The organism is Parasaccharibacter sp. TMW 2.1888 (assembly GCF_023167265.1).
Classification (GTDB): domain Bacteria; phylum Pseudomonadota; class Alphaproteobacteria; order Acetobacterales; family Acetobacteraceae; genus Bombella; species Bombella apis.
The window spans coordinates 1,365,397-1,423,067 of record NZ_CP030979.1 but is presented as its reverse complement, the minus strand read 5'-3'; the positions used below and the strand labels follow the sequence as shown (position 1 = coordinate 1,423,067).

Genomic DNA, 57,671 nt, shown 5'->3' with positions numbered 1-57,671 from the left:
TTTGATACATGCTTTCTTTCTGGAACCATGATTGAAACCCTCTCAGGGCCGAAAAAGATAGAAAATTTGACCAGAAATGACGTTGTAATTACTTTCAATCCTGAATCGGGACGAAATGAGCCTCTTCCCCAGCATGTTGTCTTCTGCCAACAGAGCAGGGTCCGTATAGACTCATCTCTCCCCTTGGACATGGCCGGCTATCCGGTCCGTATCAAAAAAAATGCACTGGCAGACAATGTACCTTCCGAGGATCTTCTGGTTACAGCGGAGCACTGCCTGCTTCTGGAGAAACATTTTATTCCAGTCCGTATCATGGTGAACGGACGATCAATATATTATGATACGAGCATGCACGATACATCCAAAAAGAGCGGACCATTCTTTTATTATGACATATTTCATATAGAAACATCAACACACAGCATCATTTCTGCAAATAATGTTCTTACGGAAAGTTATCTCAATACAGGAAACCGTTTCCAGTTTCAGCGAGATAATGGAGACACAAACGTCATAGAATATGATTTTACTTCAAAAAATCTATCATGGGAGAAAGATGCTGCAGCGCCATTATGCACAGCAGAAAATTTTGTAGCTCCTATCCATCAAAAGCTGCTTGAACGTGCAAAACAGCTTCTGTTTCCAGTTCAGCACGCCTACAAAACTGAAACCGTGTCCCACAATCCTGCCTTGCAACTACTCACGGAGCAGGGGCATGTTCTTCAGGAAAAACGGTCCTCAAACAACTACAAAGTATTTCACATACCTGCCGGGGTAAAAAGAGTAACCATCCTCTCAAAAACAGGAAGACCTTATGACGTCCATGGTCCTGTCGTGGATGACAGGCGCGAGCTTGGCGTTTTGGTAGGAGAAATACTTTATTTCCATGGAATAGATTGCATAAATATCGATAGACACCTAACATATGAAGATATGGAAGGCTGGTTCGATTTGGAAAATTCTAAAATGAGGTGGACTAAAGGAGCGGCTACCCTTGATCTACCCCATACCAGTCAACACTCTGTAACGGAAGCTGGACTGCTGGCCATCGAAATCATTTCCGCTGGGCCTTATCCGGCTGATGCAGAACATCCGCTGACGACCTATCAAAACGAACTGAAATACAAACCCGTCAAAAAAGCGGGATAAATCAATGGATAACGGAGAGCTTGTTCCAACACCGCATTGGATCAATGCTCTCCGTTTCCTGCCATATATGCCAACCTTTACTGGCCGGATGGAGCAACGGCAGTTGGTGTCAGGGTCATGCCCGGAATACCAAGGGCCTGTTTCTCTGCCGGGGTCATGATCCAGCTGTCCTGCTGTGTATCCGGGGAGCCTTCACCATGGAACTCCCGGATCCTCTTCTTTGATTTCTTGTGCGTGTGCTTACGCACATACTGATGCTTCTTGCGGACAATCCGGCTCAGGTCTTTTTCAACATGCACGGCCGTCACGTCATTATCCGCATCAACCGTAATCCTGTTCCACATGAACATGGCTGGTGCCACATCATGCTGTGAGGGCTTCCCCTGCTGGGCAGCTGCCTCGTCATTGACATAAAAATGAGGCCGTGTGGCGAGAAGCCAGCTGCCAGCCGGAAGGTTGGCAAACACCAGCTGACAGGCATCATTGCGGGCAGCATGCCGTACCAGGGCAAGGGCCTTACTATTGCCAATTTTCTCCCTGAACCCCGCCTGTGCCATGTCGATGCGGAGATAATCACGGAAATACGGGGCGTCCGGCATCAGCATGACATCCACATCAGCAACCCTGCAGGAAAACTGTGGATGGAGGTTATCGTGGCCAGAAAGCAGTACGGCCAAAGTCCTGTTACCTGGCTGTCCAGCCCAGGCCAGCTGCTTGACCTTGAAATTTCCGTCATAGCCGGAGCATCCGCTCAACAGTCCCATGATCCCGGCAAGTCCTGCCAGAGTATACAGTCTCATTTTTCCAAAAACCATTATCCGGAATGATCCTTCTTCCAGTGACGTCAAATCTCTATGGCGCAGCCATACCGTCTGCATGATAGGCGGCAAAAGATACGGAATGCCATCATTTTGCCTCGACCACCTGTCGCATCTCCTGGTCGGAGAGTCCCAGCCCCTTCATTTCTTCCTCTGTCGGATGCCACGTACTGACATCCGCAGCCGCTCCAAAATGTCGGGCCTTGAACAGGCCGATATCATTTCGCCTGTTGCCATCCTGAACAACCTGTCGTGCAATGACCCCCATGTCATCCTGCACGACAATACCTCCCCACAACAGGTTGAAGCCGGAAATATTGCTGCGCAGCTCCATCCCACTCACCCAGTACGTCTGCGGTTGCGCCAGATAATGCTGGATGTTGCCAAAAAACACCCATTTTCCAGCAGGAACATTCCTGAACACAAATGTACACATGGCCTGCCGGGGAGCCTTGCGCAACAGGGCCTTCGCCTTCCGGGTAATGTCACCCTTAAAATGATAGGGGGACTGCAGTACCCGTATCCAGTCCCGATAGTACGGTGTATCCGGGAAGAGGAACGAGTTTTCCACCAGATTGGCACAATAATACTGCTTTTGCCCAAAAATGGCGGACGCCCGTACGATCACGGTTGCATGTCCAGTCCGGGCCGCCCAAGCATGATCCTCATCCTTATACGGTATCTTGACCGTATCACAGCCACCAAGCACCATCAGGGACACGCAACACATGAATGTACCTGGAATGGAGTATCGTCTCATACCCTGCAGCCCCCAGTCTTATTCTGAACGAATACGACCAGTTACTCAAAATGCATTACAAATGCCATAGTTGTGACATAAAATAACGCCCTGCCCCTGAAACCATATTACCCCGTCCCGGTAAGTCGACAGACCACCATCCTTTCTCCTGCCGCTTTAGCAAAATACGTTCCCAATCCCATGAAAACATTCTAATCTGGGCCTCTTCCGGGCATGAAAAATGCTCACAGACGCAGCAGGCAAGCGTAAGGTCATCATGAAGGCAGTTCGTCACTCTGAAAGCAATCAGGCGGCCCATTGGGATGTCGCCCGCAGGGCCCTGGCTGGCTGGGGGGCGCTCTGCGGTCTGGCCCTGCTTGCCGCATGTAGCAGCAGCCAGCATTCTCCTGCTCTCACCCCCATGACGCAATATGCCAATGGGCAGACTGGCCCGCTGGGATACGACACACATGTCCCGGCTTTTGCCAGCGAAAATTTTGCCCCCTTCAACCGTCAGGATGTCGCCGCCATCGCCCTGCGGGAATGGCGGATGTTCGGAAGTCCGGTTGCCGATGCGGACCCGCATGACAGGCCAGAGCCCACAAGCCCCGCCCTCAAGCCGGAGCGTCTGCCCGGCCTGTGGCAGCGCATTGGTGAATATTGGTGGATCGGCCAGGCCCCGGAAGAAAATGAGGCCCGCTGGACAGGCCGTACCGATGGCAATGGCACCCTGTTCTCCTTCCAGCGGGACGGCAACTACGCTTGGTCCGCCGCCTTCATCTCCTACGTCATGCGCATTGGCGGCGCCAATATCCGCTTCCCCTACTCCCCGAACCACGCCACCTACATCAATGCCGCAGCCTCCGGCAATAATCCGGGTATTTCAGCACAGAATCCCGCCAATTATGCCCCACGGTTGGGGGACATACTCTGCGTGGGCCGTGGACGGAGCCGCAGCATCACATATGCCATGCTGCCGACCTCCTACGGCTTCCCGGCCCATTGCGGCATCGTAGTGGCCACGGGCCAGAATGCCCCGCCTTTCGGCAAGGAAATCAGCATCGTGGGAGGCAATGTGGATGATGCCGTCTCGCTGACCCACGTTCCAACGGACAGCACCGGCCATGTCAGCACACCAGACGGGCGAAGCTACGACAGCCGTTACCCGTGGTGTGCCATCCTGACCCCCCGCTACGATGCCGACATGGACCCGAACAGCGGGCAGTAAAACGATCCTACTTCACAGGCAGGCCGCTGGCCTTCCACCCCGTGCCGGGGCCATGCCTGTCTTCGAAGCCATCAGCAACGTTCGTCAGCGTCCTGTACCCGGCCTGGGCAGCCAGTGCGGCAGCCTTCTGCGACCGCATGCCTGAACGGCAGATGAAAAAGATCGGCGTGGCCTTGTCCGGCACGGCCTCTTCCAGTCCGTGGAGGAACTCGGCCTCACTGCCTGCCCCCCATGTCAACGCCACAACCTTCCGGCCCAGAGCTCCCAGCTCTGGCAGGCCCACCTGCGCCCATTCCTCCGGTGTACGGACATCCACCAGCACGGCCCGTGCATCAGCCTGAAGACGGTCCCAGCTTTCCTTCGCAGTACAATGTTCCATGTCAGCCTCCTTTTACGCAGGCGCCCCGTCCCGGCCATGTTTCGCTCCCCCAACAGACGGGCGAACATTCACGACCCGGAACCGTACAGCCAGACCTGCACTCATCATACAACCTGATGTTGTTCCGCTCTCCCCAGAGTTCAATGGCGAGGAGAGTATTATAACCATCTTAAATAGTTATAATGATTCTTCCACACCATTTTACGTAGAACATAATGATGATACCTTCTCTGCCATCATGACCTCGCCCCACACCATCCACCGGAACAAAGCACATATGTCACATCTGTCATCCCATCCTCACGCCTTGCCCTGCCCCTCTCTGGTGGAAGCCATTGGCAATACCCCGCTCATCCGCCTGCATCATGCTTCCGAGATCACGGGCTGCACCATCTATGGCAAGGCGGAATTCATGAATCCCGGTGGGTCCGTCAAGGACAGGGCAGCCCTTTCCATCATTCAGGACGGTTTTGCCCGTGGTGCCCTCAGCAAGGGCGGCACGATCGTGGAAGGCACAGCGGGCAACACGGGCATCGGCATCACGCTCGTGGCCCATGCACTGGGCTGCAAGGCCGTCATCGTCGTGCCGGAAACCCAGAGCCGGGAAAAGCTGGACTTCCTCCGCATGATCGGAGCGGACCTGCGCCTCGTGCCCGCCAGACCGTACCGGGACCCCGGCAATTACGTGCATGTCTCCCGCCGTCTGGCCGAAGAAACCGGGGCCTTCTGGGCCAACCAGTTCGACAACACGGCCAACCGGGACGCCCACCGCACGACCACGGCCCCAGAAATCTGGTCCCAGCTGGACGGAAAGGTCGACGCCTTCACCTGCTCCTGCGGGTCCGGCGGTACACTGGCAGGAATCGCCTTCGGCCTGCGGGAGCTGGCCCAGCGGGATGGCCGGAAATCTCCCGAGATCGTCCTGGCCGACCCGGAGGGCTCCGGCCTGTATGGCTGGGTGACCGCCAATGACCTCAGCATCACCGGCAGTTCCATCACCGAAGGGATCGGCCAGTCCCGTGTGACGGCCAATCTGGAAGGCTGTGCGCCCGATCACGCCGAACGCATCCCCGATGCCGAAGCTCTGGAACAGATCTACCAGCTCACCATGAAAGAAGGTCTCTCCGTGGGTGGGTCATCAGGCATCAACATTGCTGCGGCCATCCGCACGGCCCGCCGTCTCGGGCCGGGGCATACCATCGTCACCATCCTCAGCGATGGCGGGGCACGATACCAGTCCAAGCTCTTCAACCCGGACTTCCTCCGCAGCAAAAACCTGCCCACCCCGCCCTGGATGTGACATCCCGGGCTGGTCCGCTCCTAACGGCGGATCAGCCGGGCGGCAAAGAAGCCATCCATGCCCCCCTGTGCCACGTTCATGCCCGGATGGGTACGGAAGTACCCTTCCTCCGTGCGGGCACGGGGAAGAGCCGCCAGCTCATCCTCCGTAAAAGGAGACAGCTTCCACCGGCCATCTTCCAGAGCGTGAGCGATACGCTGCGGACCTTCCTCATCCTGAAGGGAACAGACGGCATAGAGCAGCATCCCGCCCGGCTTCAGCATGTCATAGGCGGCATCAATGAAACGGTCCTGCCCCGCTGCCAGCGTGGTGATGTCCCGGGGGCGTTTGATCCACAAGACATCCGGGTGACGCCGCAGCGTCCCCGTGGCCGAGCAGGGCGCATCCAGCAGCACGGCATCCAGCGGCCCGGAAGGACGCCAGCGAAGGGCATCCCCCACAATGACCTCGGCCTTCAGCTGGAGGCGGGCCAGATTCTCCTTCAGCCTCTGGGCACGGGGCTTCTCACGCTCCACGGCCATCACCTCGGCACCCGCACAGAGCAGCTGGGCCGTCTTGCCCCCCGGTGCGGCGCACAGGTCGGCCACCCGCTTCCCCCGCATGTCGCCCATCAGCCGGACCGGCATGGCCGCCGCCGTGTCCTGCGCCCAGAACTGCCCTTCCGCAAAGCCCGGCAGGTCTGCCATTTTCGTACCCGCCGGGTAGCGGACCGTCCCCGTCGGCAGGGGCTCGCCCCCTTCCGGGGCCTCATAACCAGGCTTCACGGTGAGGTCCAGCGGCGCTTCCTGATAGAAACCCTGCGTGATGGACCGTGCCCGCCGCCCCCAGGAACTCCAGAGCCAGTGCGGCACATCCAGCCGGGCATCATCCAGCCCCTCCTTCAGCGTTTCAGCCTCCCGCACCACACGGCGCAGGACGGCATTGGCCAGACCGGCAAAAGGCGACAGGCCACGCCGGTGCAGGAGGTCCACGATCGTGCCCACGGCCGCATGAGGGGGTGTCTGAAGATGGATGATCTGCGCCACACCCAGCAGCAGGGCACAGCGGACCGGCTCCGGCGGCTGGCGGCGGAGGAGCGGCTGGAGCAGCTCCGTCATGCTGCCCAGATGGCGGAGCGTGGCCGCCGCCAGACGGTGGGCCGCCGCACGGTCCCGCCCCTCGCAGCTGCTGCGCTCCAGCGTGGTTTCCAGCATCCGGCGGTGTTCCACCACACCGCAGATGATGTCGAAGGCCAGATCCCTCACCGGGTCTTCATGGCGGGAAATGGAGGCAGGGCGGGCAGCAGGCCGCCGCCCCCGGCCACCCTTGGGGTGTGAACGGGCTGGACGGGGAGAAGAAGCATTTGTCATGCGCCCGTTTTCAGGAGTCAGCGGCAGGAAAGTCAAGATGGTTTTTACACGCCCCCTTGACCCTCCCCGCCAAAGGGGCTGCAATCCATCAATCATGACAGACCATACCATCGCCCATGCCTTGGAAGGCATCCAGACCCGCATCAGCGCCGCCTGCCAGAGGGCTGCCCGCCCGGCGGAGGCGGTCAGCCTCGTGGCCGTCAGCAAGTTCCATCCGCAAAGTGCGGTACAGCAGGCCCTTGAAGCTGGGCAGCGCATTTTCGGGGAGAACCGCGTGCAGGAGGCCGCCGCCAAATTTCCTGCCCTGCGGGAAAAATGGCCGGACCTCCGCCTGCATCTCATAGGCACGCTCCAGAGCAACAAGGCAACCGAGGCCTGCGCCCTTGCCGACGTGATCGAAAGTCTGGACCGCCCCTCCCTCAGCACGGCGCTGGAAAAGGCGTCCCAGAAAACGGGCCGCCTGCCTGAGCTGTTCGTGCAGGTGAACATTGGTGATGAACCGCAGAAATCCGGCATCGCCACCTCGGAGGCGGACCGGTTCATCGAGGATGCCCTGCGCCGTTTTGGCCAGCATGTGAAAGGTCTCATGGCCATCCCGCCCGCCGACGAAGACCCGCGCCCCTTCTTCCACAGGCTGGCGGAGATGAACCGCCGCCATGGCCTTCCCGCTCTCTCCATGGGCATGTCGGCCGACTTTGAGACCGCCATCGCCGAGGGGGCAACACTTGTCCGTGTCGGCACGGCCATCTTTGGAGACCGCCCCGCCCCGTAATATCGGCATGACAGGGATGACAGTTTTTTCGGGCTGTCTCTTGCATTCCCCATAAAAAAACTGTCATGAAGCCAGAATCATTACAGCCTGTGCTTCCTTCCGTGGGGGCACTTCTGCCTGTCTTCCTGCGGGGGATGGGTGTCTATCAGTCATACAGGATGGTTTCACCATGTCTGAACAGGATAGCGTGTCCCTCAAGGAATCTTCTTCTGACGCCCGGTATCCCAGCTCTGTTGGTACGCCAACGGCAGCACCACCGCCGCCGGAGCCCGGCGGGCACAGCCACCCCAAGGGCATTGGCGCCATGCTGGCCGCTCTGGGTGTCGTATATGGCGACATCGGGACCAGCCCGCTCTACGCCCTGCAATCCTCCATCCGCAATGTCGGGTCGGAAACCCACCCCGCCCATGCGTGGGAAGTCATCGGGCTGACCAGCCTCACCTTCTGGGCCCTGATGCTGGTTGTGACCATCAAATATGTCATTCTCATCATGCGGGCCGACCATAACAAGGAGGGGGGCATCATCGCCCTCATGGCTCTGGCGCAGCGTGTCTGCAAATCCAACTATTTCCGCTGGGTCTTCGGGCTGATCGGCATTGCCGGGGCCTGTCTGTTCTTCGGGGATGGCATCATCACACCAGCCATCTCCGTCCTCTCCGCCGTGGAAGGGGTGGAGGTCTCGGTACCCGAGGCTTCAGCCTTCATCATCCCGGCGGCCATCATCATCCTGCTGGGGCTGTTTGCCGCCCAGGCTCTGGGCACTGGCAAGATAGGCCGGGCTTTCGGGCCCATCATGCTGGTATGGTTCTTCACCATCGCCATACTGGGGGCAAGAGGGATCATGCTGCATCCGGGTGTGCTGCTGGCCCTGTCCCCGCTGGAGGCCATCCGCTTCATCGTCACGCATGGCAAGCTGTCCTTCATTGCGCTGGGATCGGTCGTGCTGTCCGTCACCGGGGCGGAGGCCCTCTATGCCGACATGGGCCATTTCGGGCGCACACCCATCCGCTTTGCATGGCTTTTCCTTGTGCTGCCTGCCCTGACGCTGAACTATTTCGGGCAGGCTGCCTCCATCATCCACAACCCGACCACGTTGGCCAATCCTTTCTACTATCTGGCCCCGCACTGGATGCAGATACCCATGCTGCTGCTGGCGACCATGGCCACCATCATTGCCAGCCAGGCGGGCATCTCTGGCAGTTTCTCCCTCTGCCGCCAGCTCATCCAGCTTGGTTACCTGCCCCGCACACGCATCATCCACACCAACCCGCATGAGGAAGCGCAGATCTACCTGCCGTCCCTCAACTGGCTGCTGGCCTTCGGGTCCGTCGTGCTGGTCATCGCCTTCCGCTCCTCTGCGGCCCTGGCTTCTGCCTACGGCATCGCCGTGACAGGGACCTTCCTCTGCACCTGTGTGCTGGCCATGGTGGTCTTCCGCCGTGTCTTCCAGTGGAAGAGCTATGCCGTGGGGACCGTGTTCGGCTTCTTCTTCATCATGGATGCCGTCTTCTTCTCCTCCAACGTGATGAAGATTCCGGATGGAGGGTGGGTCCCGCTCAGCATCGCCGTTGGCAGCACACTCATCATGACCACATGGCAACGTGGCCGCCAGCTCATCCGCAACACGAAAAAACGTGATGCCGTGCCGATGGGCTCCTTCATCACCCGGCTGACCCAGTCCCGCACCATCCGTGTGCCCGGTCTGGCCGTCTTCCTGACCTCGGACCCGGAAATGGTGCCGGATGCCCTGCTCTACAACCTGCGGCACAACAAGGTCCTGCACCAGACGGTCCTCTTCGTCACCGTGCAGACGCTCGACCAGCCGGAAGCGGACCCCGACCAGCGCATGACTGTCAAGGAACTGGCACCAGGCATCCGCCGGGTCATCATCCGTTACGGCTTCATGGAGATGCCCAACCTGCCCCTGACACTGGCTGGCATGACAGAAATGGATTTCGACCCCATTCAGGCGTCCTATTTCACCTCGCATGACCTCGTCTTCCGCTCCAAGGTGCCGAAGATGTCACTCTGGCGGATGTGGGTGTTCCTCTATCTCCTCAACAATGCCACGTCGATTTCCGAGTTCTTCCGGATTCCGCCGGAGCGTGTCATGGAGTTCGGGGTACGGGTTGCGATCTGATCGTGGCCCACCAGCCCCTTCCGCTTTCGCTCTACATCCACTGGCCTTTCTGCCTTGCCAAATGCCCGTACTGTGATTTCAACTCCCATGTGCGGGAAACCATCCCTCAGGAGCGTTTCGCCAACGCCCTGAGGGCCGAGCTGGAGCATGAAACCACACGGCTGATTCAGGACGCCCCCCGGCAGCTTGTCTCGATCTTTTTCGGAGGGGGAACGCCCTCCCTCATGCAGCCGGAGACGGTCCATCATCTGATCGAGGATGCCCGCCGCCTCTTCCCCAGCGTGAATGACCTCGAGATCACTCTGGAGGCCAACCCCACCAGTGTGGAGGCCGATAGGTTCCGTGCCTTTGCAGAGGCAGGTGTCAACCGTCTTTCCCTCGGCGTGCAGAGCCTTGATGAGACCGACCTGGCCGCTCTGGGGCGGCAACATTCGGCACGACAGGCCATTGCGGCCCTGGAGCTGGGACGCAGCATTTTCCCCCGCCTCTCCTTTGACCTGATCTATGCCCGCCCCGGCCAGACGGAAGAAAAATGGCGTGCGGAACTTCGGCAGGCCCTGGCTCTGGCCGCAGACCACCTTTCACTCTACCAGCTGACGATCGAACCCGGCACGAAATTCGAGGCCCAGCACAGGCGGGGCAACCTTGTCCTGCCTGAGGATGATCTGGCGGCGTCCCTCTACATGATGACCCGTGACGAAGCCGCCCGTTTCGGCCTGCGTGACTATGAAATCTCCAACTATGCCATCCCCGGTGCCGAAAGCCGCCACAACCTCACCTACTGGCATTATGACGACTATCTGGGCATTGGCCCCGGTGCCCACAGCCGCCTGACCTTCAGGGACCAGCTCCACGCCACACGCCGCCATCGTGCCCCGGAACCCTGGGCAGAGCGTGTGGAAACACATGGGCATGGCACAAAGGACGATGAAACACTCTCACCGGACATGAAGGCTCATGAAGCCCTGCTCATGGGGCTGCGCCTGCGGGAAGGCATCAATGCGGCCCATTTCAGCAGACGGACCGGCCTGCTGCTGCGAGACTGCCTCGACCCCGTCATGCTGGAGGCCTGTCTTGAGGAAGGCTATCTGGAACAGGATGCCCAGACCCTCCGGGCCACGGATGAAGGCCGTCTCCGGCTGGAAGCCCTGCTTGGCCAGCTTGTTCTCTGAACGCCACCTTTGAAAAGAACAGACTGCACCCCATCTACAGGGGCAGCCTTCCATCATCCACAGCGTGATGCCCGCCATGTCTGCACAGAAAGCCCCCACCCTCCACATGATAAAGCTGATCGTAGGCTGCACCTCCCCCGAGATGCTGCGGGACTGGGTGGCGGTGGAACGCCACAAGGGGACAGCCTACGTGCGCACCCGCACCATGCCCAAACGGGCTGAGGAAATCGTGCAGGGTGGCGGGTCCATCTACCGGGTCATCAACGGTCTCATCATGTGTCGGCAGCCCATCATCGGGTTTGACAGCTACACCCGGGATGACGGCCATCCCGGCACGCTGATCCTCGTCTCGGACGAGGTCATCCCGACCCAGCCACGGCCCATGCGGCCTTTTCAGGGCTGGCGGTACTTCAAACCGGAAGATGCTCCACCCGATCTTGGTCAGGAGGCCGCTGATCTCCCCGATGACGGGATCAGTTCCCTGCCGGCCTCCCTCCGCAACCAGCTGTCCGAGCTGGGCCTTCTGTAACGGTCAGGAACAGCAGGCCATCACGGCCCGGAGCTGATCTTCCAGACCACTGCTTTCGGCGGGAAATGTCCCTTCCAGAGCCGATGTCCCCACGGTGAACCCCGCCGCCCCGGCCTGCCGGACCGTCCTGATCTGTTCCGGTGTGCTGATGGACCCTGCCACAATCACGGGTTTCTTTACAGCTGCACAGCTGGCCCGGATGACCTCCGGGACATTCCCGTCATTCCGGTACGCCAGCAGGTCCAGCCCCGTCACGGCGGGATGGGCGGCCCATTCCACCGCATTGCGGGCTATTTCCTCCGGTGAGCCTTTCAGCACGCTTGGATGCCCCACAACATGCCCTGCAAACGGGTAGTAGGCTACGTCATGCCCTGCCAGAAGAGGCAACACATCCGGCACATGCGTGCCTCCCATCAGGCAGTCCACCCCCAGGGACAGCCCGGCCTTGACGGAATCCAGCTCCCGCTCCCGGTCCGGTGACACGATTTCCAGGTATGAAGTCGCTCCAGCAGAACGGATCCTGTCCGCCAGTATCCGCAACTGCTCCACGGGCAGACCAATATCCTTGAAGCCAACATGCCGGATGCCCAGCCGCAGGGCGATATCCACAGCCTCCAGAGCATTGTCCACCGTGCGGTCATCACGGGTCAGCATAAAAATGAACCGGAGCGCTTCCATCATCCCTCGTCCCTGACTGTCCTGATCCTCTCTCCCTCATATGGGATGCACACCATACCCAGCCAAGCCCCTATGGACATTCCCCCCCAGCCCCTCCCATGATGGCGGGCCAACATGGCTACAGTGACAGGACACGCCACCATGAACGATACGCCCCACAAGACCCCCGATGACTCCATTGAGGCAGCCTTTCAGGATGATGAGCAGACCATCACCGGAGAAGACCCTTTCCTGCTTTTTCATGAATGGCTGACGCTGGCCGGCACGAAGGAACCCAATGACCCCAATGCAATGGCTCTGGCGACGGTTGATGAACATGGCCTGCCCGATGCACGCATGGTGCTGCTGAAAGGCGTTGATGAGACAGGTTTCATCTTCTACACGAACAGCGAATCTGCCAAAGGACGGGAACTGGAAGGCAACATGCAGGCGGCCCTGCTCTTCCACTGGAAGAGCCTGCGCCGACAGATCCGCATCCGGGGCCGGGTCTCACGTCTTCCTGCCGTAGATGCGGACGCCTATTTCGACTCCCGCCCCCGGGCGAGCCGCATCGGCGCCTGGGTCAGCCAGCAGTCCCGCCCCATCGCCAGCCGCAAAGCCCTCTGGAAGGCCGTGACAAAAGAAACGGCCCGTTTCGCCATCGGGCCCATCCCCCGGCCACCATACTGGAATGGCTATCACGTCACCCCGGCCTCCATGGAGTTCTGGATGGACAAACCATTCCGCCTCCATGACCGGGTACTCTTCACCCGTACACAGGATGGCCAGCACTGGACAACACAGCGTCTTTTTCCGTGAGAGCAGGCACAAAAAAAGGTGCGGGCCCAAAAACCCGCACCTTCCCATGGTCCATGACTGGCAGAGGCTGTTCTACCGCCCTGTCATGATGCGATCGACCAGCTCCTTGACGGTCGGAATATGCCCATTGGCGTAGAACGGGTCTGTGGCAAAGCGCCACGCATTCGTTCCACCGAAGACCAGATTGTGATCCACGATCTTTTTCTGCTCCTCTGGCGAGACATCCTGCAAATGGGAGATCGTCTGAAGGGTCTTCTGAATACAGAAAGAACGGGGATCCGCCCGCTGGCCTGTGCTGAAGGTCGGGCCCTTCTGGCTCCAGTTGGAGAAACGGCACTGGGAAAGGCACCCCATGCAGGCCGCCTGATCAGCCAGAACCTGCCGGGCCGTCTCCAGCGTCTCGAATACCACAGTATCATCCGGCGTCCGCATGGGCTGGATATACCCGGCGGCCTTCCAGCGATTCACCTTCTCGGCATCATCAGCCCGGACAAAAACCTCCCGTCCTCGCCCGCCCAGACAGATGGGCGTATCAAATTCGGCTTCTGCTGCCGCACGGAAAGCAATCTGTCGCTCGGACCGCTCATACAGCTCCCGCAGGAAACCATTTTTCACGGCCGATGAATAAAAACCTGTCGGAGAGAAACGGTTCAGATAGACATCACCCTCCTTCAGCGTCAGCAGCAGCTGCTTCCACGCATCCGGGACAGGGCTTTCCTGCGTCAACAAGGGGCGGGTACCGAACTGGAAAGCAATCAGCCCGATCTCGGGGTTGTCCAGCCAGTCACTCCACTCTTCCAGATGCCAGACACCACCAGCCATGATGATGGGCACATGCTGAAGGCCAAAACCATTCATGACCTTCCGCAGGGCTGCCACACGGTGGTAGGGCTCCTCCGGTTTCAGAGGGTTTTCCGTATTCGAGAGGCCATTATGTCCGCCGGCCCGCCAGGGGTCCTCATAGACAACACCGCCCAGCAGCTCGGAAAAACGCACATAGGAGCGCTTCCAGAGCGCACTGAACGCACGGCCAGATGAGACGATCGGGTAGTAATGTATCCCGAACTGCGCCGCAATTTCAGCCAGCCGGTAGGGCATCCCTGCGCCACAGGTCAGCCCCTGGATCAACCCGGGAGCACCTTCCAGTATCCCGGTGATGACTTCCTCGGCGGCGCCCATTTCCCACATGAAATTGGCATGAACACGGCCACGGCCACCGGAAATGTCCCGGGCTATCCGTGCCTGTGCGATACCCCCTTCTATGGCATAGCGCACCAGCTCGGCCTGCCGCTCCCGGCGTGTCCGGCCATGATAGACCTGCGGAACAGGATTGCCCTGCTCGTCATAACTGTCCGCATTGACAGCAGAGAGCGTTCCGACCCCACCTGCCGCAGCCCAATGACCCGCAGACACACCATTGGAGACAGAAACACCTTTGCCCCCTTCGACCAGGGGCAGAACCTCCTGACCACCAAAACGGACGGCATTGATCGACTTCATAGAGGCCAGATGTCCCCACTACTCAATCACAAAACTCACTCATGCAAAGGGAGCCTGGGCTCCCCTCACACATCCTTACTCCGCATCACGACGAGGGCGACCCGGCTTTGCGCCAACGCTCTCCGTAATGTCCGCACCAGTCTCCTGGTCCACGACACGCATGGAAAGCTTCACCTTGCCACGATCATCAAAACCAATGACCTTGACCTTGACGGCATCACCCTGCTTGACAACATCCGTTGTCTTGGCGACCCGACCATCCGTCAGTTCGGAAATATGAACCAGACCATCCTTGGGGCCAAGGAAGTTCACGAACGCACCGAAGTCGGCCGTCTTGACAACCTTCCCATCGTAGATGCGTCCCATCTCCGGTTCCGCCACGATGCCCTCAATGCGGCTGATGGCCTTCTGGGCCTGCTCATCACTGGCGGCAGCAATCTTGATGACGCCGTCATCCCCGATATCAACCTTGGCACCAGAATATTCACAAATCTCACGAATGACCTTGCCGCCCGATCCGATCACATCACGGATCTTCGCAACAGGAACGGTCATGGTCGTGATCTTCGGTGCATTGCCAGCCACGTCGGAGCGTCCCTCGGAGAGGGCTTTGCTCATTTCACCAAGAATGTGCAGACGGCCTTCACGGGCCTGCTCCAGCGCCACCTTCATGATTTCCGGCGTGATGGAAGTGATCTTGATGTCCATCTGGAGAGCGGTCACACCCTCGGACGTACCAGCAACCTTGAAGTCCATATCCCCAAGGTGATCCTCATCCCCAAGAATATCTGTCAGGACAGCATGGCCACGCTCTTCCTTGATAAGGCCCATGGCAATGCCCGCCACCGGGCGCGGCATGGGTACGCCGGCATCCATCAGGGACAGGGACGTTCCACAAACCGTAGCCATGGAGGAAGAGCCGTTGCTTTCCGTAATTTCGGAAACGACACGCAGCGTATACGGAAAATCTTCCTTGGACGGCAGGAGCGGATTGATGGCACGCCATGCCAGCTTGCCATGTCCGATCTCACGACGGCCCGGAGACCCCATGCGGCCACACTCACCAACGGAGAACGGCGGGAAGTTGTAATGCAGCATGAAGCGGGACCGGTATTCCCCCTCCAGCGCATCAATCACCTGCTCATCCTGACCTGTCCCCAAGGTGGCGACAACCAGCGCCTGCGTCTCGCCACGGGTGAAAAGGGCAGACCCATGAGAGCGGGGCAGCACACCAACCTCAGCCATGATGGGACGCACCGTCTTCGTGTCACGGCCATCGATGCGGATGCCCGTTTTCAGGATGGTGCCACGGACAACCTGTGCCTCCAGATCCTTGATCATCGGCTTGGCCAGCTCGGCATCAAAGCCTTCCTCCTCAAGGGTGGCCACGATCTTCTCGCGAGCTGCGGCGACCTTCTCCACACGGGCCTGCTTGTGGCGTTCCTTGTAGGCCTCGGCAATCAGCTTGTTGCCCACCTTGTCCACACGCTTGCGCAGGGCGACCTCTTCCTTGGAGACCTCCGGCAGGTCCCACGGGGCACGGGCAGCCGATTCTGCGAGGTCGATGATCGCATCAATCACCGGCTGGAAAGCCGTATGACCCAGCATGACAGCCTCGAGCATCTCATCCTCGGAGAGCTCCTGCGCCTCGGACTCAACCATCAGCACACCCTCGGACGTACCGGCCACCACGAGGTCCAGCGCACTGTCCTTCACCTGGCTGAGGGTCGGGTTGACAACAAACTTGCCATCAATGTGACCGATACGGGCAGCCCCAACCGGACCGAAGAAGGGAATACCGGACAGTGTCAGCGCTGCGGAACAGCCAATCAGAGCCACCAGGGCCGGATCATTTTCCATGTCATGGCTGAGGACCGTGGCAACGACCTGAACCTCATTCCGGAAATTGTCCGGGAAAAGCGGACGGATCGGCCGGTCGATCAGACGGGAGGACAGCACCTCATGCTCGGACGGGCGGCCTTCCCGCTTGAAGAACCCGCCGGGAATCTTGCCTGCAGCGTAGGCCTTCTCCTGATAGTTCACGGTCAGCGGAAAGAAATCCTGCCCCGGCTTCACAGTCTTGGCACCAACGGCAGTACAGAGCACGACCGTATCACCATAGGTGACCACAACGGCCCCATCAGCCTGACGGGCAATCTTGCCCGTCTCAAGCACCAGCGGACGACCGGCCCATTCAATTTCTTTGCGGAAATAATTGTCAAACATTCTGTCTTCCTCCGGAAGCAATAATCACGGCCCGACCGGTACCAGACTACAAACAGCGTTTCGGACGGCATGGCGAGGATGACGCACCAGACGCGTCATGACACCATGTGGCCTGAAACGCCGGAAAAGCGTTTTCTGGCAGCTCAACCCGGGCCCAAATCCGGGGGAGACCTCTCCCCCGGAGAAAGGTCGAAAATCAGCGGCGCAGGCCGAGACGTTCGATCAGAGTCTTGTAGCGCTCTTCGCTCTTGCGCTTCAGATAATCCAGCAGCGCACGACGGCGACCGACCAGCATCAGCAGACCACGACGGGAGTGGAAGTCCTTGTTGTGGCTCTTCATGTGCTCGGTCAGGTTCACGATGCGCTCGGTCAGCAGGGCGACCTGCACTTCCGGGGAGCCCGTATCACCTTCGGCACGACGGTATTCAGCGATAAGCTGGCTGCGACGTTCAGCTGTAATCGACATCCTGTTCTCCAAAAAACAAATGATTTTCCAACATTCTGACTGCCCGCAACCGCCCTTCGGCAACCCGGCACAGCCCGATGACATGCTCCCCGATCATGACCCGCCAGAGTGGAACAGTCTCCACCCCATCAGGCACGCCCCCCTCAAGATGGGCCAGCGTGACAGCCTGCCCACAGATCAGGGATTTTCCTTCCGCTTTCGTGACGGCCAGCGCCGGGATGTCGACCAGCGCGGTCGCCGCCTCCAGCAGAGGAACCGGAAGAACACATGCCTTGTCTCTAGTTTCGTCCGTTTTGTCCAGCCCTAACTGTTCTGCTGAACAAGCATGGGAAAGATCAAACGGCCCGCATTTTGTGCGCCGCAGAACAGAGATATGCCCCACAGTACCACAGGCCAGAGCAATATCCCGCGCAAGCGACCGCATATAAACCCCCTTGCCTGACTGGACGTCAAAAACGGCCGTATCGGCATCGGGGCGGTCCACGAGAGTAATCGAATCGATTCGAGCAGGACGGGGGGGAAGTTCCGGCGGACGCCCCGCCCGGGCCAGATCGTAAGCCCGCTGCCCACCGACACGAAGAGCCGAAAAAACTGGAGGCACCTGCATCACATCCCCGCAAAGCGAAGGCAATACAGCCCTGATATCTTCATCCGATGGCCGGACATCGGACGTTGCAAGAACATCACCCTCCCGGTCATCCGTCGTCCGGCTTTCACCAAAAGAGAGGGTAAACCGATACCGTTTGGTTGCATCCATGATGTACGGAATGGTGCTGGTTGCCTTACCAAAGGCGATCGGCAGAACACCTGACGCCAGAGGATCCAGAGTCCCGCCGTGGCCGGCCTTGCGTCCATCAAAAAAACGCAGCAGCCGGTTGACCATCGTTGTGGAACTCGGCCCCAATGGCTTGTCCAGAATCAGCCAGCCATGGATGTCCCTACCTCTCTTGCGTGCCATCAGTATTCTGGCCCGGCCTCAGTCTTCATCATCCAAAGCCTGGTCACGGTGCAGGTCCCGCTGGACCTCTGGCGAGCGCAGGATGCTCTCCACTTCCATCGCATGCTCCAGAGACGTATCAGGCTGAAAATGCAGCTCCGGCACTGTCCTCAGACGCAGGGCCGTGGAAAGACGTTTCCGCAGGAAAGAGGCCACACGCTTCAGAGCTGGCAGGACAGCCTCAACATCATCTCGCCCCAGACGTGTGACGAACACCGTTGCATGGCGCAGGTCCGGTGAAATACGGACCTCCGTTACCGTGATGGTCACACCATAGAGTTCCGGGTCGCGGAACTCCGTTCTGGCAAACAGTTCTGCGAGAACATGGCGGACCTCTTCAGCTACACGCAGCTGGCGGGTGCTTGGGCCGACGGCGCTTTCACCCGCCGGCCCGAGGAGGTCAAAGGAAGGCCGCGTCTTCAAGCCGGGATCTCTTCCATCTCATAGCATTCAACCACATCACCTTCCCGCAGGTCGTTGTAACCGGCGAAGGAAAGGCCGCACTCATAATTATGAGCCACTTCACGGACATCATCCTTGAAGCGTTTCAGCTGGCTCAGCTCACCCTCATGAATGACGACGTTGTCACGCAGCAGGCGTACGCCACAGCCACGTTTGACGACACCCTCGGTGACGTAGCACCCGGCAACCTTGCCGACCTTGGTAATGTTGAAGACCTGACGGATCTCTGCATAACCAAGGAACTTCTCCCGATGCTTCGGTGCGATACGTCCTTTGACCAGCTTCTCCACATCATCAGAGACCTGATAGATGATGGAATAGTAGCGGATGTCCACACCATCACGCTGGGCCAGCTCACGGGCCTGAACGGTAGCCCGCACATTGAAAGCAATGATGACAGCATTGGACGCCTTGGCCAGCTGCACGTCACTTTCGGTGATCTGACCAACGCTGGCATTCAGCACCCGCACGGCCACTTCCTCATGGGAGAGCTTCTCCACCGTTGCCTGAATGGCTTCGGCAGAACCCTGCACGTCCGCCTTGACGATCAGGGCCACTTCCTTCTGCTCACCAGCCTGGATGCGGGCCAGCATCTGGTCCAGCGTACCACGGGCAGCAACCTGCATGGCGGTGGCCTTCTCCCGGGCCTTGCGCTGGCGGAACTCGCTGATCTCACGGGCACGGTTCTCGCTATCGACAACCACAAACGGCGCACCGGCATCCGGCACCCCGCTCATGCCCAGAATCTCGACCGGCACGGACGGTCCAGCCTTCTTGATCTGCTTGCCATGATCATCAAGCAGCGCACGGACACGACCCCAATGGGCTCCGGCCACCACGATGTCCGTCCGGTTGAGCGTCCCTTTCTGGACCAGCACCGTTGCCACGGAACCACGGCCACGATCCAGGCGGCTCTCGATGACGGCACCCTCGGCAATCCGGTTCGGATTCGCCTTCAGGTCAAGAATCTCGGCCTGAAGCAGGATGGCTTCCAGCAGACGGTCAAGACCATCACGCTTGAGGGCGGAGACCTCCACCTCCTGCGTGTCGCCACCCATGCTCTCCACCACGATCTCATGGTTCAGCAGCTCATTGCGGACACGGTCCGGATTGGCGCCAGGCTTGTCCATCTTGTTGATGGCCACGATGATCGGCGCATTGGCAGCCTTGGCATGTCTGATGGCCTCAATCGTCTGCGGCATCACACCATCATCAGCAGCCACCACCAGAACGACAATGTCCGTCACGGAAGCGCCACGGGCACGCATGGAGGTGAAGGCTTCATGGCCCGGTGTATCGATGAAGGTTACCTTCTGACCGGAAGCCACGGTTACCTGATAGGCACCGATATGCTGGGTGATCCCACCAGCCTCGCCATGGGCCACGTCTGTCGTGCGCAGAGCATCCAGCAGGGAGGTCTTGCCATGGTCTACATGGCCCATCACCGTCACGACCGGCGGACGGGGCTTCATGTCTTCCGGCTTGTCCTCAATGCCCTCGATGCCCAGCTCAACGTCACTGTCTGCCACACGCTTGATGCGATGGCCGAATTCACTCACGACAAGCTCGGCCGTATCACCATCGATGCTCTGGGCAGCCGTTGCCATGACGCCCATCTTCATCAGCATCTTGATGACCTCGCCCTGACGGGCAGCCATACGGTTGGCCAGTTCACCCACGGTGATGGTTTCCGGCACGGTCACGTCACGCACGACACGAACCTGATCGGAACGCAGGCGCTCCAGCTCGGCCTGACGGCGCTCGCGGTCACGCTGACGCCGGACGGAAGCCAGCGAACGGGTCTTGCCGTCATCACCTTCAATGGCGGCACGGACGTCAATACGGCCTGACCGACGGTCCTGACCACCACCCCCGCTGCGGCGGGGCGAAGAACGGCGGGACGACGGAGAAGAACGCCGGGCGCCACCGGCACCGCCACGACGGGAAGGCCCTGCTCCCTCGTCATCGGCACCTCCCACGGCCCCAGTGCGTCCCCGCAGGTGCAGCGTCTCGCTGGCGTCATTGCTGGAACGGGCTGAAGAAGCCCGTGAAGACGCCGCCGTATTCAGCGGGCGGCTCGGCATGATGGCCCGCTCGGCCAGCGGACGCAGACGCTTGGTCGGCTCGGCCAGCTGCACACCCCCGGTCGTGGAACCCGTCAGCGGCGGCGGCACCTTCCGTTCAGCTTCCTGGCGACGGGCTGCAACTTCGGCCTTCTTGCGAACTTCTTCCTCGGCCGCACGGCTCCGGGCCTCTTCCTCTTCCTGGGCACGACGGCTTTCGGCCTCAGCCTTCTGCCGGGCCTCTTCCTCAGCAGCGGAACGGATACGGATCTTCTCGGCTTCCCGGCGGGCTTCCTCTTCTGCCTCACGCCGGGCAGCCTCTGCGGCGGCCTCAGCCAGAACGCGCTGGCGCTTTTCCTGCTCGGAAGCCGTCAGGCCACGGACACCAGCCGTGGCACGACCGCCACGCCCCCCTGCGGCCCCGCTTCTCTTGGGCTTGCGCACTTCAACCCGGACCTCCTTGGAGCGCCCATGGCTGAAGCTCTGTCTTACAGAGCCAGCCTCTACGGTCCGCCCCACGTCCTTGCGTCCTGCCGGACGCAGGGACAGGCGGCCGGAGCTCTTGCCCTGCCCTTCTTTTGGGGTGGTCCCCTTTGGAGTTCCGTTCTGGTTGCGCTCGTTGCCGTCGCTCATAATTTCTGCCTGTTCCTTACTGCCCTACCGTATCAGGGCCCGGGAGCGTGCCTTCGGCCACCCCCGCAAATCTCTTATATTCTGCCTTCAGCCGCTCTGCCAGAGCGCCAGGAGCCATCACGGCATAAACCGCACGCTCCCTCCCGAAGGACGCTGCCAGGATATCCCCCGGCACCCAGACCACCGGCAGCTCCCGCTGGCCTGACAGCAGACGGGCCACCTCATCCTGGCTCGCACCTGCTGCACAAATGACAACCCCGACTCTGCCAGCAACGATCCGTTCCCGACACTTCTGGAACCCACAGACCGCCTCACCAGCGCGTCGGCCCAGACTGATACCATCCAGAAGGCGCTTTGCCAAACCATCCCTGAGAGACTCCACAAGCCCCACAGGCACGTCCACCTTCTGCCGCGCCGCCCGGGAGAAGGCCCGAGCCAGCTGTCCATCTTCCAGAACAGCCCTGTCCGCCTGCACCCACATGCCACGCCCGGGCAGCCGGGCGGCAAGGTCCGCCACGATCTGGCCATCGGGCCCGACGACAAACCGTATCATGTGACACGGCTCACCATGTGTGCGGCTGATCAGACAGCGCCGCCGGGATGAGGCACGACGCCCCCGCCCGGACGGGCCATCATCCACATCGGGGATATGATCCTCAGTCGTGACCCGAGTCTCCTTCACCAGCTCCCTCGTCACCCTCAAACCAGTGGGCACGAGCGGCCATGATGATCTCATTGGCCTCGGCTTCCTCAAGTGGCTCATCACCACCCAGAAGCTCGATCAGCTCATCGGCAGCGAGGTCGGCCAGGTCATCCAGCGTCCTGATCCCCTTCTCCCCGAGTTCAACCAGAACCTGGAGGGAGAAGACACCAAGATTGACCAGATCATCACTGACACCCAGCTCACGACGCCGCTCATCCAGAGCCTGCTCACGACTGGCCAGATAATTGTTGGCACGGTTCATCAGCTCTTCGGCCACTGCCTCATCGAAACCTTCAATGTCGTGCAGCTCTGCCGGGTCGGCATAGGCCAGGTCCTCGATGGTATGATAGCCCTCGGTTACCAGCAGTCCGGCAATGACGTCGTCCACATCCAGCTCATTGACGAACTGGCTGGTCCGCTTGCGGAACTCTTCCTGACGGCGTTCCGATTCCTCAGCTTCGGTCAGGATGTCGATGTCCCAGCGGGTCAGCTGGCTGGCAAGGCGAACATTCTGCCCACGCCGACCAATGGCCAGTGAGAGCTGCTCATCCGGCACCACGACCTCGACCCGGCCGGCATCCTCATCCATCACCACCTTGGTCACCTCAGCAGGCGCCAGGGCATTCACCACGAAGGTAGCCGCATGGGGACTCCAGGGGATGATGTCGATCTTCTCCCCCTGAAGTTCCGCCACAACAGCCTGCACACGGGACCCACGCATACCCACGCAGGCACCGACCGGATCGATGGAGGCATCACGGGACTCGACAGCCATCTTGGCACGGGAACCCGGGTCACGGGCCACGGCCTTGATCTCGATGATCCCGTCATAGATTTCCGGCACTTCCTGCGCAAACAGTTTGGCCAGGAAGCCCGGATGGGTACGGGAGAGGAAAATCTGCGGCCCGCGGGGCTCGTCACGCACATCGTAAATGTAGGCACGAATGCGGTCGGAGTTGCGGAACTCCTCACGGGGGATCATTTCATCACGACGCAGCAGCCCTTCGGCCTGACCGCCCAGCTCCACCATAAGGTTGCCGTATTCGGTCTGCTTGAGCGTCCCGTTGATGATCTCACCCACACGGTCCTTGAACTCGTCATACTGGCGTTTGCGCTCATACTCACGCACACGCTGGACGATCACCTGTTTGGCTGTCTGCGCCGCAATACGGCCGAAATCGATCGGCGGCAGAGGATCGACGATAAACTCACCTTCCTGGATCTCAGGCCGGAATTTCCGGGCGATCTTCAGGGGAATCTGGGCATCCTCATTTTCCACAACCTCGACGGCTTCCGTCCAGCGGCTCAGCCGGACCTCTCCCGTCTTGCGGTCGATCGTGGCACGGATGTCCTTCTCATGCCCATATTTCGCACGGCCAGCCTTCTGGATGGCCTGCTCCATGGCTTCGAGCACCTGCTCACGATCAATATTCTTTTCCCTTGAGACCGCATCAGCGACCAGAAGCAGCTCAGGACGGGTAACAGATGTGTCCATCAGATCGGACCTCCAACCAGCATAAGACGGGTCATCAGTTTTTCTTCCCCGGCTTTTTGGGTTTCAGCTTTGGCGCCCGGCGGGTCCTGCCATCGGCCTCGGCTTCGTCTTCCTGCGCCACGCCTGCCAGCGCAGCACTTGCCTCAATCAGCTCATCCGTCAGGACCAGCCGTGCCTTGCGCATGTCATCCAGCGGCAGGGCCACTTCCTGCCCGTCATCCAGACGAAGCAGGCCAAGCCCGTCACGCTCGCCAAGGACAATGCCGGCAAAACGCTTGCGACCATCCAGCGGAACCTCCAGCTCCACCTTGGCCAGATGCCCGGCAAAACGTTCCCAGTCCTTCGCCCGGGTCAACGGACGGTCGATCCCGGCAGAGGAAACCTCCAGCATCCATGCCCCTGGTATCGGGTCATCCACATCCAGCACAGCGCCCACTGCGTGGCTGATCTGCTCGCAGTCATCAACACTGATGAGCGAGCCATCGGCACGGTCGGCCATGACCTGGACGGTCGGTGTCTCATGCCCGAGAACCGAGAGGCGTACCAGCTCGTACCCCATGTCGGCCAGAGTCGGGGCAATCCTGTCCGCAATGCGTGCTTCCAGCCCGCTCAGACGGCGGATACCATGGGAGCTTTCACCCTCATGAAACGGAGCGGATGGACCGGACTGGTCCGACGATGTGGAAAAATGATCCAAAACAAAAAAGGCGGCCCATCAGGGCCACCCCCCAAAAGAGCGGAAAGTGAAAACATCTCCCTGATACGACAGAGCCACACCCAATGCAAGCACTTCCCGCCCGCAACTGCTCGACAGGGAAAAGATGAAAGAAACGCCATTCTGCCTTCCTGCCCTTATGGTATATGGTGATACGAAATGACAGCCATGAACCAGCCCTCCCCCTCTCCCGAACCACAGAAACAGCCTCTCTGGCGCCCCGTGGCCGTGGTTGCGGCCGTTGTGGGACTGGGGGGCGTCCTTCTGGCATGGCATGGCCAGCCATCTCCGCATGATGCCGCCCAGCCAACACCACAACCCCAGGCGGCGGAACAGGCCATTCCCATGGCGGCAGGCTCACTCCCGCTCTCCATGCTTCCCCCAGATGATGCAGCCCGGGCCATTGCCCGCAGCACAATCCCTGCCCAGCAGAAACCTGCCCTTCTGGCCGCACTCAAGGACAACCGCATCCGGCTGGCAGCCCTCCCCCTGGCCGATGCGGCAGGCCATGCGGGACAAATGCTGACCGTAAGCAGCAGTGGCATCAGCCAGCAGATCATCCTCGGCCCCAGAGCACAGGCCGTGCTGCTCCCCATCGCCCGGGAAGGCATCGTCACACTGACACGCACCAGTCCAGCAGGCATGGGCCCCGTATCCATTGCAACGCTGGACATGTTCCATAATGTCGTGGTCCTGCCTCCCCTTACCCCTGCCAGCCCTTCCTTCGCCATCCCGGTGGTTGTCCAGTAGCTGTCAGGAAAAGGACTTGACCCCATCCCGGCCTGCCAGTGAAAACAGGGGGTTCCCCTCCCGGCAGGATGCAGAAGCCCATGATGAAATCCCTGATCCCCTGGCTCTCCCGCATGATGCCCCTGATGATGGCGGCCTTCCTGATACTGGCGGCTGTCCAGCTGGCTCTCATGGTCCATCTCTCCCCCACAACCCTGCTGCATGCGCTGCTCGTTGCTGCCAACTGGGCCCGCCCCGGCTATCTTCCCGCCGGGATCGCCGGGCTTGCCCTCTCTCTTGCCGGGGTGTTCTACTGTCTCTCGTCCGACCGTCTGGCCCGCCGTGGCCTGCGCCACAGAAAGAGTCTTCTCATGGATGTTCTCAGCCGTCTGACCAACCGCACCGCTCTGGAGGAAATGCTGGCACGCCAGCAGCGTGAGAGTGCCATCAATGCTGAAGAGCTGGCCGCTGCCCTGCGTGCCCGTGTCATCGGGCAGGACCAGGTCTGCGAGGATATTGCCCAGCAGCTGCGCCGCCGGCTGGCTCTCCAGAACCGTGACCGTCCCGTCGGGGTCTTCCTCCTTGCTGGGCCGCCCGGTACCGGCAAGACCTATCTGGCCAAGCAGATTGCCAACCAGACGGAACGCCCGCTGCTGCATTTCGACATGACCCAGATGTCCAGCCCGCATGCTGCCACACAGCTTTTCGGCTCTCCCAAAGGCTATGTTGGGTCTGACACGTTCGGGCGGCTGACAGGTGGCCTGAAGGAAAATCCCGATGCCGTCGTCCTGCTGGATGAGATCGAAAAGGCCCACCCGGACGTCTTCAAGAAATTCCTTACGGCCTGGAATGACGGCCATGTAACGGAAGCCTCCACCAACGAGCTGGTACCAACCACACGGGCCATCTTTGTTCTGACATCAAACATTGCCACGGATGCTCTCAGTGCCATTGCGGACAGGCTGGCTGACGAGCCCGAGAAAATGCGGGCCGAATCGACCGAAGCCCTGCGTCGGGCCGGGTTTGCGCCGGAGGTCCTGAACAGGCTGGACCGCATCTTCGTATTCCGTGCGCTGCGGGGGCTGGACCTCGCCCGTGTGGCTGCTCTGGAAATTGAGCAGATGATCCGTGGCTACGGGCTGAATGTTGAAGCCGGTGGCATCGACCCTGCCCTTCTCTTCGAAATCCTTCAGCGCCAGCAGAAACTGGGCAGCATGGCCAGTGCCCGGGATATTCTCCGGTCCATTGAAGACATGATCAGCGACAGCCTCATCACGGCCCGCCAGCAGGGACGCACCCATGTCCACCTCGTCATGGAAGGAGAAGGACGCATCCGGGCTGAAACAAGCGAAGAGCCTCAGGAAAGAATGAACAAGGCCAGCCTGTGAAGCATCTCCTCCGTACCTGCATCTCCCTTTGGAAGCAGGCCCCCCTGTGGCGCCTCTCCTTCATGATCGGGCTTGGCGGGCTGATGATGGCAGCCTTTTTCCCAACCCCCTGGCTGAAAAAACAGGCTCCCTGGCTCCCCGGCATGGCGCCAGCAGCAACGCACGCTCCTCTCGATTCAGCTCATGCAGACGGCGGCCCGGGCGATGCTGACAACGCACCCTCCGGGCCGATGCCGGTGCATCTGCAATATCCCAGCATGTCTGAGATTGTACGGGATCGTGTTATCCTGGGTGGCCATACCATTCCTCTACCCAAAGGAGAGTGGCACCCCATTCTCTCCGCCCAGATCAGCAACGAGTCCCCCCTCTCTTTTCTGGCTCTTGTCCGTACACATCAGGGGGCCATTACCGGCCTCATCATCGCCCAGGCAACCCAGCAGCCCATTGCTCTGGACCGGGCTGGGAACGTGACGGGCATCTGCCATGATGACCGCAACTTCCTCAATCACAGCCTGCCGGTCTCTCCAGCAGGAGAAGACTGCATCGGCTCTGGTACTGTGGTGATACAGGGCAATGATGTCAGCACCAATCCACTCATCAACCAGTCCATCGCCCGCTTGCAGGCCCTCGGCGTCACGCCCATCCCCCCCCTGTTTCTGGCTGTCCAATGGCGACACGTCGCTACCACGACGGATGGTCAGGCCCAGGTTGGCCTTGTGGACACGCTGATTCCACCACTGGACCAGCAGACCCACCAGCTGCTTGCCCCCATTCCCGTCTGGTCCAGGGATGCGCTGTCACCCTACCCCGAGGCCAGAACATTCCTGACCAGGATGCGCAGCTGGGCGCTGGAATGGCAGAAAGCCCTGCAGCTGGGGTTCGGGAACCAGTTGCAGGGTCACACCCCGCCACCGGACCCGCTGATCCCCTGATGGGGCCTTCAGTGATGCCCCTTGGCGACGACGCGCCCCATGCGCTTCTCCGCCATGCGGGCGAGGCGCACAAAAGGCAGGCCAACCAGAAGATAGGCCAGACCGACCATGAGCCCCGTGCCGATATAGTCATAATAGGTTGACGAGAGACGGATATAGGTCTGGCTCAGCTCTGTCAGCGTGATGACGGAAACGAGGGAACTGTCCTTGAGCAGGGCAATGAAATCGTTCGTCATGACGGGTACGACCGTGCGGAAGGCCTGCGGAACGATCACGAGCCGGAGGGCCTGCATGTGGGTCATGTTCAGGGCGATGGCCGCTTCCATCTGTCCACGGGGAACAGAAAGCAGCCCCGCCCGGTAATTTTCCGCCTCATAGGCCGCATAATTCAGCCCCAGCGACAGCACGCCCGCCGCAAAAGGCGACAGACGCAGACCAAAAGCAGGCAGTCCATAGAAAATGAACAGCACCTGTATCAGCAACGGCGTGCCCCGCACGATCTCCACATACAGCCCGGCCAGCCAGCGTAACGGTGCCACCCCGTAGGCCCGGGCCAGAGCCAGCACCAGCCCCATCGCCACGGCAAGCACCATCGCCAGAGCCGACACGCCCAGCGTCATCAACGCCCCGCTGCCTATCAGAGGCAGAAAACTGACATAACGGTGGACCATGGCCTGCACGCTGCTGCCGGACATCCGCTCCATCGTCTGGCGGTAATCCACCCAGGCCGTTGGCTGGACTGTTGAGAGAGTCTGATCCCCCGTGTAATCGGCCATCTGCGGCGTCCAGAGATTCCAGCGGGCCAGAATCTGATGCAGGGTGCCATCGCTCATGAGATCACCCAGAACGGAATCCACAGCATCACGCAGGCCGGGATTGTTCTTGGGGAAGGCAATTCCATAAGCCACACGACCGATCGGCGGCCCAACGAGCTTCAGATCATCCGACCGGTAATAAAGGGCAATAGGCTCATCAATCAGAATGGCATCAAGACGTCCGTTCTTCAGGTCAGAAAACAGATTTGTCTCTTCATCATAAGAGCGCACATTGGCCGGATCGTGATCCAGCAGAAGACGCTCGGCAGCCGTGCTCTTGATGGTCCCGACCACATGGCCTTTCAGGGCATCAAGCGTGTCCAGCCCTTTTTCATCATTCCGCAGGACAATCCGATCCACCGTCACATAATAGGGCCGGGAAAAGAGCACGGCAGCCTTATGCTCCGGCGTCATCTCGATGCCATCGATGACCAGGGCATACAGGTCCCGTGAGAGGCCGGGGATCAGCCCGTCCCAGCCATTCTGTACGAAACGCCCATGCCGTCCCATCCGGGCGCTGATGGTCTGCATCAGGTCATATTCAAAACCTGTCATCCGCCCTTCATGGGCTGGATCGTGAAAGACGTAAGGCACGTTGGCCTCTCCGTCCGACGCCCAGGGAAGGTCCCTGTCATCCGTAGCACCGGGAACCCGCAGGGAAGCTACTGCTGGAGTACCGCCTTCAGCCCAGGCAGGAGCGGACAGACCTGCCATACCCCACAGCCCGAACAGGGCCAGAGCCAGCGCAAACATCACACGCTTCATCACCGTGCCCCCATTCATCAAAGGAGTGTCCGCAGGAAACGCCGGGTTCCTGCCTCACGCGGGTTGGCGAACATCACATCGGGGTCGCCACTTTCCACAATCTGTCCAGCTTCCATGAACAGCACACGGTCCGAGGCCGCCCGGGCGAAACGCATGTCGTGCGTCACGACGAGCTGGGTCATACCCTCCGCATCCAGCGCCCGCATGACGGACAGCACCTCTTCGGAAAGTTCCGGGTCCAGAGCGGATGTCGGCTCATCATACAGCATGACGGAAGGCTTCATCGCCAGAGCACGGGCAATGGCCGCACGCTGCTGCTGCCCGCCGGACAGACGGTCCGGGTAACGGTTCTTCACGGCGGCAAGGCCAACCTTCTCCAGCAGTTCGCAGGCAACATGCTTCGCCTGCGTCTCACTCATGCGTTTGACCTGCATGGGTGCCAGCATGACGTTCTCCAGCACCGTGCGGTGTGGAAACAGGTTGAAGGACTGGAAGACCATGCCCACATGGCCGCGCAGACGGTGGGCCTGAACCTCGTCCGCACGGCGCCATGAGCCCGTACTGGCCACGGTCACATCCTCAACCCGCACCTCTCCGGCATCAGGATGTTCCAGAAAATTGAGACAGCGGAGGAACGTTGATTTCCCACAGCCGGACGGCCCGATGATGGAAATCAGCTCCCCACGTTCCACTTCCAGAGAAATTCCCCGCAGAATTTCATTCCCGGCGAAAGACTTGGCGATACCGGTCGCCTTCAGCACCCAGTCAGTCAGTTCCGAACATCCTCCTGCACGCTACAACATGGACAACCATCCTGTAGTCATTCACCATGCGCTTTCTTAACCATAACCACCCTTCAAGCAAAACATCCTTTTCTGTATTTTCCACCCGGAAGGGCATATTTTTCTCCCGGACCTTCCCCAGGCCCCTTCCAGCTCCACATGAAACATCACCATGGCCTCCAGCACCTCATGCCCGCCTGCCTCTCCACCACAATCCCTTCTCCGGCTGGATCATGTCCGGCTGGAGCGGGCAGGACGCTGTCTGGTCCCTGATCTCTCCCTGAACCTCGCTACCGGTGATGCCCTACTCCTTACCGGGCCAAATGGTACGGGCAAGTCATCACTTCTGCGGCTGATGGCAGGGCTGTGTCCCCCTGCTGGAGGCACAGTGACCCGCCGGGCCGACATTGCCTGGCTTGGCCCTGCTGACGCCCTGAAATCCACCCTGACGGTCGAGCAGAATCTCTGTCTCTTCATGCCTCATGGGACAGAAACCATCCATGCTGCCCTGAAGCGTCTGGCGCTGGCCCATCTTCTGGACTGCCCTGTCCGCCTGCTCTCGCTGGGGCAGAAACGTCGTGTAGCCCTGAGCCGCCTGCTGCTCCTTCCCGATGCCCGGCTGTGGCTGCTGGATGAGCCTGCCAATGGTCTGGATGCTGCCAGCCTTGCCCTGCTGGAGACCCTGCTGGCAGAGCATCGTGCCCGTGGGGGGGCCGTGGCCATTGCCTCCCATGCGCCACTATCCCTACCGGGCAGCCAGCACCTCACACCCGGCATGGTGGCACCATCCATCACGCCAGACCTGACCATGCAAACCCCGCCAGTGCATGAGGAGCCAGCCTCGAAAAAGACCCTTCATCCATTGCTCCTGCATCTGCGCCGGGAGCTGCATCTGGCCCGCCTGAACGGTGCCGAAACCGTAGGGGGGCTGCTGTTCCTGACAGTCTGCAGCACACTTTTTCCTCTTGCCCTCGGCCCCACCCCCGCCCTGCTCCAGCAGACCGGCCCGGCCATTCTGTGGGTCTGTACCCTGCTGGCCTCACTCCTGCCGCTGGAGCGCCTCTATGATGAAGATGCGGAAGACGGATCACTGGACATGCTCCAGATCACCCTGCACCCTGCCTTCATTGCGCTGGGGAAAATGTTCGCCCACTGGGTGACAGGTGGACTGCCCATCCTGCTGGCCACCCCTCTGCTGGCCCTGTTCTTCCAGCTGCCAGCCCATAACCTGACGGTGCTCATGCTCAGCCTTACTCTGGGCAGCCTGACCCTCTCTCTCACAGGGGGCATGACAGCGGCCATAACACTGGGAGCACGCCGCAACAGCCTTCTGCTCCCCGTGCTGACACTGCCGCTGATGACTCCTGGTCTCATCTTCGGCACACTGGCCTGCACCACCCCGACAGGAACAGCCTGTACGGCCAATCTGAGCCTTCTGGCGGCCCTTTTCCTTCTGGCCCTGCCGGGCTGCCCCCTCATCGCTGGAGTCAGCCTGAAAGAAGCACGGGGCTGAAATATTCAGCCGAAAATGAGGTCATCAAGAAACAGCCCAACCTGTTCATATTCTCTGGAAAAATTCTCCGATACCATGCCCTTCCACTGCCGGATCCGGTCTGGTTCTATCTTCTCGACACCCCATGTTTCACATAAAAAATCCGCATTCGCCTCAACAATCAGTGCGGCAACAGTAAGCCAGTGATCGTGAAGCTGAATCAATTTCTGGGGGACGTCAAAAAACTCATGTCCTGCCTTCCCTTGGACAATTCCTCGGCCTCCCGCCGTAAAAAAATCACGCGTCGCCAATACCCCATGATTTGTAGCAAGCCACAAAAAGAACCTCTCATACTTTGTGGACTTTGAACTAAAAATACTGGGAAAGAAAGCAAAACCCTTTTCTATAAAACCAGCCCGTTCTTCCTTGCTCAATTTACCAGACAGCCGGACTGTCATTGGAGCAGACGTATCTTCCTCTGGATTGACATGGCTCCCAGTCCACCACAAACTTTCCCCTTCTCTCAATTTTTTCTTATAAAAATTGACTATCTTATAAACTGTTTCATTCGGTGGTTGACGTATCTCATCATACGTTGTTCCCATTTTATCAAAAATAGTCTGACCATTTTCCAAATTCATATCAATTTTGTATCGTGGGAAGTGTGTAACAACTACCTCTGACAAACACTCCTCATATGAACGCATACGGAATTCAACAGGATCCGTCAGTTTTCCAAATATTAGAAATATCTTTTCTATACCCTTTACCCTTGTGCTCTCATTAACACTCCCCCCAAGTGTAATCCACTTATCATCTTTGGAACTCTTCACTTCAACACCGTAACATTGACGTGCTACGATGTCAGGAAACCTTTGTCCGGAAATTATCTCAATAGTATTCTCGAACGAAGTCCCCAGTGACTGCTCTTTTAAAGAATCCGCAACATCTTCCTCCAAAAGTTGAGCATTTCTCTTTATAAAATACTCACTTTTATACTTTGCACACTCATTCAATCGTTCATTCGTCCGCTCAAGGATATTACGAAATTCTTCAAATAAATCTACCCTATTTTCATTGAAAACAATCATTCAGGAATCTCGTCCAAAATATAAATCCCACTTACTCTGAAGATTATGCGCAATATGATATCCCAACAAGGGCGGAACAGCATTCCCAATAATTTTATAAGCCTCAGATGCAGAAACACCCTTCCGTCCTGACTGTGGAGGAAATACGAATTCATAATCATCAGGAAATGTCTGTATCCGGGCACATTCCCGAACTGTCAAACGCCTTTCTTCAAGGCCTGCCTGCAGTTCTTCTAAATTCATGCCACCATGTTCTACAGAAAGTCTTCTGAATTCTATATTCCCATGATGCTCAGAACGAATAGTCGGACCAATACCAGACAGTCGTATCTCGCTCTGCCCCTGACAATGTTTTCCCATGTACTTCGCCTTGGAATATTTTTGCTGGGAAAGATCAGATGTTTTGTCCGGCTCCAACAGTCCTCCAAGAGCCTCCCTCAAACTCACAGGCTTCACCAACGCCTCACCATTATTCGTATAAGCATGTGTTGGCTTTGGGTAAGGATCAAAACGTTCATCCAAGGAAGGCTGAGAAAGTGCGGCCAAGGCCTCTGGCGTTAGAGAAGACCTTCGGAAGCCGATGAAAATAACACGTTCACGCGACTGAGGGACACCATAATCAGCCGAATGCAATACTTTCGCCTCAACAACCAGATACCCATCCTCGGAAACAGATCTAAAGTCTCTTTCTATTATTGATTTCACATCATGAAGATTGACCAACCCCTTGACATTTTCAGCGATGAACACTTTTGGTTTCGTGATCTCTATGACCTCTCTCATCCACATATAGAGCTTTCCCCTACTCTCCAGACTAGGGAAAACATCCTCCGAGAGCAGGCCCCTATGATTCTTGGGTGATTTGAATCCTAATCTTTTCCCCGCAACTGAAAAATCCTGACAGGGGAATCCTCCAGTAACAACATCAACATCACGAGGAAAAACCGATTCTCCCCGTCTATGATGTCTTACAAGATCAACAATACTTCCAAGATGGTATATTTTATCATCCATCCCAAATTTTCTGAAATAATTATCCCACGCTGCCTTGGCACCATCCCTGATATCATTGGCAAATACAGTATTGAATCTTGTTTTTGGGAGCGAAACCCACCGGTCATCTCCACCAGTATCCTGCTTCCATTCAGGGTGGGTCATATCGTTGACCGCCGAAGCAAGCACCTTGAAGCCTCCTTCAAAACCAAGATCCAATCCACCACATCCCGAAAAGAGGGACAACACATTGTATTTTCTTCCGGGCAAATCAGACATTTATTGAAAATACCCTCCGACACATTAAAATAAATCATATCTACACTACATGACTCATAGAAAAGGCCGCTTCCGATGACAGAAGCGGCCCTTTCCCCATTCCCAAGCAGAAATCTTCAGACTTTGTCCGCCTGAAGTTTCGCCACAAAGTTTTCCAACCAGTGAATGGTGTACTCACCCTTCCGGAACTCAGGGTCATTCAGAATTTTCTGATGCAGGGGAATGACCGTCTTCACGCCTTCCACCACGCACTCCGTCAGGGCCCGCTGCATGCGGCTGATGGCTAGCGCACGGGTGGGAGCATGAACGATCAGCTTGGCAATCATGCTGTCGTAATAGGGAGGCACCCTGTAACCGGCAAAGAGCGCACTGTCCATACGGACACCAAGACCACCGGGAGCATGGAACACCTTGACCGTCCCCGGGTTGGGCGCAAAGGTTTCCGGGTCCTCGGCGTTGATGCGGCACTCGATGGCATGGCCGTTCATCACGATGTCTTCCTGCCGGTAGCTCAGCTTTTCACCAGCGGCCACACGGATCTGCTCCCGCACGAGGTCCACATCGCAGACCATTTCCGTCACCGGATGTTCCACCTGAAGGCGGGTATTCATCTCAATGAAGCAGAACTGCCCGTCCTGATACAGGAACTCGAGCGTACCGGCATTGCGATACCCCATGCGTGACAGGGCATCCGTAACAGTTTTGCCAATCTCGTTGCGCTGCTCTGGCGTGATGACGGGGGAACCGGCTTCCTCCAGCAGCTTCTGATGGCGACGCTGGAGGGAGCAGTCACGCTCCCCGAAATGCACGACATTGCCGTGCGTGTCACCCATGATCTGAAGCTCGATATGACGGGGCTTGTCGAGATATTTCTCCAGATAGACCTCGTCATTGCCAAAAGCGGCACGGGCTTCCGTCCGGGCCACGCTCCAGGCTTCCTCCAGCTCATCAGCGGTCTGGGCCACCTTCATGCCACGACCACCACCACCGGCAGCGGCCTTGATGAGCACCGGATACCCGACACGGGCCGCAACTTCCCGGGCCTCGTCCAGGCTCCGCAGGGCCCCGTCCGACCCGGGCACCAACGGCACGCCGAGGGCCTCCATGGTCGTTTTGGCGGTGATCTTGTCACCCATCATGCGGATGTGCTCGGCTGTCGGGCCAATGAAGGCGATGCCGTGCTCCTCCACCGTTTCGGCGAATTCCGCATTTTCGGAAAGGAAGCCATAGCCCGGATGGATGGCCTCTGCTCCGGTGATGGTGGCGGCAGAAAGAATGGCCGCCACATTCAGGTAAGAATCACGGGAGCTTGGCGGCCCGATGCAGACAGCCTCATCGGCCAGACGCACATGCATGGCGTCAGCATCTGCCGTGGAATGCACCGCCACCGTCTTGATGCCCATCTCCCGGCAGGCGCGCAGCACCCGCAGGGCAATCTCGCCACGATTGGCTATCAGGATCTTGGAAAACATCACTCGATGATCGCCAATGTTGCCCCGAATTCAACCGGATCGCCAGATGCCACGCAGTAGCGGACCAGCTTGCCTGCACGCGGTGCCTTGATCTGGTTGAAGGTCTTCATCGCCTCGATGAGCATGATGGTCTGCCCGACAGCGACCTGGCCTCCTTCCTGCACGAACGGAGGGGAGGAGGGGTCCGGTGTCAGATAGGCCACGCCCACCATCGGGCTGGGAACAGCGCCAGGATGGGATGACGGGTCTGCCGGGGCCACGGCCTCTTCCGCCACGGGGGCGGGAGCCGCAGCAGGAGCAGCGGCCACGGGAGCAGCCGCAGCCTGTACGGTCACATTCCGGGCAACACGAAGGCGGCTGTCGCCTTCGGAAACTTCAATCTCGGTCAGGCCTGTATCCGTCAGGATATCGGCCAGTGCCCGAATGGCCTCCTTGTCCACGAGCATACGGCTCATCCTTCATCCTCAATCATATCTGCCACCGCCTGGAGAGCATGGGCATACCCGCGTATCCCCAGCCCGCAGATGACTCCACGGGCTGCCTGTGAAACATACGTGTGATGACGAAATGCTTCCCGGCGATGAATGTTAGACATATGCACCTCAATCACTGGCAGCTCAACAGCCAGCAGCGCATCAAGCAAAGCAACCGATGTGTGCCCATAGGCCGCAGGATTTATGACAATACCGCTTGCACGGCCCCGGCATTCCTGCACCCATGACACAAGCTCCCCCTCGCCATTGGTCTGGCGGAAGTCGATCGTCACATCGAGCCGCTCCGCAGCCTGAAGGCACAGCTGCTCCACATCATCCAGTGTGGCTTCGCCGTAAATCTCAGGCTGCCGCAGCCCCAGCATATTCAGGTTCGGTCCGTTCAGGACAACAATAAGAGGTCGCTTCATCCGAACGGCTGATAGCACCTTCATCTTCATCAGGTAAAGCCACTTCTTTTACAGTCTGGCACCGCAATCTTCATATGTTATCCAATAGTTTACAATCATCTGGACGCCCACGCTGGCCCATCTGTTCAAGTTGTGACACACTCGGGATGACCATCAACAATATCCGTGGGTAACATGAAGGCAAACACACCTTTCCCGGCTTCCATGGAAGCTGTCGTCCCTCATGGGCGGAACAGGCGGTTCCCCTTCACAGCCTCTACCCTGCCGTGTCTGATCATTCTTGCATGTCTGGGGCATGTCGCCTCCAGCCCATCCGCTCTGGCGGCCGGGATGTCATCAGACGTGGAGAAGACGGAAGCAGCTGCACTCCCTCCCACGCAAAGCGGGCTGGCCAGCTGGTATGGCGGCAAAGAGCTGATCGGAAAACGGACTGCCAGCGGCGAACGCTTCAGCCCCGATGCGCTGACGGCCGCCCATCCGTCCCTGCCTCTGGGAACGAAACTGCTGGTCCATTCATCCGTCACGGGCCGATCTGTCATCGTGAGGGTCAATGACCGCGGGCCAGCCGACGGCGACCGCATCATCGACCTCTCGCAGGGGGCTGCGGCCAGCCTGGGAATCATGAATCACGGTGTCAGCCACATCACCATAACGGTCCTGCCCCGCCGCCGCTCCCGTTTCCGCCACCCTACCGACATGCACGAGATTCTTCAGGACCAGGCCCGTCAGGCCGAAAAAATCGCACAGGACAGCCCGCTCCGGTAACCGGCAGCTCCTCAGTGGTCCGCTGGCCTGACGGGGATTCCCATTTCCTTGCGAACGATCCGCCGGTAGCCCCGCTCCTCCAGCTCGGCATTCAGCACGGCGCCAAACAGCACGACATACGCACTGACAAAAAGCCACATCATGACAGCCGCCACGGCACCCAGTGGCCCATACGTCGTGCCATAACTGGCAAAGTGCGAGACGTACCACGAAAAACCAATGGACACGCCAACCCAGAGCAGGGTCGCCAGAAACGCACCGGGCAGGATCCAGCGCCATGATGTCATGCGCTCCCGGCACGGGGCGATACGATACAGCACGATCAGCGCCATGAAGACGAAACAGAGCATGATGGAAGGGGCCAGCCAGTGAACGAGAACGGGCGTGCCCTGCTCCACCAGAAAATGGAGCGATGGCGGCAGGCTATCTATCGTCACCCCCACATAACTCAGATAGCGTGGCAGATAATCCACGATGGCCGGAGCCGCCACCATGAGCGCCAACGTCAGGCAGGCCCCTATCACGGCCAGAAGAGTTGTGCCGAAGGCCAGAACCTGAAAATGCAGGAAACCACGAGTTTCCCTGGCATGATAGACGATATTCAGGGCAGACAGGATGGACTTGCTGCTGGCCGTGACGGACCAGAGAGCCACCAGCAGGGAAAAAACCAGCCCCAAGGTCAGTGAGGACTGAGGCTGAGTCACCAGCGCATGGATCCTGTCGAAGATCATCTCATAGGCGGCAGGAGGGAGCATATGCCTGACGACACGCAGCTGCTCTTCTGCCGTCTGTACGTCAAAAGCCAGCCCATAGACAGAGATCAGCGCCGTCAGGGCGGGAAACAGCGACAGGGTTGCAAAGAAGGCGCATCCCGCCGCACTGAGGGACGTCTGGCTGTCTCCGCTGTTGCTCAGGACCTGCCTGAACGTGGCCCAGAGGCCTTTTGGTGGTGGCGGAGGCTCCAATGGCATCTCGATCTTGTCGGGCACGGGGTGCGCTTTTCCTCTCCCTGCGAGGCCGTGACAGCAAGATCACGGCTCCATCATCACACTTTCTCCAGTTCAGCCTGAATACGGTTCCAGCGTTCGATATTGTTCTGGGCATCCCTGACAAAGGCGGATTTTTTCACCCCTCCAAGGAAAATACGCTGCATCAACCATCCCAGACCACGGGTAGGCCGCTCAAACTGAATGAACAGTATGCCACGCACCTCATCGGTGTTGTTCTGCACCGTATGCCGGTAGGTATCATCAAAGATGAACAGCCTGCCATCATCCCAGTGCAGCGTGTGATCTGCGACCTTGATCCAGCAATTATCACGATCTCGTGGAACCCCCAAGCCCTGATGTGCATTCAGCATCCCTTTGGTAACCCCTTTATGGGGTGGAATTTCCCCACCGGGCTCCAGAACCGAGAACAGGGCGGAACAGAGACCGGGAATCCCGGCCACAAGCTGGGCCGTAACAGGGGCCTTGGCACAATTCTCTGGAACAGGAATGCCGTAGCCATACAGAAAAAATGACTTCCAGCGGCTGTCCGGCGCAATGCGCTCATGATCGGGCGAAAGGTCACGCAGGGGCGGAATTTTCTCACGCTCAGCCATGATGGCCTGAAACTCTTTCTGCATCAGCGGGGCAGCCTTCTCCAGGGCCACCGCCCAGGGAAACAGGCCATTGTCCAGCAGAGGTGTATTGGGGACCAGTGACCCTCTGGCAATCAGGGCATTGAACAAGGGGCGTAGCGCCTTGCCAACCCGTACAAGAAAGGGGCGTTTTTTCTTATCATCATGACCTGCCGCCATCATGTCCTCCACTAGCAGAAAACACATCAAACCAGTCCACGCAGACGCTACACTGTTACCAGAACAGTTCTCTCAAAAGAAAGTCACATATCGATATGATATCAGCCACCATGACTGCCTCCATTCAACAACACACTGAATTTTAATAAAAATCCTTCCTGAACAGGACGCTCCCTTCCCGCCCCCTCCTGCTGAATGGCTGACTTGACATCACTTTTTTGTGATAAAAACCTTACCCGGAGGCCACCCTTCAGTTTCCCCTTGCATTGAAAAAAAATCTGGGCATTGTCACGCACTCCACGCAGCAACGCACGTGCCACTGGCCCTCATGAGGTTACGCAACGACGTCAAGCGCTCTGGCCCCGTATCCCCTTGCCTGCAGGGGGCAGGCGGAATCCCGCCGGTCCGTTCGACCGTTTCGCAACATCTCCCCCGACCGGGGAGAATTTATAGGGGACGTGAGTATCATGACTCCCAGAATCGCCCGTTTTCTCACCGAACAAAAACCCGCCACCCCTTGCCTTGTCGTGGACCTGGACTGCGTACGCACGCAGTACCACGCCCTGCACGATGCCCTTCCCTCTGCCCGGATCCATTACGCCGTAAAGGCCAATCCGGCACCAGCGATCCTGAAGGAGCTGCATGCCCTCGGCTCGTTCTTCGACATCGCATCCCCCGGAGAGATCGACATCTGCCTGCAAGCAGGCATTCCGGCGCAGAAGCTTTCTTTCGGCCACACCGTCAAGACAGTGCGCTCCATTGCCTATGCCCATCAGAAAGGCCTGACACTCTATGCATTCGACTGCATGGAGGAGCTGGAAAAACTGGCAGAACACGCCCCCGGCTGTGAGGTTTTCTGTCGGCTGGGAGTTCTCAATACCGGGGCACAGTGGCCGCTCTCCCGCAAGTTTGGCACGACGCCGGAAAGCGCTTTTACCCTGTTGCAGAAAGCCCGTGAGCTGGGCCTGAAACCAGCTGGCCTGTCTTTCCATGTCGGTAGCCAGCAGACCAGCACGACAGCCTATGCCGACGCCATTGCTCAGGCTGCCGAAATCTGCCACCGCCTCCAGAAGCAGGGCATCACGCTGGACTTCATCAATATGGGCGGGGGCTTTCCAACCTATTACAACAGCCCCATCCCCAGCATCGACCAGTTCGGCACGACCATAACGGAGGCCATGGCAGCGCATTTCCCACAAGGGGCCCCCCGCATTCTGCTGGAGCCGGGCCGCTACATGGTTGGCAGTGCGGGAATCGTGCATACCGAGGTCGTGCTGGCCAGCAGGCGGGGCGGTGAGGACAACACTCCCCGCTGGGTCTATCTGGATATCGGCCGCTTTGGTGGTCTGGCGGAAACAGAAGGCGAATCCATCCGCTATGTCTTCCAGACACCCCATGACGACACCACGAGCAGCCGCTCACCCTGCATCCTGGCCGGGCCGACATGCGACAGCATGGACGTGCTATACGAGAAAAATCCCGTTCCCCTGCCAGAAGAGCTCAAGGCAGGAGACAGAATCAACATCCTCGCCACTGGTGCCTATGTGTCCACTTACTGCTCGACCGGGTTCAATGGCTTTCCACCACTGGATGAACATTACATCTGACCCTTCCGCAGGGCAGGAGACGACCATCCAGCATCAGCCAGCCCGTTACGGGCTGGCTGCATCAAGCGATTGCAGCGACACGAGCCGCCGATAGGCCCCGCCCTTCAGAGCCATCAGACTCTCGTGCGTGCCATCCTCAACGATCTGCCCCTGATGAAATACCAGAATCCTGTCCAGGTCACGCACGGTGGCCAGACGGTGCGCCACAACCAGTACGGTGCGTGTTTCCATCAGGCGGGTCATGGCCTCCTGCACCAGCATTTCTGATTCAGAATCGAGGCTTGCCGTGGCTTCATCAAAAATCACAATCGGCGCATCAACCAGAAAAGCCCGGGCAATCGCCACGCGCTGGCGCTCTCCCCCGGAGAGCTTCACGCCACGTTCACCAACCAGCGTCTCATACCCTTCGGCAAGACGGGTAATGAATCCATCAGCATTGGCAAGCCGTGCCGCCTGCTCGATCTCCTCCCGGGTGGCATCAGGCCGACCATAGGCAATGTTCTCAGCCAATGTTCGATGGAACAGCATGGGTTCCTGCGGGACAAGCGCAATCTGGCGCCGCAGGCTCTGCTGGGTGACGTAAGCAATATCCTGCCCATCAATCAGAATATTGCCACCATCCACATCATACAGACGCTGCAACAACCGTGTCAGCGTCGTCTTGCCCGACCCGGACGCCCCGACCAGGGCCACACGGCTCCCCGGTGCGATCCTCAGCGACAGCCCCTGATAGATCGGCTTTTCCTGGGATGGATACCGGAAACTCACATCCAGAAGGACAATCTCCCCCGCCGTCACCTCCAACGGAATGGCACCGGGGATATCCCGGATGGCCGGTTCGCTCGAGAACAGCCCGACGAGTTCTTCCATCTCATTGACCGACCGCTGAACCTGGCTCACCTGCTGCCCCAGATCCCGCAGATAACCCTGGATGAGGAACATCATCGTCAGCACATAGGCCACATCACCCGGCCCGGCCATACCACGCCACCAGAGCAGCACAGCCAGACCAATCATCACCACACGCATCAGCAGCGTATAGGACGCCTGAAAGTTGGCGCTGTTCGTCCCCCGATACCAGCTGTAATAGGTCTTGTCCGCCCACGTGCGGGCTACGGCATGGAGCTGCCGCTCCTCCCGTTCCTCCGCCCCGAAACTCTTCACCACCGCATTGCAGGTAATGGCATCCCCCAGCACGGCACCCATCCTGGAATCACAGGCGTTGGATATCCGGGCTGTTGGCGCCACATAACGCAGAGCCAGCCAGATGGACATGCAGGCAAACAGCCCGACCATCACGGCCAGCACCAGCCCCATGAGGGGCGCCCGCACCAGCAGGACCAGGGTCGTCCCCAGCAGGACCAGAACCTCTGGCGTAATGAGCAGGAGAAGCGTGTCATCCAGCGTATCAATGGCCCAGATTCCCCGGGTGATCCGCCGCACGGTAGAGCCCGCAAAATTGTTGGCGTGCCAGTCTGACGAGAAACGCTGCACCCGGGCGAAAGCATCATCCAGCACCCGGCGCATGACAGCAAGACTGAGTTTGCTGATCCCCAGATAGGAAGACCGCCGGCCCATGACGCCCACCAGCCCCAGAACCAGCAGCCCGCTGACCATGAGCAGGGCATCATGCAGCAAAGCCTCCCGGCCACCAGCAGCCGATGAGGCAGATGTCGTTGTGGAAATATCACCCACCAGACGACCAGCCAGAAGAGGAGTGCATATATCAGCTACCGTGGCCAAGGCCACACCGCCCAGCGTCCATGCCAGCATGGCAGGCTGGCCAAGCCAGCGCTTCACCACAAAAGCCAGTATCGCCCCAAAGGAGAGTTTCTTCATGCTGTCCCGTCCATCCCCATTTTCTGCCACGTCTGCCTTTTCCTCCTTCAAAACCTGTCAGACCACACCCGGCCCCTCCGCTTGAAGAAAAACCCGACTCCCCTTAGGAACGGACAGAGTTTTTCCCATAATGGCCGGACCCACCATACCCTCATGGCTTCTACCAGCACGCCCCGCACACGCTCGACCAGCTCCCAGCCCCGCATGAGCCTGAAGGCCGTCCGTGCCTTTCTGGCCGCGCTGGAAAAAGCACACCCGGACGCCCGCAGCGAGCTGATCTATCACAACACGTTCGAGCTGCTCGTCAGTGTCGTGCTTTCAGCACAGGCGACGGATGTTTCCGTCAACAAGGTCACCCGTGCCCTGTACGAAGAAGCCCCCGACCCTGCCAGCATGGCCGCACTGGGTGAGGAAGGCATCGCCAGACATATCCGCACCATAGGCCTCTGGCGCTCAAAAGCCCATAACGTGGCCCTGCTCTGCCAGCAGCTGCTGGAAAAACATGACGGGCAGGTCCCCGGAAGCCGGGAAGAGCTGGAAGCCCTGCCCGGCGTGGGTCGGAAAACAGCCAATGTCGTCCTCAACATCGCCTTCGACCAGCCAACCATGGCTGTCGATACCCATATTTTCCGCCTCGGCAACCGTACTGGCCTCGCACCGGGCAAGACCGTCCGTGCCGTGGAGGATGAGCTGGTCCGCCGCATCCCCAAAGAGATGCTCCGCCCTGCCCATCACTGGCTCATCCTGCATGGCCGCTATGTCTGCAAGGCCCGCACACCGGAATGCTGGCGCTGCCCCGTCACTGAATGGTGTCTCTACAGGGAAAAGAACAAAATACCCCCCAAGCGCTGAGCAGGCCAGAAGCTTCTCCTCCAAAAAAAGCCTTCATATCAAGGCCTTTATTTTATCTTAAAAGTCTATAAAAGACCTTTTGTGTCTAATTTTACGATCAAACCATGAGATAGACCATGCCATCGCCTCGACTGGAAGAGACGGCCATCGTTTTTGGCACGAATGGCAAAGACCTCTGGGCCACGCTCTGTGCCATCCAGTCCGTCGTGGATCACAATCCCCGCACGAAGCTCGATTTCCACATCCTCCACACCAATGTGGCGCCAGCCCTCCAGCTCATCATCAGTGACCTGTTCCGAACAGAATACAGCCTGCTGACCTTTCACGATGTCGGACAGAAAGCCGCAGCCCTGCGCCTGCACACCCATCAACGATGGCGCAATGAATGTTTCTATCGCTGCTATCTCCCGGTGCTGTTCCGGGATGATGTCCATGTGCTCTGGCTGGACAGTGCCCTGCTCGTTACCGGACCATTGCCCCCCCTGCTGAACCGTTTTCCCCGGCAGGCCGCCATCGGTGCCGTGGCCGACCCTGTCGCCCAGATTCTCCGCCAGCATGAAGTGCCCATCTATACCCTGCTGGGCGATGCTCCCGCTGCCGGGCTGCCCGATGTCTCCCTGCCCGACTATACCCGCCAGCATCTCTCCCTTGCCCGGCCGGAAGACTACTTCAACAGCAGCATGATGCTGCTCCGCCCCCGGCTCATCTCACCGTCGCAGATAAACCGCTGCTTCACCCTTGCCACACGCCCCTATCTCTGCCCGGGGACAGACATTCTCAATCAGGTCTTCCACGACCATGTCCATCTCCTGCCCGAACGCTGGAACTTCCTGACCGGCAAGCTGACGGAAAATCTCTGCCTGCATCTCCCGGAACCATGGAAGAAACGCCGGGAAAGCGAACGGCTGAAACGCTGCATCATCCAGTTCCCCGAGGGGACCAAACCGTGGGAAGACCCGGCATTGCCTGGTGCCAGCCATTACCGGCGCCTCTCCGCTGCCCTGGAGCAGCGCCTCAGCCGCATTGCCCCGCCACTGATCCGTACATTGTGCGGGTCCTGATTCCCCTTCACTCAGCCGGAGCTGGTGGCAGGGGCACGACATTCTGGAACGCTCCTTCGCCGGTCCAGAGGCGATCCCCCTGCACCATTCTGTCCGACACGAGCCTGATACCACCCGCCCCCGTCCCATAAACGGCCCAGCTTCCTTCCCGCCGCAGATCAGCCGGACCAAGCTGCCGGACAGACGGACAGAGAGGATGCTGTCCGCCCATACGTATCTCCAACACAACATCCCGGCATGATGCCTCTCCACCACGCTCCGGCCCGGCAACCCCACGCCACAAAACCAGCCGATCATTCCCAAGGCGTAGATGACAGAGACCTGCCGCACAGTCCGGCTGCCCCAGCCCTCTGACATTCCAGCCCAAGGCACGCTGCATCTCCTGTCGGACCAGCCCGCTACCAGGGCGCCCCTCCATCACCCTCATGGCCCCTTCCTGCCGGACAGCCAAAACGGCACCCTGCTCCACCAGCAGCATCACGGGCCGGTCCACCAGCCAGGGTGCTGAAAGTGCCACAGCCATCACACCCACGCCAGCAAACCGGCCCCATCCCCGCCACAGACACATCACGGTCAGCCCCAGCAGATACAGCCCCACCCCCCAGGCCGGAAAAGACGGCACCGGCAATGATGCAAGCGGAGCCGCCGCCACACACCCTGCCAGCCAGCCGATACCCTTTATGCCCCACCCCATCACGTGCAGTGGCTCCGAAGAAAGGCCAAATGGCATCAGCAGCAGGGCCACAATCCCGGCAGGCATCACCCAGACACCCATCAAGGGGACTGCCAGAAGATTGGCCATGACAAACCATGGCTGGAAGGCGCCGAAATACGCCATGCTGAGCGGCAGGGTCGCCAGTCCGGCCAGCAGGGAGGTCAGAACAAGGGCCACCAGCAGAGCTGCCCCCCGCCGCCAGAGAGGCGGAGCCTGCTGCCCATGATGCCCTCCCAACCGAAACAGCCAGTTCCGCCATGATTCGTGACCCGCAATCAGAGCCATCACAGCTGCGAAAGACATCTGGAAGGAAACATCCAGCACCAGAACAGGAGACATCACCTCCAGCATCAGGCAGACCAGAGCCAGCCCCCGCATGGAAACGGCCCGCCGCCCCAGCAGCAGGGCCAACACGGCCAACCCCGCCATGCCCAGCGCTCTCAGCCCCGGCACATGCAACCCTGTCAGCACCACATAAACCACCCCGGCCCCAAAAGAGACCAGCATGGCAACCTCACGACAGGGCCAGTAGGCCGACAGGCGCTGCGACAGGCTGAGGCAACGTCTGACCGTGGCAAACACCAGCCCCATCACCAGCCCCAGATGCAGACCCGCCACGGCCAGAAGATGCGCCAGCCCGGCAGCCGCATAGCTCTGCCTCGTCTCGGCAGAAAGACGGCCCGTTTCGCCACACAGCACGGCGGATGCCACCGCTCCCACCTGCCCCGGCAGGGCCGCTCCGATCATCCAGGCCATTGTCTGCCGCAGATGGACCAGCCTGTCCTCCAGACAGCCCACAACACCACCTGCCGGTGCAGCTCTCAGCGGCAAGGGCGGTGAGAGGGCCAGTCCCGCTCCGGCACGTCCAGCAAACCAGGCCGCACGCTGCCCATCATGCCCTCCCGGCCAGAGCGGTGGGGGCGGAGAGCGCAGAAGCGCCCGTATCCGCACAGGCTGGCCTGTCACCAACGCCATCAGGCCATCTTCCTGCCCCTCTCTGGGCAGAAAGGTGACAGTCACCCGCCGTTGCAGGGGCGCCATGCCATTCCACCATGGAGAGTCGAACACGGCCCCCTCCACCACCACATGCCAGCTGGGCTTCTGCCCTTCATGTCGGCCTGGAACAGGTTCCAGAGCCGCCAGCCGTCCTTCCAGCCAGACCGATTCCATGGGCAGGAACGGCATAGGGGACTGCCGGACAGCCTGCCCCCAGGCCAGCAGAAACCCCAGGCCAATCACCAGGAGGCCACTTCCCAGACAATGCCCCAATACCTGCCAGTGTGCCGCCTGTTCCGTCCCGGCCACCATCCAGCGGCAGCAGACCAGCAACACCAGCCCCATGCCCGCCAAACCACCCATCATCAGGCCTGTGCTCCAGGCAGGTTCTGCCGGCAGGGCAAAATACCCCACAATGCCCAAGGCTACACCGACAGGCAGCCAGCAGGTCAGGCGACTGCCCTGACGGGCCAGCCCCGACGCTACCATCCTGAGTACAGCCTGCCCCATCATCCTCCGCTCTGCCGCCTCCTGCATCCACCCCTGGCCCGTCCATTCCACAAGTGCCGCTGCCTGTGATAAAGCCCATGATGACACATTGAAGTGGATGGCCCGACCCATCCCGGCATGTTATAAGGCCTGCTCATGAAGATCCGTACCCGTTTTGCCCCCTCGCCCACCGGCCTGCTCCATATCGGCAACGCCCGTGCTGCCCTGTTCAACTATCTCTTCGCCCGTCATCACGGTGGAGAATTTGTCCTGCGCATCGAGGATACAGACCGGGAACGCTCCACCCAGCACGCCGTGGACATCATTTTTGATGGCCTGAAATGGATGGGACTGGACTGGGACGGAGAGCCTGTCTTCCAGGCCAGCCGGCAGGACCGTCATACCGAGGTCGTGGCCCAGCTCATGGAAAAGGGCATGGCCTACCGCTGCTACTGCACGCCCGAAGAGCTGGCCGCCATGCGGGAGAAGGCCCGGGCCGAGAAACGCCCGCCCCGCTATGATGGCACATGGCGTGACCGTGACCCGTCCGAAGCCCCGGAAGGCGTGCCTTATGCCATCCGCCTCAAGGCCCCGAAAGAGGGTGAGACCATCATCAGGGACCATGTGCAGGGAGAGGTCCGTGTCGCCAATGCGGAAATGGATGACCTCATCCTGCTCCGTTCCGACGGGACACCGACCTATCTGCTCGCCGTGGTGGTGGATGACCACGACATGGGCATCACGCACGTCATGCGGGGTGACGACCACCTGACAAACACCTTCCGTCAGGCCATGATCTACCGGGCCATGGGCTGGGACCTTCCGGAGTTCGCCCATCTGCCCCTCATCCACGGGCCGGATGGAGCCAAGCTCTCCAAACGTCATGGTGCCCAGTCCGTCGTGGACTTCCGTGAGGAAGGCATCCTGCCGGAGGCCCTCTGCAACTATCTGCTGCGCCTCGGCTGGGGGCATGGCGATGCCGAGGTGCTGGACCGTGAGGAACAGATCAGGCTTTTCGACATGGACGGCATCGGCCGCTCTCCCTCCCGGATGGATTACGTCAAGCTCAGCCACCTCAACGGCATCTGGATGCGCCGTGCCGATGACGAGCGGCTGACGGCCCTTGTCATGCAGCGTCTGGAGCGACGTGATGACCTTGACCATGACGAGACGGTCCGTGCCCGTGTACTTGCCCTCATGCCGGGGCTGAAGGAACGGGCAAAGACGGTCGTGGAGCTGGCCGACAACGCCGCCTTCGCCGGGCTGCGCCTGCCGCTGACCATCACCCCCAAGGCGGAAAAGCATCTGGGCGAGGAAGGCCGGAAGGTTCTCGCCGGGCTGGAGGAAAAACTCGCCGGGCTGGAACCTTTCACGGCAGAAGGGATCGACAGCACGCTGCGGGCCTTCGCTGCCGAGCATGAGCTGAAACTGGGTGCCGTCGCCCAGCCGCTCCGTGCTGCCATGACAGGTACCACAACATCGCCCGGAATCGACCTCACGCTCGCCGCATTGGGCCGGGATGAGGTTCTCGCCCGCATCCGGAGTGTCCTGTCCGCATGAACCCCACACACCACACGCCCCATCTTCTCGGCATTGAAGGCATGACAGAAAAGGACATCACGCCTTTTCTGGACCTCGCCGAGAGCTATGCCCTGCTCAGCCGTTCCCGCAATGCACCACGGGACGTGCTACAGGGCCGTACCGTCATCAATCTCTTCTTTGAGGACAGCACGCGCACGCGCACCAGCTTCGAGCTGGCCGCCAAGCGGCTGGGTGCCGATGTGGTGAACATGACCGTCGCCACAAGCTCGGTCAACAAGGGCGAAACCCTGCTGGACACGGCCTCCACCCTCAACGCCATGCACTGCGACCTGCTGGTGGTCCGCCATGCCCAGAGCGGTGCCCCAGCCCTGCTCTCGCAGAAGGTCGAGGCCAGTGTCGTCAATGCCGGGGACGGGATGCACGAGCACCCCACGCAGGCCCTGCTGGACGGCCTGACCATCCGGCGGCATTTCGGCCGCCTCAGCGGGCTGAAAATCGCCATATGCGGCGACATCGCCCACAGCCGTGTGGCCCGGTCGGACATTCACCTCCTGCGGGCCATGGGCAACGACATCCATCTGGCAGGTCCCCCTACCCTGCTGCCCGGTGCCCTCGGCACGCTGGAAGGCGTCACCCTGCATCATGACATTGATGAGGCCCTGAAGGATGCGGACGTGGCCATGTGTCTCCGTGTCCAGCGGGAGCGCATGGGCAGCGGCCTTGTCCCCAGCGCACGGGAATATTTCTCCCTCTTCGGGCTGGACCGCCGCCGCCTCGCTCTGGCCAAGCCAAGAGCCCTGGTGATGCATCCCGGCCCGATGAACCGGGGTGTTGAAATTGCCTCCGATGTCGCCGATTCGCCACAGAGCGTCATTTCTGAACAGGTCGAGATGGGCGTGGCCGTCCGCATGGCTGTCCTCGACCGTCTTTCCCGCATGAAGAATCCCGCATGAGCAGCATCCTTTTTGAAAATGTCCGGCTGATTGACCCTGCCTCCGGGCGGGATGGCAAAGGGAGCCTGCTGGTCGAGAAAGGGCGCATTGCCGCCCTCGACCCAAAAGATGCTCCCAAGGCTGCCCGCATCGTGGATGGCAAAGGGGCTGTCCTCTGCCCCGGCCTCGTGGACATGCGGGCCAGCTTTGGCGAACCCGGAGCTGAATACCGGGAGAGCATTGATTCCGGTATTCAGGCTGCCGTGGCAGGAGGCATCACCTCCCTGGCCCTGCTCCCCGATACCGAGCCTGCCATCGACAACCCGGCACTCGTCCATTACATCCGCCGCCGTGGGGAAGAGACTGGTCTTGTCTCCATCTATCCCTATGGAGCCCTGACAAAAGGCTGCGCCGGAACGGACATGGCCGAAATCGGCCTGCTGAAAAAAGCCGGGGCCATCGGCTTCACCGACGGTGCCCGGGCCATTGCCGACACCAAGCAGATGCGCAACCTGCTGGCCTATTCCGGCTTTCTGGATACCGTCATTGTCCTCCACCCGGAAGATCCCTCCCTGGCCAAAGGGGGCTGCGCCACTGCCAGCCCGCAGGCCGTGAAAATGGGCCTGCCACAGATTCCCGCCTGCGCCGAGGCCATGATGGTCGCCCGTGACCTTCGCCTTGCCGAACTGACGGGCGCACGCATCCATTTCGGGCATGTTTCCACCGGGGAAGCCCTCGGCCTGATTGCTGATGCCAAAAAGCGGGGCATCCGGGTCACCTGCGACACGGCACCGCCCTATTTCGCCATGACGGAGGCGGATATCGGGGATTTCCGCACCTACGCCAAGCTCTCCCCGCCGCTGCGGCTGGAAGCTGACCGGCAGGCCGTTCTGGCGGGTCTGGCAGACGGCACCATTGATGCCATCGCCTCCGATCACAGCCCGGCCGATGCGGATGACAAGCGTCTTCCCTTTGCCCAGGCCCGGGCTGGCGGGACCGGCCTCGTCACCCTGCTGGGTGTCACGCTTCAGGCTGGCCTGCCGCTGCTGGAGGCCCTGCGCCTGCTCACTGTGGCCCCGGCCCGTCTTCTGGGGCTGGAAGCCGGGACGCTGGCCGTCGGTGCCCCGGCAGACCTCTGCCTGTTTGACCCGGAAGAAGAATGGACCGTCACCGCGGGCAGCCTGCCCGGCCGGGCACAGAATACCCCCTTTGATGGCCGAAACCTCAAAGGACGTGTCCTGCGGACCTTCCGTCAGGGTCGCGAAGTCTTCACTGCCAAAGGTCTCCCTGCATGAGCGGCATCCTGACCTGGTCCCTCATGCCCCCCAGCCTGCCTGTCATCGCTCTGGGGGCCTATCTTCTGGGGAGCATCCCTTTCGGCCTCCTGCTTACCGCACTCAGTGGGCAAGGTGACATCCGGCGCATCGGTTCCGGCAACATCGGGGCCACCAACGTGCTGCGGACAGGCCGCAAAGGCCTCGCTGCGGCAACCCTGCTTCTGGATGCCTTCAAGGGGCTTCTGGCCGTCCTGCTGGCGGAGGCCCTCTCCCCTCACGACACGGCCCTGTGCCTCTCCGTAGCAGGGTGTGCCGCTGTCGTGGGGCACTGCTTCCCCATATGGCTCAGGTTTCGTGGCGGCAAGGGCGTTGCTACAGGCATCGGTGTTTTCTGGGGCATGTGCTGGCCGGTCGGGCTGCTCTGCACCCTGCTCTGGCTGGCTGGTGTCCGTCTGAGCAGGATTTCTTCCGTGGGGGCGCTTCTGGCTTTTCTGGCAGCACCGTTCCTGATGGTGGCCTTCTCTCTGGCACCCATCATGTCGGCCCGTCCCATTGCAGCAGCATGCATCACCCTGCTGATCCTCCTGCGCCATTACGGCAACATTGCCCGCCTCTGTAGCGGAACGGAACCCCGTGTCGGACAGAAATGAGCCAGCTGCATTATCAGAAGCCAACCTGACAGCAACGGAACGTCTGGCTCGATTGCGGCTGGCCCGCACAAAGGGCATTGGCAACGCCACATTCAGCCGGTTGATGGGCCTTTACGGCACGGCAGAGCAGGCCATTGCAGCGCTGCCTGCCCGTGCCCGCCTTTCCGGCCGTCCGGCGCCAGCCATTCCCTCCGCATCCCGCATGGAAGACGAAATTGCCTGGCTGGGAAAACGGGGAGGCCACCATCTGCTACGCTCCGACCCTGCCTATCCCCGCCTGCTGGCCGGACTGCCGAATGCTCCCGTACTTCTATTCACCCAAGGCAATACAGACCTGCTCTCCACACCCTCCCTGGCCATTGTCGGGGCCCGCAAGGCCTCCAATCCGGCCCTGAAACTGACAGAGGAATTCGCCGCCGGTCTGGCAGAAGCCGGCCTGACTGTCGTTTCCGGTCTGGCCCGTGGAGTTGATGGAGCGGCCCACCGGGGAGCCCTGCCCTCTGGACGGACCATCGCCGCCCTGCCCGGCGGGCTGGACATTACCTACCCTCCCGAACATGCAGGCTTGCAGGCCGCCATAGCCCAGCAGGGCTGCCTGATTACGGAATATCCTCCCGGCATGCCGGCCAATGCCCGCCATTTTCCACGGCGCAACCTTCTCATTGCCGGTCTGGCCCGTGGCTGCCTGCTGGTTGAGGCAGCCAGACGCTCCGGCACACTCATCACGGCCCGACTCGCTGCAACCTTCCAGCGTCTGCTCTTTGCCGTGCCTGGCTTTCCCGGCGATCCACGCTCCAGTGGCGGGAATGACCTGCTGAAACAGAATCAGGCCATACTGGTCGAGCAGGTTCAGGACATCCTGTCCGCCCTGGCAGACACGCCCTCACCAGACCCCGGACTGGCCCCATGGAGCAGGCCTCCCTCACGCCAGCCATCCCTTTTCACACCCACTGAAAAAGTACCGACCGCCCCGCCAGCTGCCCCCCGGAAAGCCCCTGCGGCCAGTCAATCATTACCGGAATCTGACGAAAAAAATATTCTCTCCCTGCTGGCGCATACCCCCTCCACTGTTGACGAGATTGCATCACGCTGTCAGTTGTCCATCTCAGCAGTTGCGGCAATACTCATCGAGCTGGAAATGAACGGAGCTGTCCAACGCCACGACGATGGGCAGATCACACTTCCCAGCTAGCGGGCATCGGCCAGACAGCCTTACCACCAGGACACCAGAGACCGGGAAAGACTCATGGCAGTGAAGAATGTTGTGGTTGTAGAAAGCCCTGCCAAGGCAAAGACCATCAACCGTTATCTCGGCAGCGATTATACCGTCATCGCCTCCTTCGGCCATGTGCGGGACCTTCCTCCCAAGGATGGAAGCGTGCGCCCTGACGAGAATTTCGCCATGTCGTGGCAGACCGATGATCGTGGCTCGAAACAGATTGCCACCATTGCCAAGGCTCTCAAAGGGGCCAGCAAACTGATTCTCGCCACCGACCCGGACAGGGAAGGTGAGGCCATCTCGTGGCATGTCCGCAGTGCCCTCGAGGAAAAAAAGCTCCTCAAGGATATTGAGGTCGAGCGGGTCACCTTCAACGAGATCACCAAAAACGCCATCGCTGCGGCCATGAAGGCCCCCCGTACGCTGGACCGCCCCCTGATTGATGCCTATCTGGCCCGCCGTGCGCTGGACTATCTGGTCGGCTTCACCCTGTCTCCCGTTCTCTGGCGCAAGCTGCCCGGCAGCCGCAGTGCAGGGCGTGTGCAGTCTGTCGCCCTGCGGCTGATCTGCGAACGGGAAGCGGAAATCGAGGTCTTCAAACCCCGGGAATACTGGAGTGTGGAAGGTCTCTTCACAACTCCCGCCAAGGCGGACTTCACCGCAAAACTGACCCATCTTGAAGGCAGAAAACTCGACCAGTTCGCCCTGACCAATGAGGACATGGCCCACAGGGCCCGTGATCTGGTCCGCTCCTCCGCCCTCAGCGTACGGAAGATCGAGCGGAAGCGGACACGCCGCAATCCGGCACCGCCTTTCACCACCTCCACCCTCCAGCAGGAAGCCTCCCGCAAGCTGGGCATGAGTGCACAGACCACCATGCGCACCGCCCAGCAGCTTTATGAGGGTGTGGACCTGAATGGCGAGACGTTCGGCCTGATCACCTACATGCGTACCGATGGCGTCACCATGGCCTCGGAGGCCGTGCAGGCCATCCGCTCCCATATCAGCTCATCCTTTGGCAAAGATTACTGCCCGGGCAAGCCACGCTCCTACACCACGAAGGCAAAAAACGCACAGGAAGCCCACGAGGCCATCCGCCCTACCGATGTGTCCCGTACACCTTCTTCTGTCGCCTCCGTGCTCACGGCGGACCAGAAACGCCTTTATGAGCTGATCTGGAAGCGCTCCGTTGCTTCACAGATGCAGTCTGCCGAGCTGGACCAGACAGCCGTCACCATCGGTGATGAACAGGAGCAGACCCTGCTGCGGGCCACCGGCTCCATCATCGCCTTTGACGGCTTTCTGAAGCTCTATATCGAAGGCCATGATGACAAGGAAAAAGGCGGGGATGATGACCAGAACCGCCTTCTCCCCGCCATGAAGGAAGGCGACCAGCTGGGCACGAAGGACGTGACAGCCGAACAGCACTTCACCCAGCCACCGCCCCGCTATTCCGAAGCATCACTGGTCAAGAAGATGGAAGAAATCGGCATCGGGCGGCCTTCCACCTATGCCTCCATCCTCAGCGTCCTGCGGGACCGCAATTATGTGCGCCTTGATGCCCGACGCTTCGTGCCGGAAGACAGGGGGCGGCTGGTCACGGCTTTTCTCACCTCTTTCTTCCAGCGTTATGTAGATACAGGCTTCACGGCCTCGCTGGAGACGCAGCTGGATGACATCTCGGATGGCCGGGCTGACTGGCATGATGTCATGTCCGCCTTCTGGAACGACTTCTCGGCCACGGTTGCCAAGACAAAAGACCTGAAAATCTCTGATGTCATTGATGCGCTGGACCAGGACCTCGGCAACCATTTCTTCCCACCCCGACCGGATGGCAGTGATCCACGCAGCTGCCCGTCCTGCACTGATGGACGGCTGGGCCTCAAGCTGGGGCGGCATGGAGCCTTCCTGGGATGCTCCAACTATCCGGAGTGCCGTGTCACCCGCCCCCTGGCGGTTGATAATGGCGAGGAGACTGCCCTACCGGACGGTATGCGCCTGCTTGGCCATGACCCTGCCACGGGCGAGGACATCACCCTCCGTCGTGGGCCTTACGGGCTGTATGTCCAGCGTGGCGAGCCGGACCCTGAAGACAGGAAGGCCAAACCAAAACGGGCCACCATCCCCAAGGACCGTAACGGCGAAACGCTCACCCTTGAGGAAGCCATCGGCCTTCTCTCCCTCCCCCGTGAGGTTGGCCCCCACCCGGAAACGGGCGAGATGATCACGGCCGGTCTTGGCCGTTTCGGACCGTTCGTCAAGATGGGCAGCATCTACGGCACGCTCAGCAAGGATGATGACGTGCTGACCATCGGCCTGAACCGGGCCGTTGATGCTCTGGCCAAAAAGCTGGCTTCCATCCGCACGTTGGGTACGCACCCCAAGGATGGTGAGGTCGTCATGGTCCGCAAGGGACGTTTTGGTCCCTATGTGCAGCATGGCCAGACCATTGCCACTCTCCCCAAAGGGGACTCGATGGATGACGTCACGCTGGAAGAGGCCCTCACCCTGCTGGATGAAAAAGGCAAACCGCTGAAAGGTGGCCGCAAGACAACCACGAAAAAAACGGCCGCCAAAAAGACCACGACCAGAAAAACCACTACGGCGAAGAGCACGACCAGAAAAACGGCCACCAAAAAGGCAGCGACAGGGAAGGCAACCAGCAGAGCCAAAACGACAAAAAGCGGAACCACAAAAACCGGCAGCCGCAGCAAAACCTCACCAGAGGCGCCCATCAGCAAGGATGACCTTCCTTTCTGATTTCCCTTCTTCCATGAATGCGGCATAATAGCGGGGGATGTGTCTTCCATGATGGCACGCCCCCGGCCCGCGACGGGCACGATCCGCCCTGCCCGGCCTCTGTCCCCGAAAGAAACCATGTGACAGTGTCCCGGCTTTTCATCTTCCCTTTTTCTTACCAGTCCGGTCCATCGCCTTCATGATGCCAGTTCGCCTCCTGCGTCCCGTCTGCACAGCCTTCACCGGGGTTGCCCTGTCCGGCGTGCTGACAGTCGGCTCTGCCATCGCCCAGCCTGTTCAGGCCCATCCTTTCTGGAACCGGCTGCTCCACCATTTTGCCGGCCGCCCTGGAGCACCCTCCTCCACCCCGGTCGGATCCATCGCCACCACAACATCCCAACCCGCAGGGACAGGCAGCTCCTCCCGACCCACCCCCGTCCCCACCGCTCCGGCTCTCCCGGAATTCACGGATGAAGACCGGCTGGCAGAGCTGACATTATCAACCGCCCTTACATTCATGCTTCCCCGGACGCTGACTGCGCACACACCGCAGGAACTCTGCCTCTGGGGGATGCAGGCCCTGCTGGAAGTCCCTCAGCCTTTACAACAGCCGGATCATGGGCAGGCGCCATCATCCAGCTTCACCCTCGCCGTCCAGCCCGGAACCATGTTCAGCCCGGCTCACATGAGCCTGCTCCATGACAGGCACCCTCTGCTGTCTGTCCGGACACCCGGCAAGGACGACGTGACCGGCTGGAGTCATCTGAGCCTCCAGCTCATCACGCTCCTGCGACGTGATGTGCCATCCTACCAGCTCATGAATGATGAAACCCTGCTGAGCCGTTTTCTCAATGGCCTTCTGGCCAGGCTGGACCCCTATTCCCGCTATCAGTCTCCTCCACCGCCGCCCAGCCAGTCTGATGCCGTCACGCCTGCCCAGCCCCCACCCGAACCCGCAGCAAGCGTCGGGCTGACCCTCCGCCGGACACGAGCCCATTTCCCTGTCGTGGCAGCCCTCAACCTCGACAGCCCTCTGTGGGATGCCGGAATCATACCGGGAGACAGCCTGACCAGCCTCGACCACCAGAGCACACGCCAGATGGCCCTGCCCGCCCTCCAGGCCATGCTGACTGGCCCTGCTGGCAGTACGGTGGAGCTGGAATTCCGCACCCAGGACGGACATCATCTCATCAGGAATTTCACCCGTGGGCGCATGGCAGAAGAAAGTGTCTTCCCTGAACAGGCCGGGCGGTTCCCCGTCCTGCGGGTCACCCATTTTTCCAGCCGGACGGCCGAAGAAGTCAGCCAGTATCTTTCCACGCTCCTGCCAGAAACACCCCCAAATAGCAGTCTGCCCCACCCTCCAGACGGCCGGACCCCACCAGCGCCCACCCTGCCCGGCCTCGTGCTGGACCTGCGCGGGAACCATGGAGGAATCCTGCAACAGGCGGTCATGACGGCGGCGCTCTTCCTCGACCACGGCGTGATCGCCACGACCGAAGGACGGGCGGCGGAGGCCAATCACGTCTGGAGCATCCAGGGCGGGGATCTGACCAACAATACCCCGCTGGCCCTGCTGGTTGACCAGGATACGGGCAGTGCAGCCGAAGTTCTGGCAGCAGCGCTGGCCGACCAGCAAAGGGCCGTTGTGACCGGCAGCAGTACCTTTGGCAAAGGCATGGTCCAGATTTCTTCCACCCTGCCCAACGGGGGGCACCTGTCCCTGACATGGGCACACATCACCGCTCCCCAAGGCTGGGCCCTGCAGGACCTTGGGGTCCTGCCCCAGCTCTGCACAAGCCCCCAGGGACAGTTTTCCCTCCGGGACCAGCTGGCAGCGCTTCGTGCTGACCAGTCCCTCATGACCGATGCCCTGCGCCAGTCCCGCCTCATCAGCACAGACAGCCCGGAGGCGGCACGGCGTGCCCTGCGACAGGTCTGCCCCCCTGCCGCTGCCAGCCCGACCGACATCTCCGCCGCTCTGGCACTTTTCATCATCCCCCACACCTATCGTGCTGCCCTCCTGCATCTGCCGGACAACACGGCAATTCACCCGGCGGCTAACACCACCCCATGACGACTATGCACCATCTGGCAGGGAGACCGGACTCATGTTCCATGGCCTGAAAACCGGATTCTGGGTCCGTGCCACCCTCAGGCACCTCAACCAGAATGGCCTGATGGCCGCTCTGGTCCGTAAAGGTGACGAAGATGCTGGCAGTGTCTTCATCATGCTGAATGGCCGGGATGGACGCATCGCCATATTACGGGAACAGGGTGCGACATGGCTGCGCCAGACCTTTGAGGACAGCGACACGGAAAGTGCCATGATGCAGGCCAATGCCTATCTGGAACGGCAGAAACGGTACGACCCTGACCTCTGGATCATGGAGGTTGATGTCCTAGACAGCACCCACCCGCTGGAACATGACATCACCACACGCCGCTTCAGCCATGAAGACTGACCAGCCCCATGTTCCCCGGGGGCCGACCGACGCCTCATCCACCTGTAACACATAGGACACATCTTTTCCCGATTCAGACGCAAACGGCACAGGTATGTCCCGGCAATCCATTGCGTTTACTGTCACTTTCAGTGAAAAGGGTAGCCACCTGTCTGGCTGGAGAGTAATTACATGACCGCACGCCCCTCCATTACATCACTGCTGGCCCGCAGCGCCTGTGCCGCCTGCCTGTCAGTCATGGCGTTTGGTGCGGCCCGGGCACAGCCTGTCCGTGGCCTCTATGTCGGCGGGGCAGCGGGGGCGAGCTTCAACCAGTCCCAGACCGTCAATCCCCACACGAAGCTCTTTGCGCATGGTCGGGACGACTTTGCGACAGGCATCACCGGGCTGGGCAGCATCGGCTGGGGACTGGGGAACGGTTTCCGTGTGGAAGTGGAGGGCAACTACCGCAACAACCGCCTTTCCCGGTTCCATTCCCCCGGCTTCAGCAGCACAGCCCATGGTCACCAGCAGAAATACGGGGGCATGGCCAATGCCCTGTTTGACATGGATATCGGCCAGAACTGGATCTACCCCTATTTCGGGGCTGGTATCGGTTATGGAAGCCAGTTCACGAACACCAGAATCCAGGGGACAGGCGCAGACAGGGGCTACAGGCAGCGGACCCGTGACAGCGCAGGCGGCTTTGCCTATCAGGGCATCTTTGGTGTTTCACTGCCCGTGCCATGGGTTGTTGGCCTTTCCACCACAATGGAATATCGCTTCTACACCA

At 60.0% G+C, this 57,671-nt stretch carries 50 protein-coding genes and 1 pseudogene (2 of these 51 only partly in view); 26 read left to right on the top strand and 25 right to left on the bottom strand.

From position 1 onward, the window contains the following. Nucleotides 1-1,149: the 3' portion of a Hint domain-containing protein gene (locus tag DTQ13_RS06565; RefSeq protein ID WP_248460378.1), read on the top strand. 504 nt of this gene lie to the left of the window's left edge; the window shows 1,149 of its 1,653 coding nt (coding positions 505-1,653); its start codon lies off the left edge, out of view; it ends in the stop codon at nt 1,147-1,149. Between the two features lie 77 nt (nt 1,150-1,226). Here the strand turns inward: DTQ13_RS06565 and DTQ13_RS06560 are convergent, their stop codons facing one another. Together DTQ13_RS06560 and DTQ13_RS06555 are read right to left on the bottom strand one after the other, a co-directional pair. Further along, nucleotides 1,227-1,949 (bottom strand): hypothetical protein, encoded by a 723-nt coding sequence (locus DTQ13_RS06560; protein WP_248460377.1) that lies wholly within the window; start codon nt 1,947-1,949, stop codon nt 1,227-1,229. A gap of 106 nt (nt 1,950-2,055) precedes the next feature. Then, the gene (locus DTQ13_RS06555; RefSeq protein WP_248460376.1) at nt 2,056-2,688 is read right to left on the bottom strand and encodes a hypothetical protein; all 633 of its coding nucleotides are present in this window, start codon (nt 2,686-2,688) and stop codon (nt 2,056-2,058) included. Nucleotides 2,689-2,983: 295 nt separating this feature from the next. Here DTQ13_RS06555 and DTQ13_RS06550 point away from each other — a divergent pair, with 295 nt between their 5' ends. Then, nucleotides 2,984-3,934 (top strand): DUF2272 domain-containing protein, encoded by a 951-nt coding sequence (locus tag DTQ13_RS06550; RefSeq protein ID WP_086431829.1) that lies wholly within the window; start codon nt 2,984-2,986, stop codon nt 3,932-3,934. A gap of 7 nt (nt 3,935-3,941) precedes the next feature. Here DTQ13_RS06550 and DTQ13_RS06545 read toward each other — a convergent pair whose 3' ends face one another. Then, the gene (locus DTQ13_RS06545) at nt 3,942-4,313 is read right to left on the bottom strand and encodes a rhodanese-like domain-containing protein (protein ID WP_043560957.1); all 372 of its coding nucleotides are present in this window, start codon (nt 4,311-4,313) and stop codon (nt 3,942-3,944) included. 277 nt (nt 4,314-4,590) lie between these two features. Here DTQ13_RS06545 and DTQ13_RS06540 point away from each other — a divergent pair, with 277 nt between their 5' ends. Then, nucleotides 4,591-5,613: a cysteine synthase A gene (locus DTQ13_RS06540; RefSeq protein ID WP_043560960.1), complete on the top strand. Its 1,023-nt coding sequence runs from the start codon at nt 4,591-4,593 to the stop codon at nt 5,611-5,613. A gap of 20 nt (nt 5,614-5,633) precedes the next feature. Here the strand turns inward: DTQ13_RS06540 and DTQ13_RS06535 are convergent, their stop codons facing one another. After that, complete coding sequence (locus DTQ13_RS06535; RefSeq protein ID WP_248460375.1) at nt 5,634-6,962, bottom strand: RsmB/NOP family class I SAM-dependent RNA methyltransferase; 1,329 nt, start codon at nt 6,960-6,962, stop codon at nt 5,634-5,636. A 94-nt stretch (nt 6,963-7,056) separates the two neighbouring features. Between DTQ13_RS06535 and DTQ13_RS06530 the strand changes: the two genes are divergently transcribed. The 4 genes from DTQ13_RS06530 (at nt 7,057) to DTQ13_RS06515 (ending at nt 11,575) form a co-directional block, all read left to right on the top strand. Next, nucleotides 7,057-7,734, top strand: coding sequence for a YggS family pyridoxal phosphate-dependent enzyme (locus DTQ13_RS06530; RefSeq protein WP_052349214.1), 678 nt, complete (start codon nt 7,057-7,059; stop codon nt 7,732-7,734). A gap of 169 nt (nt 7,735-7,903) precedes the next feature. Further along, on the top strand, nt 7,904-9,874 hold the full coding sequence (locus tag DTQ13_RS06525) for a potassium transporter Kup (protein WP_043560963.1): 1,971 nt from the start codon (nt 7,904-7,906) through the stop codon (nt 9,872-9,874). Beyond that, on the top strand, nt 9,871-11,046 hold the full coding sequence (gene hemW, locus DTQ13_RS06520) for a radical SAM family heme chaperone HemW (protein WP_408902126.1): 1,176 nt from the start codon (nt 9,871-9,873) through the stop codon (nt 11,044-11,046). The genes DTQ13_RS06525 and hemW overlap by 4 nt, the downstream gene beginning before the upstream one ends. 76 nt (nt 11,047-11,122) lie before the next feature. After that, a complete protein-coding gene (locus DTQ13_RS06515; protein ID WP_248460373.1) occupies nt 11,123-11,575 on the top strand; it encodes a DUF1489 family protein in 453 nt (150 codons plus the stop codon). A gap of 3 nt (nt 11,576-11,578) precedes the next feature. Here DTQ13_RS06515 and DTQ13_RS06510 read toward each other — a convergent pair whose 3' ends face one another. Continuing rightward, nucleotides 11,579-12,256, bottom strand: a complete 678-nt coding sequence (locus DTQ13_RS06510; RefSeq protein WP_232317267.1) for a 4-hydroxythreonine-4-phosphate dehydrogenase — start codon at nt 12,254-12,256, stop codon at nt 11,579-11,581. Between the two features lie 138 nt (nt 12,257-12,394). Here DTQ13_RS06510 and pdxH point away from each other — a divergent pair, with 138 nt between their 5' ends. Then, a complete protein-coding gene (gene pdxH / locus DTQ13_RS06505) occupies nt 12,395-13,051 on the top strand; it encodes a pyridoxamine 5'-phosphate oxidase (RefSeq protein WP_248460372.1) in 657 nt (218 codons plus the stop codon). Between the two features lie 72 nt (nt 13,052-13,123). On the opposite strand, the gene DTQ13_RS06500 is transcribed toward pdxH, so the two are convergent. From DTQ13_RS06500 to rimP, 9 genes are all read right to left on the bottom strand, one after another. Next, entirely contained in the window at nt 13,124-14,551 is a 1,428-nt protein-coding gene (locus tag DTQ13_RS06500; protein ID WP_248460371.1) for a nitronate monooxygenase family protein, read from the bottom strand. A gap of 75 nt (nt 14,552-14,626) precedes the next feature. Continuing rightward, on the bottom strand, nt 14,627-16,777 hold the full coding sequence (gene pnp / locus DTQ13_RS06495; RefSeq protein ID WP_081562601.1) for a polyribonucleotide nucleotidyltransferase: 2,151 nt from the start codon (nt 16,775-16,777) through the stop codon (nt 14,627-14,629). A 196-nt stretch (nt 16,778-16,973) separates the two neighbouring features. Further along, a complete protein-coding gene (gene rpsO / locus DTQ13_RS06490) occupies nt 16,974-17,243 on the bottom strand; it encodes a 30S ribosomal protein S15 (RefSeq protein WP_043560974.1) in 270 nt (89 codons plus the stop codon). Continuing rightward, a complete protein-coding gene (gene truB / locus DTQ13_RS06485; RefSeq protein ID WP_043560977.1) occupies nt 17,227-18,201 on the bottom strand; it encodes a tRNA pseudouridine(55) synthase TruB in 975 nt (324 codons plus the stop codon). Before truB ends, rpsO begins: the two co-directional genes overlap by 17 nt. An 18-nt stretch (nt 18,202-18,219) precedes the next feature. Beyond that, complete coding sequence (gene rbfA, locus DTQ13_RS06480) at nt 18,220-18,663, bottom strand: 30S ribosome-binding factor RbfA (RefSeq protein ID WP_043560980.1); 444 nt, start codon at nt 18,661-18,663, stop codon at nt 18,220-18,222. Further along, a complete protein-coding gene (gene infB / locus DTQ13_RS06475; RefSeq protein WP_248460370.1) occupies nt 18,660-21,398 on the bottom strand; it encodes a translation initiation factor IF-2 in 2,739 nt (912 codons plus the stop codon). Before infB ends, rbfA begins: the two co-directional genes overlap by 4 nt. Before the next feature lie 16 nt (nt 21,399-21,414). After that, a complete protein-coding gene (locus DTQ13_RS06470) occupies nt 21,415-22,080 on the bottom strand; it encodes a DUF448 domain-containing protein (RefSeq protein ID WP_227449778.1) in 666 nt (221 codons plus the stop codon). Next, a complete protein-coding gene (gene nusA, locus DTQ13_RS06465) occupies nt 22,055-23,596 on the bottom strand; it encodes a transcription termination factor NusA (protein WP_043560987.1) in 1,542 nt (513 codons plus the stop codon). Before nusA ends, DTQ13_RS06470 begins: the two co-directional genes overlap by 26 nt. A 34-nt stretch (nt 23,597-23,630) precedes the next feature. Then, nucleotides 23,631-24,218 carry a ribosome maturation factor RimP gene (gene rimP / locus DTQ13_RS06460; RefSeq protein ID WP_081563379.1) on the bottom strand — a complete coding sequence of 196 codons (588 nt, stop codon included), beginning with the start codon at nt 24,216-24,218 and terminating at the stop codon, nt 23,631-23,633. Nucleotides 24,219-24,470: 252 nt separating this feature from the next. Here rimP and DTQ13_RS06455 point away from each other — a divergent pair, with 252 nt between their 5' ends. The 3 genes from DTQ13_RS06455 to DTQ13_RS06445 all read left to right on the top strand — a co-directional run bounded on the left by DTQ13_RS06455 (nt 24,471) and on the right by DTQ13_RS06445 (nt 27,360). Then, nucleotides 24,471-25,061: a hypothetical protein gene (locus tag DTQ13_RS06455; RefSeq protein WP_248460369.1), complete on the top strand. Its 591-nt coding sequence runs from the start codon at nt 24,471-24,473 to the stop codon at nt 25,059-25,061. Nucleotides 25,062-25,144: 83 nt separating this feature from the next. Next, nucleotides 25,145-26,428, top strand: a complete 1,284-nt coding sequence (locus tag DTQ13_RS06450; RefSeq protein WP_086431826.1) for an AAA family ATPase — start codon at nt 25,145-25,147, stop codon at nt 26,426-26,428. Next, nucleotides 26,425-27,360 (top strand): hypothetical protein, encoded by a 936-nt coding sequence (locus DTQ13_RS06445; protein ID WP_248460368.1) that lies wholly within the window; start codon nt 26,425-26,427, stop codon nt 27,358-27,360. Before DTQ13_RS06450 ends, DTQ13_RS06445 begins: the two co-directional genes overlap by 4 nt. Nucleotides 27,361-27,368: 8 nt before the next feature. Here the strand turns inward: DTQ13_RS06445 and DTQ13_RS06440 are convergent, their stop codons facing one another. Continuing rightward, a complete protein-coding gene (locus tag DTQ13_RS06440; protein ID WP_052349215.1) occupies nt 27,369-28,889 on the bottom strand; it encodes an ABC transporter substrate-binding protein/permease in 1,521 nt (506 codons plus the stop codon). A 68-nt stretch (nt 28,890-28,957) separates the two neighbouring features. Beyond that, nucleotides 28,958-29,701, bottom strand: a complete 744-nt coding sequence (locus tag DTQ13_RS06435) for an amino acid ABC transporter ATP-binding protein (RefSeq protein WP_081562607.1) — start codon at nt 29,699-29,701, stop codon at nt 28,958-28,960. Nucleotides 29,702-29,894: 193 nt separating this feature from the next. Here DTQ13_RS06435 and ccmA point away from each other — a divergent pair. Together ccmA and ccmB are read left to right on the top strand one after the other, a co-directional pair. Next, nucleotides 29,895-30,428 (top strand): annotated as a pseudogene (ccmA, locus tag DTQ13_RS06430) (heme ABC exporter ATP-binding protein CcmA); the annotation flags it as partial. Nucleotides 30,429-30,530: 102 nt separating this feature from the next. Next, on the top strand, nt 30,531-31,235 hold the full coding sequence (ccmB, locus tag DTQ13_RS06425) for a heme exporter protein CcmB (RefSeq protein WP_248461236.1): 705 nt from the start codon (nt 30,531-30,533) through the stop codon (nt 31,233-31,235). Nucleotides 31,236-31,240: 5 nt separating this feature from the next. Here the strand turns inward: ccmB and DTQ13_RS06420 are convergent, their stop codons facing one another. The 5 genes from DTQ13_RS06420 to aroQ form a co-directional block, all read right to left on the bottom strand. Beyond that, nucleotides 31,241-32,305: a hypothetical protein gene (locus DTQ13_RS06420; RefSeq protein WP_248460367.1), complete on the bottom strand. Its 1,065-nt coding sequence runs from the start codon at nt 32,303-32,305 to the stop codon at nt 31,241-31,243. Continuing rightward, the gene (locus DTQ13_RS06415; protein ID WP_248460366.1) at nt 32,306-33,577 is read right to left on the bottom strand and encodes a DNA cytosine methyltransferase; all 1,272 of its coding nucleotides are present in this window, start codon (nt 33,575-33,577) and stop codon (nt 32,306-32,308) included. Nucleotides 33,578-33,693: 116 nt separating this feature from the next. Beyond that, nucleotides 33,694-35,049 carry an acetyl-CoA carboxylase biotin carboxylase subunit gene (gene accC, locus DTQ13_RS06410; protein WP_248460365.1) on the bottom strand — a complete coding sequence of 452 codons (1,356 nt, stop codon included), beginning with the start codon at nt 35,047-35,049 and terminating at the stop codon, nt 33,694-33,696. Beyond that, entirely contained in the window at nt 35,049-35,504 is a 456-nt protein-coding gene (locus DTQ13_RS06405) for an acetyl-CoA carboxylase biotin carboxyl carrier protein subunit (RefSeq protein ID WP_248460364.1), read from the bottom strand. Before DTQ13_RS06405 ends, accC begins: the two co-directional genes overlap by 1 nt. Beyond that, on the bottom strand, nt 35,501-35,950 hold the full coding sequence (gene aroQ, locus DTQ13_RS06400; RefSeq protein WP_182040551.1) for a type II 3-dehydroquinate dehydratase: 450 nt from the start codon (nt 35,948-35,950) through the stop codon (nt 35,501-35,503). Before aroQ ends, DTQ13_RS06405 begins: the two co-directional genes overlap by 4 nt. Nucleotides 35,951-36,124: 174 nt before the next feature. On the opposite strand from aroQ, the gene DTQ13_RS06395 reads away from it, so the two are divergent. Continuing rightward, on the top strand, nt 36,125-36,715 hold the full coding sequence (locus DTQ13_RS06395; protein WP_192848610.1) for a septal ring lytic transglycosylase RlpA family protein: 591 nt from the start codon (nt 36,125-36,127) through the stop codon (nt 36,713-36,715). 11 nt (nt 36,716-36,726) lie between these two features. Here the strand turns inward: DTQ13_RS06395 and DTQ13_RS06390 are convergent, their stop codons facing one another. After that, the gene (locus tag DTQ13_RS06390; protein ID WP_227449777.1) at nt 36,727-37,704 is read right to left on the bottom strand and encodes a YihY/virulence factor BrkB family protein; all 978 of its coding nucleotides are present in this window, start codon (nt 37,702-37,704) and stop codon (nt 36,727-36,729) included. 56 nt (nt 37,705-37,760) lie between these two features. Then, the gene (locus tag DTQ13_RS06385) at nt 37,761-38,519 is read right to left on the bottom strand and encodes an aspartyl/asparaginyl beta-hydroxylase domain-containing protein (RefSeq protein WP_227449776.1); all 759 of its coding nucleotides are present in this window, start codon (nt 38,517-38,519) and stop codon (nt 37,761-37,763) included. A gap of 464 nt (nt 38,520-38,983) precedes the next feature. Here DTQ13_RS06385 and DTQ13_RS06380 point away from each other — a divergent pair, with 464 nt between their 5' ends. Next, nucleotides 38,984-40,123: a type III PLP-dependent enzyme gene (locus DTQ13_RS06380; RefSeq protein ID WP_043561002.1), complete on the top strand. Its 1,140-nt coding sequence runs from the start codon at nt 38,984-38,986 to the stop codon at nt 40,121-40,123. Between the two features lie 45 nt (nt 40,124-40,168). On the opposite strand, the gene DTQ13_RS06375 is transcribed toward DTQ13_RS06380, so the two are convergent. Next, the gene (locus tag DTQ13_RS06375) at nt 40,169-41,962 is read right to left on the bottom strand and encodes an ABC transporter ATP-binding protein (RefSeq protein ID WP_248461235.1); all 1,794 of its coding nucleotides are present in this window, start codon (nt 41,960-41,962) and stop codon (nt 40,169-40,171) included. Nucleotides 41,963-42,115: 153 nt separating this feature from the next. On the opposite strand from DTQ13_RS06375, the gene nth reads away from it, so the two are divergent. Further along, on the top strand, nt 42,116-42,814 hold the full coding sequence (nth, locus tag DTQ13_RS06370) for an endonuclease III (protein WP_408902114.1): 699 nt from the start codon (nt 42,116-42,118) through the stop codon (nt 42,812-42,814). Nucleotides 42,815-42,930: 116 nt separating this feature from the next. Next, complete coding sequence (locus DTQ13_RS06365; protein ID WP_248460363.1) at nt 42,931-43,875, top strand: glycosyltransferase; 945 nt, start codon at nt 42,931-42,933, stop codon at nt 43,873-43,875. A 7-nt stretch (nt 43,876-43,882) separates the two neighbouring features. Here DTQ13_RS06365 and DTQ13_RS06360 read toward each other — a convergent pair whose 3' ends face one another. After that, nucleotides 43,883-46,147, bottom strand: coding sequence for a ComEC/Rec2 family competence protein (locus tag DTQ13_RS06360; protein WP_248460362.1), 2,265 nt, complete (start codon nt 46,145-46,147; stop codon nt 43,883-43,885). An 84-nt stretch (nt 46,148-46,231) separates the two neighbouring features. Between DTQ13_RS06360 and gltX the strand changes: the two genes are divergently transcribed. From gltX to DTQ13_RS06315, 9 genes are all read left to right on the top strand, one after another. Beyond that, nucleotides 46,232-47,635, top strand: coding sequence for a glutamate--tRNA ligase (gltX, locus tag DTQ13_RS06355; RefSeq protein ID WP_248460361.1), 1,404 nt, complete (start codon nt 46,232-46,234; stop codon nt 47,633-47,635). Next, nucleotides 47,632-48,570: an aspartate carbamoyltransferase catalytic subunit gene (locus DTQ13_RS06350; protein ID WP_248460360.1), complete on the top strand. Its 939-nt coding sequence runs from the start codon at nt 47,632-47,634 to the stop codon at nt 48,568-48,570. Before gltX ends, DTQ13_RS06350 begins: the two co-directional genes overlap by 4 nt. Further along, entirely contained in the window at nt 48,567-49,844 is a 1,278-nt protein-coding gene (locus DTQ13_RS06345; protein WP_086441360.1) for a dihydroorotase family protein, read from the top strand. Before DTQ13_RS06350 ends, DTQ13_RS06345 begins: the two co-directional genes overlap by 4 nt. Then, nucleotides 49,841-50,476 carry a glycerol-3-phosphate 1-O-acyltransferase PlsY gene (gene plsY / locus DTQ13_RS06340; protein WP_043561018.1) on the top strand — a complete coding sequence of 212 codons (636 nt, stop codon included), beginning with the start codon at nt 49,841-49,843 and terminating at the stop codon, nt 50,474-50,476. Before DTQ13_RS06345 ends, plsY begins: the two co-directional genes overlap by 4 nt. Beyond that, a complete protein-coding gene (gene dprA, locus DTQ13_RS06335) occupies nt 50,460-51,668 on the top strand; it encodes a DNA-processing protein DprA (protein ID WP_248460359.1) in 1,209 nt (402 codons plus the stop codon). The genes plsY and dprA overlap by 17 nt, the downstream gene beginning before the upstream one ends. 60 nt (nt 51,669-51,728) lie before the next feature. After that, complete coding sequence (topA, locus tag DTQ13_RS06330) at nt 51,729-54,455, top strand: type I DNA topoisomerase (RefSeq protein WP_043561693.1); 2,727 nt, start codon at nt 51,729-51,731, stop codon at nt 54,453-54,455. Nucleotides 54,456-54,633: 178 nt separating this feature from the next. After that, a complete protein-coding gene (locus DTQ13_RS06325; RefSeq protein ID WP_248460358.1) occupies nt 54,634-56,511 on the top strand; it encodes a S41 family peptidase in 1,878 nt (625 codons plus the stop codon). A gap of 34 nt (nt 56,512-56,545) precedes the next feature. Then, complete coding sequence (locus tag DTQ13_RS06320) at nt 56,546-56,899, top strand: DUF1491 family protein (protein WP_086431799.1); 354 nt, start codon at nt 56,546-56,548, stop codon at nt 56,897-56,899. A 171-nt stretch (nt 56,900-57,070) separates the two neighbouring features. Continuing rightward, nucleotides 57,071-57,671: the 5' portion of an OmpA family protein gene (locus tag DTQ13_RS06315; RefSeq protein ID WP_043561026.1), read on the top strand. The gene runs 545 nt beyond the window's last position; the window shows 601 of its 1,146 coding nt (coding positions 1-601); its start codon is at nt 57,071-57,073; the stop codon falls past the right edge of the window.

Coding starts and splice junctions, on each gene's coding strand:
- nth (WP_408902114.1), top strand. CDS start 42,116: ATGGCTTCTACCAGCACGCCCCGCACACGCTCGACCAGCTCCCAGCCC.
- DTQ13_RS06535 (WP_248460375.1), bottom strand. CDS start 6,962: ATGACAAATGCTTCTTCTCCCCGTCCAGCCCGTTCACACCCCAAGGGT.
- DTQ13_RS06345 (WP_086441360.1), top strand. CDS start 48,567: ATGAGCAGCATCCTTTTTGAAAATGTCCGGCTGATTGACCCTGCCTCC.
- nusA (WP_043560987.1), bottom strand. CDS start 23,596: ATGGACACATCTGTTACCCGTCCTGAGCTGCTTCTGGTCGCTGATGCG.
- aroQ (WP_182040551.1), bottom strand. CDS start 35,950: ATGAAGCGACCTCTTATTGTTGTCCTGAACGGACCGAACCTGAATATG.
- DTQ13_RS06515 (WP_248460373.1), top strand. CDS start 11,123: ATGTCTGCACAGAAAGCCCCCACCCTCCACATGATAAAGCTGATCGTA.
- DTQ13_RS06380 (WP_043561002.1), top strand. CDS start 38,984: ATGACTCCCAGAATCGCCCGTTTTCTCACCGAACAAAAACCCGCCACC.
- DTQ13_RS06405 (WP_248460364.1), bottom strand. CDS start 35,504: ATGAGCCGTATGCTCGTGGACAAGGAGGCCATTCGGGCACTGGCCGAT.
- DTQ13_RS06455 (WP_248460369.1), top strand. CDS start 24,471: ATGACAGCCATGAACCAGCCCTCCCCCTCTCCCGAACCACAGAAACAG.
- DTQ13_RS06560 (WP_248460377.1), bottom strand. CDS start 1,949: ATGAGACTGTATACTCTGGCAGGACTTGCCGGGATCATGGGACTGTTG.
- DTQ13_RS06545 (WP_043560957.1), bottom strand. CDS start 4,313: ATGGAACATTGTACTGCGAAGGAAAGCTGGGACCGTCTTCAGGCTGAT.
- DTQ13_RS06530 (WP_052349214.1), top strand. CDS start 7,057: ATGACAGACCATACCATCGCCCATGCCTTGGAAGGCATCCAGACCCGC.
- DTQ13_RS06320 (WP_086431799.1), top strand. CDS start 56,546: ATGTTCCATGGCCTGAAAACCGGATTCTGGGTCCGTGCCACCCTCAGG.
- plsY (WP_043561018.1), top strand. CDS start 49,841: ATGAGCGGCATCCTGACCTGGTCCCTCATGCCCCCCAGCCTGCCTGTC.
- truB (WP_043560977.1), bottom strand. CDS start 18,201: ATGGCACGCAAGAGAGGTAGGGACATCCATGGCTGGCTGATTCTGGAC.
- DTQ13_RS06440 (WP_052349215.1), bottom strand. CDS start 28,889: ATGGCAGGTCTGTCCGCTCCTGCCTGGGCTGAAGGCGGTACTCCAGCA.
- pdxH (WP_248460372.1), top strand. CDS start 12,395: ATGAACGATACGCCCCACAAGACCCCCGATGACTCCATTGAGGCAGCC.
- DTQ13_RS06510 (WP_232317267.1), bottom strand. CDS start 12,256: ATGATGGAAGCGCTCCGGTTCATTTTTATGCTGACCCGTGATGACCGC.
- DTQ13_RS06365 (WP_248460363.1), top strand. CDS start 42,931: ATGCCATCGCCTCGACTGGAAGAGACGGCCATCGTTTTTGGCACGAAT.
- DTQ13_RS06540 (WP_043560960.1), top strand. CDS start 4,591: ATGTCACATCTGTCATCCCATCCTCACGCCTTGCCCTGCCCCTCTCTG.
- DTQ13_RS06550 (WP_086431829.1), top strand. CDS start 2,984: ATGAAGGCAGTTCGTCACTCTGAAAGCAATCAGGCGGCCCATTGGGAT.
- DTQ13_RS06325 (WP_248460358.1), top strand. CDS start 54,634: ATGATGCCAGTTCGCCTCCTGCGTCCCGTCTGCACAGCCTTCACCGGG.
- DTQ13_RS06500 (WP_248460371.1), bottom strand. CDS start 14,551: ATGAAGTCGATCAATGCCGTCCGTTTTGGTGGTCAGGAGGTTCTGCCC.
- rpsO (WP_043560974.1), bottom strand. CDS start 17,243: ATGTCGATTACAGCTGAACGTCGCAGCCAGCTTATCGCTGAATACCGT.
- DTQ13_RS06525 (WP_043560963.1), top strand. CDS start 7,904: ATGTCTGAACAGGATAGCGTGTCCCTCAAGGAATCTTCTTCTGACGCC.
- DTQ13_RS06375 (WP_248461235.1), bottom strand. CDS start 41,962: ATGAAGAAACTCTCCTTTGGGGCGATACTGGCTTTTGTGGTGAAGCGC.
- DTQ13_RS06420 (WP_248460367.1), bottom strand. CDS start 32,305: ATGATTGTTTTCAATGAAAATAGGGTAGATTTATTTGAAGAATTTCGT.
- pnp (WP_081562601.1), bottom strand. CDS start 16,777: ATGTTTGACAATTATTTCCGCAAAGAAATTGAATGGGCCGGTCGTCCG.
- DTQ13_RS06385 (WP_227449776.1), bottom strand. CDS start 38,519: ATGATGGCGGCAGGTCATGATGATAAGAAAAAACGCCCCTTTCTTGTA.
- infB (WP_248460370.1), bottom strand. CDS start 21,398: ATGAGCGACGGCAACGAGCGCAACCAGAACGGAACTCCAAAGGGGACC.
- DTQ13_RS06415 (WP_248460366.1), bottom strand. CDS start 33,577: ATGTCTGATTTGCCCGGAAGAAAATACAATGTGTTGTCCCTCTTTTCG.
- DTQ13_RS06350 (WP_248460360.1), top strand. CDS start 47,632: ATGAACCCCACACACCACACGCCCCATCTTCTCGGCATTGAAGGCATG.
- gltX (WP_248460361.1), top strand. CDS start 46,232: ATGAAGATCCGTACCCGTTTTGCCCCCTCGCCCACCGGCCTGCTCCAT.
- accC (WP_248460365.1), bottom strand. CDS start 35,049: ATGTTTTCCAAGATCCTGATAGCCAATCGTGGCGAGATTGCCCTGCGG.
- ccmB (WP_248461236.1), top strand. CDS start 30,531: ATGCAAACCCCGCCAGTGCATGAGGAGCCAGCCTCGAAAAAGACCCTT.
- DTQ13_RS06395 (WP_192848610.1), top strand. CDS start 36,125: ATGAAGGCAAACACACCTTTCCCGGCTTCCATGGAAGCTGTCGTCCCT.
- DTQ13_RS06450 (WP_086431826.1), top strand. CDS start 25,145: ATGAAATCCCTGATCCCCTGGCTCTCCCGCATGATGCCCCTGATGATG.